The sequence below is a fragment of the Pseudomonas sp. PA1(2017) genome, from assembly GCF_001945375.1.
Taxonomy (GTDB): Bacteria; Pseudomonadota; Gammaproteobacteria; order Pseudomonadales; family Pseudomonadaceae; genus Aquipseudomonas.
Genome location: NZ_MSXU01000009.1, coordinates 949,786 through 1,007,456 on the forward strand (window position 1 = coordinate 949,786; position 57,671 = coordinate 1,007,456).

The 57,671-nt window shown below is 60.8% G+C and carries 18 protein-coding genes and 1 pseudogene (2 of these 19 only partly in view); 11 read left to right on the forward strand and 8 right to left on the reverse strand.

The genetic code is table 11. The features are described from left to right. Positions 1-40,402, reverse strand: partial view of an Ig-like domain-containing protein gene (locus BVH01_RS11445; protein ID WP_139317823.1) — the 5' portion only. It extends 122 nt beyond the left edge of the window; 40,402 of the gene's 40,524 nt are visible here — the first part of the coding sequence; it begins with the start codon at positions 40,400-40,402; the stop codon falls past the left edge of the window. A gap of 57 nt (positions 40,403-40,459) precedes the next feature. On the opposite strand from BVH01_RS11445, the gene BVH01_RS24390 reads away from it, so the two are divergent. Further along, complete coding sequence (locus BVH01_RS24390; RefSeq protein ID WP_139317824.1) at positions 40,460-40,723, forward strand: hypothetical protein; 264 nt, start codon at positions 40,460-40,462, stop codon at positions 40,721-40,723. Between the two features lie 501 nt (positions 40,724-41,224). Here BVH01_RS24390 and BVH01_RS25185 read toward each other — a convergent pair. Then, a pseudogene (locus BVH01_RS25185) lies at positions 41,225-41,425 on the reverse strand (Ig-like domain-containing protein); the annotation flags it as partial. Between BVH01_RS25185 and BVH01_RS24395 the strand changes: the two are divergent. From BVH01_RS24395 to gspD, 4 genes are all read left to right on the forward strand, one after another. Continuing rightward, positions 41,375-41,881 carry a hypothetical protein gene (locus tag BVH01_RS24395; protein WP_139317825.1) on the forward strand — a complete coding sequence of 169 codons (507 nt, stop codon included), beginning with the start codon at positions 41,375-41,377 and terminating at the stop codon, positions 41,879-41,881. The pseudogene BVH01_RS25185 and the gene BVH01_RS24395 sit on opposite strands and share 51 nt — an antisense overlap. Positions 41,882-41,965: 84 nt before the next feature. Further along, positions 41,966-42,457 (forward strand): hypothetical protein, encoded by a 492-nt coding sequence (locus BVH01_RS11450; protein WP_075930426.1) that lies wholly within the window; start codon positions 41,966-41,968, stop codon positions 42,455-42,457. Positions 42,458-42,997: 540 nt separating this feature from the next. Beyond that, entirely contained in the window at positions 42,998-43,696 is a 699-nt protein-coding gene (locus tag BVH01_RS11455; protein ID WP_075930427.1) for a type II secretion system protein N, read from the forward strand. 13 nt (positions 43,697-43,709) lie between these two features. Beyond that, positions 43,710-45,620, forward strand: coding sequence for a type II secretion system secretin GspD (gspD, locus tag BVH01_RS11460; protein WP_075930428.1), 1,911 nt, complete (start codon positions 43,710-43,712; stop codon positions 45,618-45,620). 305 nt (positions 45,621-45,925) lie between these two features. Here gspD and BVH01_RS11465 read toward each other — a convergent pair whose 3' ends face one another. Genes BVH01_RS11465 through BVH01_RS11485 form a run of 5 tightly spaced genes read right to left on the reverse strand, consistent with a single transcriptional unit; the run spans position 45,926 to position 50,319 of the window. Next, entirely contained in the window at positions 45,926-46,690 is a 765-nt protein-coding gene (locus BVH01_RS11465) for an ABC transporter permease (RefSeq protein WP_075930429.1), read from the reverse strand. Beyond that, positions 46,687-47,886: an ABC transporter substrate-binding protein gene (locus tag BVH01_RS11470; protein WP_075930430.1), complete on the reverse strand. Its 1,200-nt coding sequence runs from the start codon at positions 47,884-47,886 to the stop codon at positions 46,687-46,689. Before BVH01_RS11470 ends, BVH01_RS11465 begins: the two co-directional genes overlap by 4 nt. Continuing rightward, positions 47,852-48,670 (reverse strand): ABC transporter ATP-binding protein, encoded by an 819-nt coding sequence (locus BVH01_RS11475; protein WP_075930431.1) that lies wholly within the window; start codon positions 48,668-48,670, stop codon positions 47,852-47,854. The genes BVH01_RS11470 and BVH01_RS11475 overlap by 35 nt, the downstream gene beginning before the upstream one ends. After that, positions 48,667-49,731 (reverse strand): acyl-CoA dehydrogenase family protein, encoded by a 1,065-nt coding sequence (locus BVH01_RS11480; RefSeq protein ID WP_075930432.1) that lies wholly within the window; start codon positions 49,729-49,731, stop codon positions 48,667-48,669. The genes BVH01_RS11475 and BVH01_RS11480 overlap by 4 nt, the downstream gene beginning before the upstream one ends. A 27-nt stretch (positions 49,732-49,758) precedes the next feature. After that, positions 49,759-50,319, reverse strand: a complete 561-nt coding sequence (locus BVH01_RS11485; protein WP_075930433.1) for a carboxymuconolactone decarboxylase family protein — start codon at positions 50,317-50,319, stop codon at positions 49,759-49,761. Between the two features lie 103 nt (positions 50,320-50,422). Between BVH01_RS11485 and BVH01_RS11490 the strand changes: the two genes are divergently transcribed. The 6 genes from BVH01_RS11490 (at position 50,423) to BVH01_RS11515 (ending at position 56,770) form a co-directional block, all read left to right on the forward strand. Then, a complete protein-coding gene (locus tag BVH01_RS11490; protein ID WP_075930434.1) occupies positions 50,423-51,328 on the forward strand; it encodes an AraC family transcriptional regulator in 906 nt (301 codons plus the stop codon). 449 nt (positions 51,329-51,777) lie between these two features. Continuing rightward, complete coding sequence (msuE, locus tag BVH01_RS11495; protein ID WP_075930435.1) at positions 51,778-52,341, forward strand: FMN reductase; 564 nt, start codon at positions 51,778-51,780, stop codon at positions 52,339-52,341. 59 nt (positions 52,342-52,400) lie between these two features. Continuing rightward, positions 52,401-53,588: an acyl-CoA dehydrogenase family protein gene (locus tag BVH01_RS11500; protein ID WP_075930436.1), complete on the forward strand. Its 1,188-nt coding sequence runs from the start codon at positions 52,401-52,403 to the stop codon at positions 53,586-53,588. 8 nt (positions 53,589-53,596) lie between these two features. Beyond that, positions 53,597-54,700 carry a sigma-54-dependent Fis family transcriptional regulator gene (locus BVH01_RS11505; RefSeq protein ID WP_075930437.1) on the forward strand — a complete coding sequence of 368 codons (1,104 nt, stop codon included), beginning with the start codon at positions 53,597-53,599 and terminating at the stop codon, positions 54,698-54,700. 94 nt (positions 54,701-54,794) lie between these two features. After that, positions 54,795-55,925: an FMNH2-dependent alkanesulfonate monooxygenase gene (gene ssuD, locus BVH01_RS11510; RefSeq protein ID WP_075931012.1), complete on the forward strand. Its 1,131-nt coding sequence runs from the start codon at positions 54,795-54,797 to the stop codon at positions 55,923-55,925. Continuing rightward, on the forward strand, positions 55,922-56,770 hold the full coding sequence (locus BVH01_RS11515; protein ID WP_075930438.1) for an amidohydrolase family protein: 849 nt from the start codon (positions 55,922-55,924) through the stop codon (positions 56,768-56,770). The genes ssuD and BVH01_RS11515 overlap by 4 nt, the downstream gene beginning before the upstream one ends. 67 nt (positions 56,771-56,837) lie before the next feature. Here BVH01_RS11515 and BVH01_RS11520 read toward each other — a convergent pair whose 3' ends face one another. Further along, positions 56,838-57,671: the 3' portion of an ABC transporter substrate-binding protein gene (locus tag BVH01_RS11520; protein ID WP_075930439.1), read on the reverse strand. Its footprint extends 492 nt past the window's final position; the window shows 834 of its 1,326 coding nt (coding positions 493-1,326); its start codon lies beyond the right edge, outside the window — the gene reads right to left on this strand; the stop codon is at positions 56,838-56,840.

Sequence of the window (57,671 nt, forward strand, 5' to 3'; positions counted from 1 at the left end):
CGATCAGACCGAGGCTGCGACGCTTGCTGCCCTCGAAGGTGTCTTCAACCGAGGCCAGTACGGCATTTATCTGCGGCGCGGCGTCTATAGCTAGCACTTTTGGTGCTTCAGCGAATTCGGTGGCGAAGTTCAAGGTCACTAGTGGCGCATCGGTGTACTTCGAATGACTAGTTAAGGCGCAATCGTTCAGCAATAGCAGTGCACCATTCCACTCTGTAAGGCCAGTACCGCAGTCCAAAACAGCAAGTTCTTCATGCAGAGTGGTCTTATCCCACTGGCCTTCACTGACAACACTGAGGGTCGGTATTGCCACTTCACTGCTTCCTTGGAAACGATCAACCAGGTGCAGACGTACCGGATGCGAAGCCACCACAGTGCTATCTAGCACGGGAGCTTCCAGAGATATGTCGTCTGGAACTTTGCCTAATGTAAGAGTTGCGACATCGAAAGGCATAAAGGCAAATTCGTCCTTGCTAGCCTTGGCTAGTAGCAGGTTGCCGTTGCCATCGAAGTCTAGGGCCGCCAGTGGTTGAAAACGTTTGAGCTCAGTCGGGCTGCCGCTGAACCCGGCCTGAGTAAACAACGCGGTCTGGCTGGCAACATCTCGCAGGCTGTAGACGGCGAAGTCTGGCGTCGACAATTTATCTTTAGGATTGCTGCCCAAGCGTACTTCCAGTTCATCACTGAAGCGGTCGCCGTCAGTATCGGGGTTATTGCTCTGGGTGCCGACGGCCGCCTCCTCGCTGTCACACAGCAAATCCTTGTCAGCATCGGCACACGCGGTGAAGTTGACTAGACGTGCGCGGTCGTCGGCAGAGATGCCGTACAGAGCGTTTTCCTTCAGACCTTGCAGCACGGCGGCGATATCGCTGCTCGGGCTGTCGCCCTGTTCCAAAGCGATGAAATTCATCACCACGCGGTGCTCGTTGGCCGGCACCTTGAAGTAATAACCAATGGTCCATTGGCTGTAGTTTTCGTAATACAGCATGTCAGCACTCAGGGACTTGCGTCCGGCCTTGTCAGCAAACACATTGAGCAGGCTGACGCGCATGCTGGGGTCTCCCTCGTACGTACCTTTTTGCATGCGCATCCAGCCGTCATCGGTCGCTAGATGGTCGTCGCCGCTAGACGTGGTCAGGCTGTAGGGGTAACCGGTGTAAATGCGGTTGTTGAATAGACGTGGCTCGACGGCCTGCTCTTGGTCGCTGAAGTTGAAGAAGCGATCCAGAACCCGAACAAACCCACGGCCCGAAGATGGCACATAGTACTCGCGGCTGATGGCCATCGTTGCGCTCACTGCCTGCAAGGGCGTGCGCCAAATGGTTTCCCCAGCTACCTGGCTCAAACCACGGCCTTTAGCACCCTGCACTTGCACCGCCAAGGCGCGCGACTGGACTTCACCACCGCTGCTGTTATTGAACCAATAGTTATCCAGACGCAAGCCTTCGTTAAGAAGAATCTGCTGGTCCGTACCGGGTTCCTTGAAGCTAATCCGTCCATCGCGTTGCACCCTAACCAGTGGCCCGGCCTCGGTACTCAGGGTCACACTACTATCGTCGCGCAGTTGCTCAACGTCATCACGCTTATTCGCTGGGTCAGTGCCGTCAACAAACAATTCATCACCGTCACCACGGCCACCGCCATCGCTATCAAAAGTAGTTGCCGCTACGCTGCCGAAGGTCGCCACCTCGAACTTGTCCGGTAAACCATCTTCATCGGTGTCAATACGGTTTGGATCAGTGCCGGACTTGAACTCCTCCAAGTTGCTCAGGCCATCACTGTCGTTGTCTCCGTCAGGATCGCTGATGCCGTAGAGCCACTCGAACCTGTCCGACAGACCATTACCGTTGGTGTCGGCCTTCAGCGGATCCGTGGAAGTATTTCGCAACTCCTCGCTGTCCAGCAGTCCGTCACCATCGGTGTCTGCCTTGAGAGGATCGGTGCCGATCTCCAGTTCATAAGCATCCTCAAGGCCGTCACCATCACCATCACGCAAAGTAGGATCGCTGCGATGTTGATGCACTTCGGCACCATCGCTTAGCCCATCACCGTCAGTGTCGGGCACATGCGGGTCGGTGCCATTCTGCTGCTCTTCCAGGTTGGTCAGACCGTCGTCATCCGGGTCTTGCTGGGCGATACCGGTTTCGTTGGTCAACGGGTCGAAGCGGCTGTACAACTCGAAACCGTCCCACAACAGATCGCCGTCGGTGTCCGGGTTGTGCACATCAGTACCCAGCAACATTTCGTTAAGGTCGGACAGACCATCACCATCGCTGTCGTGACGTCCTGGTAAGCGGCCAATCTGCACCAGGTATCCGTCGGCAGTGCTTGGCACGTAGGTGATGGCGCTACCGACAAGGTCCGGCTGGCTATAGAAGCTTTCGGACATGTGCTGATTACGAGGCAGGACCCGGCCACGAAGTTCGCTGAAGTCGACGTTCTGACTCAGCCAGTACTGACCAAAGCGCACGTAACTCTGCGTCCAGTTCCAGCCGGTTTCGGATAGTGCGTAATAGCGCACTTCGATACGGCCATCACGGTGCAGGATGACTTGCATATCAATACGCGTCTGATCAGAGCTACTAATGTTCCACGATGGCATCCAACCGGTCCAGGAGAACACCCAGCGGTCTTCCTGCTGATCGATGTAGAAGCTGCGCTCAGCGTTATCGGTGAAGAAGTTGCCCTGCAACGGCACCATATCGATATCACCAATGACCAAGCGCTGTTCTCTCGGGTAAACAGTCAGCGGCTTGTTGGCTAGGGCGAAACCGACCGGCAAGGTGGCCTGGAACTCGACGTTGTCACTGTCATAAGCCGTACCCTGCGGCTCGATCGGCGCCACGTAGCGCTCATCGACACGCAATCGGACATCACCGACGTCGCTTACACCGCGCTCGATGACGGACACCGGCAGTTCAAAAGACACCGTCTCGTCCGACAACGCTTTAGTTACCAGCAGGCGCCAGCTTTGTGATCGCTGCGGATCGAATTTATCGGTCTCGAAACGACCGTCGGCATTGGTGTAAACCATATCCTGGCCATACGCCTGATCCTCGGCATCAATACGCATACGTACCGCTGCACCGGCAACCGGGCGGCCAAGCTCATTGACCACGCGCCCAGCAAATCGACTTGGTGGTGCCTTTTGCAGCGGTAGCTTGACACGCTCGCGGGTGCTGTTGCCGTTGCTGTCGGTGGCACGTAGTTCCAGCTCGGTGTGGCCGGCGTCCACCGGGAGGTTGACTTCAAACTCTAGTTCCCCCCCCACGTTTCCACTTTCAACCTGCACACCGTCCTGCCACAACTCAACACTTGTGATCAGACCGTTATCGGTCACATAGGCCCAGAACCAGGTACTTTCGCCGGCGTAGAACGGACCGTCCTGCTCACCGAACTGAATAACCGGGGCCTTGGTGTCAGGCACTTTCGGCTCGTCATCCTGACCATCTGGGATACCGTCGTTATCCCAGTCGCCATTGTTCGGATTCAGACCCAATGGAATTTCATCAGCGTCCGGCATGCCGTCTTTGTCGCTGTCCACCTGCTGCTGCCAGTTGACCAGTTGCTCACGTTCTTCGACAGTCAGGCCAACCTCGACGAAGTCCGGAGAGCTAAGCATGTTGAGAACACGCTGGACTTCAGCACGACTGCTGTTCTGCACAGCGTAATGCATCAACACCTTGCGACTGTGCGGGGGCAGCGTGACTTGGAGTTGAACAGAATAACTGCCATCTTCCAGCCAGACGTCTCTCGCCTTCCACCCAGAGCTAGCACCGTCGAAAAGGTGCCCGATTGCAGGTATTTGACCGTTATCCTGTTCATCGTCAGTCAGTAAGTAATAATCCTCGCTATCAAAAGTGCTGTCGCCGGACGAAGTATTGATGATCTGCGTGGCGTTGCCTGACCCCAAGTTGCCATGGAGCTCCACCGGAACAGTCATTTCGACGTCGGAAGAGTTCTCAAGCAGCTCAAGGAAACGAGCGTAACTTTGATCTGCAGGTACATATACCTTGCGACCAGCACGTAGTCCGTTATGGACATCCTGCATCGGCAGCGTCAACTCACGACCATCCAGACGCAATTTACCTTGCTCTGACCAGTTAGCTTGGTACCAGACGCGCGAGATGTATTGACCGTTGTTGTAAGCTCCGTCACTACCCGAGTGGATGTGCCCATCGCCCTGGATATCCCATAGATAACCGTTGCCGATAAGTGTCACTGGCGTATTCACATCACCTTCATAGCTCAGCTCGCTTTCTCTGATCAGCCCAGTAGTGCGACGGCCTTCGGCATATAGCACCAACGCTGGCACATCGATTACAACGCTGTCTCCAGGCACTTCGGCTTGCGCCGTCGCAACCATGCGTTGAGCACCGAACATCGTCGAGGCGCTGACAGTCACCCGTGACTCAGTGGTGACCACACCGCTCAGGCTGTAGCGGCCATCGGTATCCGTGACGCCTTGCACATCGTTTATCAGCACTCGGGCATCCGCCACTGGCTGGCCGAGTTTATCAACCACTCGGCCGGCGAAACTCAGAGTCGGCACTTCGTCCATAGTTAAGCGTAGCTCGGTGGTGCTTACGTTGTTATTGCTATCGATGGCACGCAGTTGCAACAGAGTGCTCACAGCATTCGGCAAGATCACACTGAAGGTCTGGCGCCCACCCACGAAGCGTGTCTCACGCAGCTCACCATCCTGCAGTAGCTCGACCTGCTTGACGATGCCGTTATCATTAATCATCGCTGTAACATCTAATGACTCGCCAGCGAAATGACGGACATTCGGCAGTTTTTCAAAGCTAACGTTCGGTGCAGTGGTGTCTGATACCAACGGCTCGCTATCTTGGCCATCTGGAATACCGTCGCCATCGCTGTCCGAGTTGTTGACCCCTGTGCCCAGACGAATCTCGTCGACATCGCTCAGACCATCGCCGTCCTGGTCGTAGAAGGCATGGAAGTTCACTACTTTGCTCGCCAGGGCCAAGTCCAGATTATCCAGCCCCAAGCCTTTCAAACCGCGCAGTTTGGCACCGGTGGCCATTGCGGCATCATTAGAACCTTCCAGCGTAGCGAAATGCATGATCACCCGACGCTCGCCCGCTGGAATACGAACTTGATACTCGGCCTGCCAGTTACGGCCCCACTGCGAGGCAAAGCTTGTGCCCTGATGACGCTGCTCATTGCCTGCCAACACATGCAGCAGTATTGGCCGGGAAGATGAGCCGGTGTCACGTAATACGAGGTAGTCATCGGCAACGGTCAGCTGGCTGTCGCCACTGCTGGTCAATGCCGCAACTTGATAGTCGTTATTGGCTCCGTAGCTGGAATCCAGACGAATGTTAGCGACCTGTTCCTCAGCCGTCGGGTTGTCTATGATTTCCAGATAACGCACATAGGCTGCGCCGGAGCCCGGCACCAATACGCGACGGCTAACCACTAGATTATTGAAACGATGTGCTTCGTAGTGGTACTCCCGGCCGTTGGCCGTGGTCGTGGCTTCGTACCACCGATAGTCAAAGGATTTACCGTCGACGTACAGCCTGAATGCCCCATTGCCATTGGAGTTGACAGCGGCGCCAGTGGTGTAGTTGACGTAGCCATTATAAGAGAAGTTCCAATAGCGCCCATTGACATCATAAAGCTGGTGATAGCCACTAGTATTCGAACGGTCATCGCTCGCCAGTTTCGGATCGGTGCCATCGACAAAACGCTCGTTGATGTCACGACGCTCACCATCATCGCCATCCACCTTGAGTGGATCGCTCGATGGCAGGCCTTTGACTTCCCACCCATCGAGCAGGCCGTCGTTGTCAGTGTCAGCATTATCCGGTTTAGTGCCCGCTAGGAACTCCTCAAGGTTGGTCAGACCATCGTTATCGCCATCATCACTGGCCAAAACATCTTTTAGGTTGTAGTCGACCTCGAACTTGTCGGGTATGCCGTCGTTGTCGCTGTCGACCTGCAATGGATCGGTACCGTAGACATGGAGTTCAGCATAATCAGATAGGCCGTCGCCATCGCTATCGGCCAGGCTAGGGTCGGTACTACCTTTGAGCTCGTCTGGATCGGTCAGGCCATCCAAATCGGAGTCACGACTCAACGGGCTGGTGCGATGAACGAACACTTCATCGCCGTCGCTCAGACCGTCACCGTCGGTGTCGCGCTCACGCGGATTGCTGCCGGCTCCCTGTTCCTGCAGGTTGGTCAGACCATCGCCGTCGGTATCGAGTTGCGCCTGGCCGTCATCGGCCTTCGGATCGAAGCCATAGCGACGCTCGAAGCCGTCGTTGAGGCCGTCGCCATCACTGTCAGCCTTGAGCGGATCCAGACCCAGCAAGACTTCATCGACGTCGGCGATACCATCCAGATCGGAGTCGATCAGGGTGGTCCAGTTCACGATGTCACGCTGCTCCTCGATGGTCAGGTTCGGTTCGTCCACGCTCGGCGCAGCAAGCGCTTCGAGAACCCGTTTGACGTCATCACGACTGCTGTTCTGCACCATGTAATGCATGATGATTTTACGACTGCGCGCCGGCACGCTCAGGTTGTAGGTCACCCTATAGCTATCGCCATTGCCACTGGCGCTCGCCGGTTTCAACGCCGCCATCTGCCCACCAAAGAGCAGGCCGGACGCCGTACGGCCACCCTTGTCGGTCGAGTCATCGGTGATCAGGTAACGGTCAAGTGCATCGAACGTCGAGTCGCCGGAAGAGGTCGCGGTGATCACTCGGCTCCCTTCGTTGTAGAACGAGCCGCTGAGCGTAACCGGTACCGTTACGGCGCTATCGCTGTTGTTCTCGTACACATCCAGATAACGCGCATAACTCTGGCTAGAAGGCACGAAAATCCTACGGCTAACCTGCAACGCCCCCATCACCATGGCAGGTAGATCGAATTCGCGCCCCTGCTGACGCAGTCGATACACAAACGACTCGCCGCTACTGTAGCTATAGCCGCTAGTACTCAGATAGCCAGCGTTCTTGAATGCATAGTTGGTACCGTAAGTGACCGTGCCGTAGTAGTTGTTGAAGTCCCAATCATAGTTGTTGCTGATGGTTTGCTGAGGCCCCTGTTCACGACGGTCATAGGCCTTGTGCCGTTCAAGGATCGGTGTCAGGGCACGACGTCCTTCGGCACCCAGCACCAAGTCGGCAATCTCGGTGACGCCGCCACGCACCGGCTCGAACACTGCGCTGGTTGCATTGACCGGCTGCTTACCGAATACGGCAGTGGCCTGCACTTGTGGGTCGAGCACCGACGTGGCCGCTTGCAGGACATAAACGCCCTGGCTATCGGTAGTGGCAACCGTGCCGCCAGCAATATTATCGTTTGTTCCGCCACCGCCGCCAAAGAAGTCCATTTCATCGGTAAAGATCCAGCTGCCGTTGGCGTTCAACGTCACCCGGACATAACGACTGCGAATATTCAGCCCGGAGAGCTCCAACCAGGCATGGGGCTCCGTCGAAAGGTAATGGTGGTTATTGGCCTCGCTAGGCGGTACCAGCAACGTACCGGCGCTGACCCAGGTACCGTCCACCAGCTGCGAGACTTCCACCGACGGCAACACCACATTTCCTAGTGACTCCTGGGTAGAGCCAATCTTGATGGTCTTGATCGCCACGGTGCGGCCAAAATCGAACTCGACAGTGGCTTGTTTTGCGCTCCAACCCACCCATTCATAGGCCGTACCCTGGCCCAAGTCGGCATCGTAGCCAGCGGTACCAACTTTTCCATCAATCAGTTGATCGCCTGTTTCATCGGCGTGGTAGAGGTCCGTTTGCGGCGCGAAACTGTAGCCGACAGGTTCGATTGCACTCCCAACGTTGCTGTCGAGCAACGTTACCTGGGCACCGACAACCGGGTTGCCTGCACCATCGACCACCCTGCCGGTCACTTGCGTGCCGGCATCAGGCTCGATGGCGAAGCGCTGTACGGCGGTGCGTTGTTCGTTGCCGTTGGTATCCCGGGCACGGGCTTCCACGGTCAGCTCGCTCCCCTGCTCGGGCACCGCGATCACTTGCTCATACGGTGCTTTGGTAAAGCTAGCGCTAAGCTCGCCATTGACATAGAAGGTGACCTCAGCCACCCGGCCGTTATCGCTGGCGCTGACCGCCAGACGTAGCTGCTGGCCATGCACCAGGCTACTGCCGGCAGTCGGAGTCACCAGGACCACCGTTGGGGCCTGCAGGTCTTTGCTTTGCGGCTCGCTATCTTCACCGTCCAGCAGGCCGTCCTTGTCCATATCCTTATCAAATGGGTCAAGGCCAGCCCGCAGTTCATCACCATCGCTCAAGCCGTCACCATCGGTGTCCTTGAGCTTTGGATTGGTCAGAGTCTCGAGAATCTCGCGCTTATTGCTCAGGCCGTCCAAGTCGTAGTCCTGATCGGCATCAGCCTTATTGTTCGGATTGAGTATGTCCTCGTAAGGACCCTTGGTTTCAATAAAGTCGGACAGGCCGTCGTTGTCGCTATCAGCCTTGTTTGGCTTGGTAATGTAGCTGTAGACCTCTTCGTAGTCGCTCAGACCATCGTCGTCACTGTCGACTTTGCGTGGGTTGGACTTGTAGTTGATAACCTCGTCATAGTCACCTACGCCATCAAGATCGGTATCTTCGATCAGCGGGTCGGAGTTATAGCGATCGAATTCAACGCCATCGTTCAAGCCGTCTTCATCGCTGTCGCGCTGCAGCGGGTTGGTTCCCAGTTCCTGTTCGCGTAGGTTGCTCAAACCGTCGTTATCGGTGTCCACATCCTGCTCGCCCGACACCAGCGGGTTGAAACCGTACTTGACCTCAAAGCCATCGAGCAGGCCATCACCATCGCGGTCGGCCTCAAAGGCACTGGTGCCGTTGGGGTATTCATAGAGATCTTTTAGACCATCGTTATCGCTGTCCTTGAGCAACAAGTCGCGCATCATCAGCAAAATATTCGGCTGCAGGATGGTGAACAGTGGATCGTTGTCGCCTGGACGCCAGCCATAGGTAGGCTGATAACCGAAGTACACCTGACCCTGACCATATGTATAGCGTAGCGAGGTGACACGCTTTTCACGGCGATTGCCAGCATAGGTCAACGGCACCAGATTCGCGCCCAGTGTCTCGCGACGCATATACGACAGGCCGCCATAGGTTCTATAACGATTCTGCCACCAGGATCCGGCCTTACCCTCGCTGAGTTCAGACCAGCGGTATTCCGGAGTCTGGGTCTGGTAGCTGTCGGTGTAGATCGATTCGATCGCCGGCTGCCCCGGCAGATCGACCATTTCGCCAGACGGATTGTATTCCTCATTGAGGATCAGCACGCCGCCATTTGCAACGAACGCGAAGATCTTGGCCCGGTTGTCGGCGTAGTAGCTGGTGCGGTATTTCTCGCGCGAGCTATCGACCATCAACATTTCGATCGAACTCATGTCAAACGTAGCCAGGTCTGTGATCTGCGCCGGAATGAAGCCGGCGCGCTCGATAATCTGCCGCTGAGAAGAAGATCCCGATCCGGTACTGGTATTGAAATAGCCGACACGAACCTTCTGTGAGGCCAGAACAATGGTGCCCACATCGGTGGTACCGCCCCATATCGGCTCGACTTCAGCGGAGATCGCGGTTGCCGGCAACGTACCCACCAGGCCATTTACGATCACCTGCACCTGACCCGGTACTACCGGTACGCCAGTAATTACAAAGTTGCCGTCAGCCTGCGTGCTACTGCGGTTACCAGCAACTTGTACTTGGGCATTAGCGACCGGAAGGCCACTGCCGTCCAGCACACGGCCAACTACAGTCGTCAACGGGTCGCTCACCAGTTCATAGGTTTGTTCACCACTGGTGCCCTGATTGTTGTTGGTGTCGAAAGCCAGCACCTCCAGACGCAGACTGTCGGCACCAGTCGGCAGGGTCATGGCATAGGTGAAAGGCTTGCTGGTCAGCACAGCAATCTGAGCGCCGTTGAGCAGGATCGACACCTTGGTGACCCGACCGTTGTCCTGCGCATTCGGCATGATCATTAGGTTAAGGCCTTTGATCAGCTGTTTGCCCGGCGCAGGGTTAACCAGGGTAACGGTCGGCGGCTGGATGTCCTTAGCTAGCGGCTCAAGGTCTTCATTGTCGAGCAGGCCATCACCATCAGTGTCTTTCTTCAGCGGATCGGTGTGCAACTGATCAACTTCATAGCCATCTGTGAGTTTGTCGCCATCAGTGTCCGGGTTATTGATGTTTGTACCCAGCAACGCTTCGCGAGCGTTGCTCAGACCGTCGTTGTCTTTATCGCCGGCACCGTCGGAGGCATCGCTGGGATTGAGCCCCATCCGCAGCTCCAAGCCGTCCGGAATACCGTCGCCGTCAGTGTCTTTCTTCAGAGGTGAAGAGGCCGGAATATTGCGGACTTCATCGCCATCGCTGAGACCATCGCCGTCGGTATCGTGATGCAACGGATTGGTTTTGTACGTGCGCACCTCGGCGCCATCTGACAAACCATCACCGTCGGTGTCACTAACTAGTGCTTTGGTGCCAGCAGCCTGCTCTTCGAGGTTGTTTAGACCGTCGCCGTCGAGGTCTTCCAGACCATCGTCGATTCCATTCTTGTTGCTGTCGCGTTGTGTTGGATCAAGGCCCTGAGTTTCCAGCTCGAACTGGTTACGCAGACCGTCGCCGTCGAAATCGCCCAGCGGCTCGAATACTTGGATATCCAACTTGTTGCCGATTACTAGAGCCTTATTCAAACCGTCCGGAAGCGTAGCGCTGAGGTTCAGCGGCAGCAGCGCACCGTCGGCGATGCTGTTGTTGGCCTGAGTAAAGAACTTCGGCACAGTAATGGTGTGTAAGGGACCGTAATACCAGTTGAAGCTCTGGCGCTGACCACCCAACTCGGCAAATGCGTTGCTTACCGCCCACCAATTGATATCCGGGGTCTTAGACATCGGGATCTGATACTTCTGTCCCGCCAGCAACATAATAGGACCCGCCACATCGAACATGGCATGGGGTGCACACAGCTCGTCGCCCTGGTCGCGCACCTTATCGTTGCGCGCCAAGCCGTACAGGCCTGAACCGCTGGTATCGAAGCGATAGCAGTGCCCCAGTTGCAGGCCAGGTTGTGCGTTGAAACTCAGTATGCGACCGCCATTGCTCAAACTGCTGTTGCCGTTGAGCACGCTGGTACCCTCCAGCAGTTGAATCGCATAACCGCTTTGCAGGCGAACCGGCTCGTCGTACTCGAATACAGCGTGCAGACCGGCGCCGGCAACGGCTTCGATCACACTGCGGGTAATTTCCGGAACCTGCTCGGTGAAGCTAATACGGAATTGGCTGTCCAGATTCAACGACGGCAAACCCGCCACCGGACCGCCCAGGCTGACAGTGACTTCTTCGTACACCTGATTGCTGACGGCCAGCCAACTCTGGCCCTGCACCAACGCCACTTCTGCACTACCCGCCTGGCCATCGATTGCACCCGAGCCAGTAACCCGTACAGGTACGCTCATGCTGGCCGGCTGGCCATCGAGCTGACTGATGCGGTTGCCAAAACGGTCCTGCAGCATCAGTTGCAGACGCACATCTTGTTTCACACCGCGGGTCAGCACATCACCGGCGGCCTGCACACGCCCCTGCTCGTTGACCAAGCGCAGGTGGCTGGCAGCAGCCGGTACGACATCGATGGTCAGAGCAGAAATACAGCAGTAGATACTGCCGGCAGCGTTGTACACATAGCGAATGGATCTGCTGCTACTGACCGGCAGGCTGAAACGCCCCGCGCTCTGGCCTGCCCGCAAAGTAAGCTGAGCGCGACCGTCCTTAAGGGTGACGCGTACATATTCGACGGCCTGACCGTTATTGGTCGTACTGGATATCTCGATGCCATTGCCGGGTAGCACATGAAAATCACTGGTCGGCAGGGTCAGTTGCAGCGTGCTGCTCTGGTCCTTGCTGACGTTGTTACCCATGTAGTCTTGGCCCTGAATGCTCAGACTCACCGTGCTGCCAGCGACCATGGCCGGCAGATAACCGAGCAAAAAGCTGGTGGTGGGCCCAGCCTGCACGTTGATGTTTTTCTCGGCACGGGCAATCTGGCTGAACTGGGGCAGCTCAGCCCACAGCTGGTAATCGCCCATGATCAGGTCGGTGTCTAATGCCAACGAGGCATAACCGTTGGCATCACTTCGACTAGTGCCTAACGAACTCACATAACCATCACTGAGGCGACGCAGGCGCCACTGCACAGGCTGCTCGGGTACCGGTCGGGCGGCAGCGTCCAGCACTTGCACGCGATAAGAAGCTGGTGATCGAACGCTCACAGTGGCCGGATTGTCTCCACCTTGCGAAGCCGAGAACGTCAGCTGATTCGGTGACTGAGTCAAGGCAACGTTATAGTCCTGGCTCTGCACCTGCTGGCCTAGACGGTCGGTCAGTTCCACTTGTATACGGAATAGATCGTTCGGCAGCGCGCTGTCGGGCATGCGCAGATCACGTTCATAGTTGTTCCAGTAGTCGCGATTGGCGCAACGGAAGTAGTTATTGCTGCCGCGCAGGCAACTGAACAGCTCCTGGCGCACATCGCCGACGCGCTGCAGTACGCGCACGCTGAGGCCACCGGTGTCGTCAAGATAATTTAGATCGTGCAGCTTCATGCGCACCACGCCGCCGTAGGACCCGTATTTGGGCAAGGTGACGTTCAGGGCCAATAGGTTCGGTGCCTGATCTCGCACCACTCGCAGGATTTTCGATGACTCGGTGACCTGGTCACGGCTATCGGTGACGCGCACCTTGAGCGGCAGCGACAAGCTGCTGGACAAACGCTCGGTACGCTTATCCTGAACCGTGAACCTGAGATTGTTGATAGACAGGCCGCTGACATCGTAGTGGTCGGTAAAACCGTTCCACACAAGGTCGACAGCTTTGAGCCCAACGTCATCCTTGGCCGAGACAGTCAGATCAAAACTGCTTTGCTCGATGATTTGCTCCGGTAGGGAGACACTAGTGATTTCAGCGAATCCATCGTCCACTACGGTAACGCGCAGTTCCGCCGTGGCCGGGTTACCGGCCTGGTCGGTGACTTCGATGTTATAAACCTGCTCGCCCAAGACGGTGGCGGCATCCTGGTAAGTCAGTTGGTTCTTGCCAAAGGCCACGGCAACCACCTGACCATTGCGTGTCAAAGTAGCTTTGTCGAGGGCGCCGTCGGTGTCGGCCATCTGAGCTTTGATGGTGATCGGGTAGCCGCGTACCGCTTTCTTGCTGTCGAGGAACACGGCAGCACCTTCATAGCTGAGGCTGACGGTCGGGGCCTTGGTGTCCTGATGACGATAGAAGCGCTTGGCAGCCGACTCGGCGCTGTTGCCAAACACGTCCACGGCGCGGGCTTTGATGTACTGGCCGGTCAGGCTGGTATCCAGCGCAAGGCTGGCCTGGAACGGCTCGGCCTTGCGCACGGCTACGCGCTGCCATGGGCCGTTGGTGCTGGCCGAGAGCAGGAACTCCACTTGCGCCAGCGGCTGCTGGCTGCCGCTGATCTGCGCGCTGGCAATCAGCGGTAGCGGCAGCCAGGAGTGTTCGTCGGCGGTCAGGCTGACGGTGAACGGGTTGGCCACGCCCTCGCCCGGCATCAGGAACAGTTCCCGCGCCACCGACTCGCGCACCACACCAAAGACGTCTTCGCTGTGCAGGCTAAGGGCGACGTTCTGCCCGCCAAGCAGGTTAGCCGGCAGACGAAGGCTGGTCTGACTCGAGGCCTGCTTCATGCTGCCGACGGGCTGGCCATTGAGGCTGAAAGCGGCGCTGCGCAGGCCATCGGTATTCAGGCCGAGTGTCAGGGCCTGGCTCGGCAGTAAGCGGCTGTCGGCCAGCGGCGAAAGTACGCTGGCATCGGCGGCGCCCAGGCCGTAGGGCAGCTGGAACACCTGCACGCCCAGGGTGCCCTGGCCCACGGCCATGCGATTGTTTTCCACTGCCAGCGCAGTGCTGCGCTGGGCCAGCAGCAGTTGGCTGTCTGGTACAACCAGGCCGGTACCCGGCTCCAGGGCATCCAGGCGCACGCCCAGGGCTTGCGGCTGTTCCAGCCACAGCAGGTTGCCGGCCAGGTAGAGCTGGCTGATGCTTGCGCCGGTCATCAACTGGTTACGCTGGCCGCTGCGCAGGTCATAGCGCCAGGCGTTGTCGCCGAGCAGGTAGAACAGGTAGTCGCCGTTGAGGGCCAACTGCCGCACTTCGCCGCCCAGTTGTGCGCTGAGTTCACGTACAGGGCTGTGCACGTCGCTGCGCAGGTCGACCAGGAACACTCGGCCGCTTTCGCTGAGCACGGCAGCCTGTTGGCCACGGGCCGACAGTTGACGGAGGTTTTCCTGAGTAGTGATGACGAGGCTGCGTTTGCTGCTTAGATCGTTCAGAGCGGCCAATTGCAGACTGCCACCGGCGGCGAGGACTACGTAATCGCTGCTCACGGCCAAGTCGCTGCCAGCAACGTTGCTGAATACGTTACGTGCCGCCAAGGTACTACGGTTCAGCGCCAGCACCTGCTGGGCCTGGTCTTGCAGCAGGAACCAAGTGGTGCCGCTGCCGACAACACGGCTGGCTGCCTGGGTAAAGGCGGTTTGCGGGTACAGGCTCGATTGCCAGGTGCCGGTACCGTCCTGACGCAAGACTTGAGCGCCGAAGTTATCGGCAGCCACGATCAGTTGACCATCACGCAGTGCCACGCTTTCCACGGTGCCGCGAGTTGGCGTACTGGCGGTGCGGCTGTCGTAAAGACTGACGTAGCCGTCAGCACCGCGCACCGGCGTCAGCACCTGCCCTTCGCTACCGCCCAACCACAGCTTACCGCCTGCCCAATGTGCGGCGTCAACCGATTGCGCCGTCAAGGACCAAGCACCAACGCGCTGTTGGGTGGCGGTATCGATCAGTTGAATGCGTTGTGGCGCCACAGCTAGCACCTGCCCCGGCAAGCTGAACAGGCGCTTGGCGCCCTCGCTCAGTTGGGTCGAGTTGCCCTTCAGGCTGGCATCCAGTCGCCACAAGCGGCCGGCGTTATCCAGTACCTGCAGATAATCCCCGGCACGCACCACACTGAGCAGGCCTTCACCATTGAAGCTGGCCTGGGTTTGGCCGCTGGCGGACAGGCGCAGCAGTTGGCCGCTGGTCAGAACCAGGAAACCGTCGCCATCGGCCAACAGGCTGCGCACTTCGCCGCCCAGGGTCTGGGTGCCGGCGGCCTTCAGTTGGTTGCCGACCGCATCAAACCAGTAAAGGTCACGGGCGCTGGCGGCGAGGATGCGCTCGCCCTGCACCGCCAGGTGTTGCAGCGGCGCGGCCACGGCGAGACTGCCGGCGTTCTCAAGGTCGTTGGTGGTATCCAGCAGGGTCAGGCCAAAGCCCTTCACGCTCAGCAGCAGGTACTGCTGCAGGTAATCCATGGCGGCGATATCACCCGCCACGCGGGCACGCAGGCCTTGGGCGTCATGCAGCTCGGCACCACGGGCCAGCCACTGACTGCCCACTTGCGGCAACAGCACATCGAACGGCACGCGCACGGCATCGCTCTGCAGGTGCCAGCTGTCTACAACTGGCGCGCTCCAACGCTGTTCCTGTTGGTTGCCCAGTTCATCGTTGATCAGAGCACGTACGCGCAGCTCTTTCAGGCCGGCTGGCAGGCGCAGGGACAGGCTGTCACTGCCGCTGGCCAGCAGTTGGTCGCTGCCATTCAGGGCTTCCAGCGCCAGGCGATAACGGGCAGCGTCCACGCCGGTCAGGCGCAGTTCCACCTGGCTGCCGGCAAATAGCACGCTCGGCAGTCCATTGAGTACCGGTTGCGGCAGTTGTTGGGCCGGAGCCACACGCAGGTTCAGTTGCTGCTCGCTGTAGTGGAAGTCGCCAGCAAAGTAGGCACGGGCACGCAGGCTGTAGCTTTCCTGCACACTCACCTGCGGCAGACGCAGGCTGAACTGGCCTTGCTGGCCGGCCACAAGCAGGCGCTGTAGCGGCTGACCGTTGAAGCTCAGCAGTTGCAGCTCGACCCAGAGCGGCGCAGCGCCGACTTGGTAGCTGAGGGTCAGGTTGCTGCCTTCAGCGAAGATCTGGTTGTTGCCGGCGCCGCTCAAGGTCAACGCAGCCCCCGGCTGGTTAGCTTGAGTCCGCAGGCCCAGGTCGCGGCTGCCCGCGGCGTCCTGCCACTGCAGGGCGGCACCGTCGTTTGCCGGCAGGCTCAGCCAATGGAAGCTGTTGCGCAGGCCGGTGACGGCACGCTGGGTCTCGCCGGCGGCGATCAAGCGTGCGCCCTGGCCATCGGTACCGACGGCAAAACGAGCGGCCAGCGGCAGACGCGCACCGGCGGCCAGCAGCGAACCGTCGTCCGGCACCAGGCTGGCGGCTTGCGCACCATTGCTGGCGACGTCGATTGCTAGCTGTTGGCTACCAGCGTGGTCCTGCAGAGTCAGGTTCAGGCGGTTGACGTCGCTGACCACCAGCCAGGCACGGCCTTGAGCGAATGGCGCACCGAGGTAGCTGTCCAGCTCGCCTTGGTAAAAATAGGGTTGTGCGGCCAGCAGATTGCCCTGCTCGTCACGGAAGCTGATATCGGCGCTGCCCAAGGCGGCTTCGGCACTGGCCGGCAGGCCCCCGACCAACACGCCGAACGGCAGGCGCACGCTCTGTGCGGTCAGGGCGATACGCGCCGGTGCAGCCACGGTCAGCGGTTCGACCACCAGTTGCTGCGCGTTCTCGCTACGCTGCAGGCTCACCAGCTTGCCGGCTACGAAGGCCAGGCTCTCGCGCTCGCTGCCCAGAGCACCGACACGCTCGCCGCCACGCCAGGCCTGCCAGCTGTCGCCGTACAGGTCTTCGCTGACCTTCAGCCAGGCTAGTTCGCCATCGAACACCACCTGGCTGACCTTGCCAGCCACTGGCAGCACAGTGGCTGCGCTCAGGCTCAGGCCTTGTTCAGTGCGACTGAGCACCTGACTGCTCACCGCCGTGGCGGTCCAGCTCAGCAAGCGGTTGCCTTGCAGGGTAAAACCCACACGGTCGGCCAGCTCGACGCTGCCGCTGCTCACCAGTTGCGGCAGGCTGCTGTCATCCAGTTGCAGCACGCTCAGGGCTTTGTCGGTCAGCACCAGCACGCGCTGGCCATCGACCTGCAGCTGACGGATCTCATCGCTGAAGCTCACGCCAATCAGGTCGGCGAAGCCGGCGTTGCTCAGGGCGTAACCACCGATCTGCTGACCGTGACGAACGAACAGCAGCTCGCCACTGCCACCCAGCAGGTCGCCGGCAATCGTCTGTTCCACGCCGGTTTGCCAAGCATTGTCGGCCCAGCGCCAGACGCGCAGGTAATCCTGGCCATCGCGGCGTACCTGGGCCGCCAGCAGCGAGCCGGTGTAGCTGAGTTGACGTACCTGGCCACTGTCACGGCTTTCCAGCACGCTGTCCAAGGTACGGATTCGGTAACCATCGCGCTGCTGGTTTTCGGCCCAGACAGCACCCTCGACATGGCCCGGCAGCGCGGTCAGGAAGCTGCCGCGGTAGCCGGTGTCGAGGCTGTCGCGGCGGCTGGCGGATTGCAGGTAAGCAAGTTTTTCCAGATTGCGGCTGGCGTTTTTCTCGTGACCGGAACGGTCGCGCAGCGCGGCATCCAGGCGCAAGGCTGTGCCCTCTTCGCGGCTGTTCCACACCTGACGGGCGTTGCTGAATGGCAGCACGGTCGGGCTAGCGGCATCGCTCGGGTCGAACAGGTTCAGGTTCGACGCGTTGTTGAAGTCGCCCATGGTTGCCGGCGGCGGAACCTGCAGCCACAACTGCGAGCCGGCGAGCAAGGTGGTCGGCGGTTGCAGATCGAGAGCGATGTCTTCGGCAATGCCGGTATCGGCGTGCAGGTTGAGGGTGCGTTGGCTACGCAGAGTCTGGCCCTGCCAGGTGGCTTGCAGACGCAGCACCAGCACGCCATCGGCGGCCACCTGCGGCATCGGCACGCTGAGCTCGATAATTTCTTCGCCGTTGGCGGCGCGGGTAATGCTCCGCGGTGCCGGGTTGCCGGCGTGTTGCGGATCACCGGCGATATCCAGGTACAGGTTGGCCTGTTCCAATTTGCGTAGCCGTACCCTGACCGCAATGGTCTCGCCGGCCTGCACATGCTGCCCGTCGGTTGGCGCCAGGAAACTCAGCTCTGGCGCGCCGACCTGGCCGTCATATGGTTGCAGGGTGACCGCCGCCGGAGCACTGGCCAGGCCGTTGAGGTCGATGGCGCGGGCCACGATATGCAGCGGCCCGGTGGCGTCAGCAGCGACCGGCACACGCAGACGGCTAGGATCGAGCAGCCGCTGGCAGTTGGCCGCATCGCTGAACACATCACTGGCCAGGCTGTTGATGCATGCCTCGACATGGTCGATGCCGTAACGGTCGTAGCTGCGCAGGATCACCTCAGTGGTTTCGCCACGCGGTACGAACTCACCATCCAGCGGCGCGATGATCGACAGCTGCGGCGGTGTATGGTCGGACAGCAGGTCATAACCCACCTGGAAGTAGCGGTAGCTTTCCTGGCCGGCCAGGCCAAAGCCGACACGCAGCTCGGCGGTCAGTGGCGCTTGGTCTTTTGGCGCGCCCGGCAGGTCTTTCAGGCGTGGGTGCAGGAAGTTGAGGCTGACCAGACCAGTGCTGCGGTCGAAGCTGGCGGCGGCATAGCGGCCATCCAGCACGCGGACTTCCGTGCTGCGTACCAGGTCCAGATCGCCGACGATCTGGAAGCGCAGATCGGCTGGAGTACTCTCCTCAACCGGCGTTGGCAGGGTGCTGAACTGGCCGAGCGTCAGATCAGGCGCACTGATCTGCGCATCGAAGCGGCGCTCGCTGGTGTTGCGGCCATCACTGGCACGCAGCAATAGGGCAAAGCCTTGGTAATCGCCCTGGATATCCAGATTGAATTGGCCTTTCTGAATAGTGATCCAGTCGGTTTTCCAGGTCTGGCCGCCATCGGCGGACACCCGGTAGCTGAAGCCCAGTTTGTCGCTGGCCTGCACGTTATCCACTGCGCTGACGGTCAGGGCATAGCGGCTGCCCAGTTTCAGCTGGGTAGCAGCAGTCAGCGGCTGACCTTGCAGCAACACCTGCAGCGAGTCCTGGCGTGGCGCCAGGCGGTCTTCGGCCTGGTAGCTGCCGCTGTAGGTGCCGGCGAGGATCACGCCGTTATCGCGGGCAAGGTTGTTGGCGGCGTCGCGCACCCCGCTGAGGGTCACTTGATACAGGGCGTTTGCTTCCAGCACCGCGTCGCTGCGCAGGCGCAGTTCCAGGCGGTTGCCCTGGCTGATGATCGGGTTGAAGCGGCTGCTGATGTCTTCGCTTGGCTGGGCGTGGGTGTCGTAGTCCTTGAACACCTTGACCACACTGAAACCTTGCGCGCTGAGCGGCTCGTCGGCTTCCAGCACCAGCGACTGCGAGGCGCCCAGGGTCGAGACCAGGCGGACGGTCGGTGCCGTGTCGTCAGTGGCGGTCAGCCACTGGCCGGCCACGCTGTCCACGCGTTCAGCGCTGGCTTCGCGCAGCAGGGCAACCTGGTACTGCCAGCCCGGCTGGCTGCGCGGAGTGACAAAGCTGATGCTGCTGTCATTGAGATTGAACGCCACCTTGTTGCTGGCGCTCGGCAGGATGCCCTGTCCAGCCGGGAACCAGTGCAGGCTCAGGCCCTCGGAAAGCCCCTCAGCCAGGATGGTCACCGGCGTGCCGCCGGCATCGCTGACCACCTGGCCCTGGGCATGGCTGGAAACCACGGAAGTAATCGCCAAAGGCGTGACCACCGCCAGCGCAGTCGGCAGCACTATGCGTTGTTGCCCATAGCGCACCTGGACGCTGTACAGACCTGCCTGGTCCATTTGCAGGCTGAAGCTCAGTTGATCGCCGGCTGCATTGACCTGCAGCTGGTCACGGCTGAGCACACGCTCGCCAATCTGCAGTTCGTCGATCAGGTTCAGCTGACGGCCGCGCAGCACATAGGTGCGCGCCACGCCGGTGATGCTGCGGTTGGGTTGCAGGGCGTCGAGGCGAACCTGGGCGGCGCCGAAGAAGTCCATCGCATCCACCAGCCATGGCAGATCCAGATGTACTTCGGCACCTTTGAGCCAATCCAACGGCGCCTGGCTGACTTGCAGCCGGTACAGACCCGCTGGTTGGTAGGCCGCTTGTTGCTGGCTGATGGCGCGCAGTTCGCGGCCCAGTACCTGAGTACTGGTGGCCACTGTGTCACCCGCCAGGCCACTGACCGCCAGTTGCGCTTCGCGCCAGGCGTAGTCGGCACCGATAAAGCGCAGGCCTATCGGTTCATCTGCTGCCGCCAGGGTGTCGGGGTTAAGCGCCCAGGTGTTGTTCAGCGGGATCGCTGCATTCAGGTAGCTGGTGCCATTGCGCCATTCCAGCAGGTCGCCATGCAGTTCCAGCTGCGCCAGGCCGCCCACTTCGCTATTGCCCACGGCCAGACTGGCCACTTCACGGGCGCTGAGTTGCCGCTGGGCATCGACATCGAGGTCGAACACCTGCAGGCGACCGGAATCCAGCCAGGCCAGCAGTTCGCCCTGGGCGGTCAGTTGGCTGATACGGCTCGGCAGGTCGAGTTCGCCCAGCACTGGCTCGCCGCGGCCACGTAGCAGCGCGGCACGTTGCACCAGCTGCAGGCTGTCGCTGCCTTGCAGATACACCCGGGTGCCGTCCAGCCACAGGCGCTTGGCGCCGTTCAGGCCGTGGTTGTGGGTACCGAGCAGTTGGCTGCCGTCGCGGGCATTACGCACTTCCAGGCGGTCGCCAAACAGCAGGTAGGCGCCACGGCTGTCCAGGGCGATATCCACCAGGCCGGCCGGGTTATCCAAGCTCAGTTCACGCAGCTCCGGCCCTTGCACCTGGCCCTGGAACACACGGGTGCCGGCTTTGAGCAACAGCACGTCGCCGGCCAGTTGCAGCTTGTCGAAGGCGATCTGCCGGGTGTTGGTCAGTGCCGGCAGCGCTTGCGGGGCGTACAGGTTGGCGAGGTCGAACACCTGCACCTGCGCCGTGTCGGTCAGCAGCGCGGCATAGCTGTCGCTCAGGGCGATGTCGCGCAGAGTGCCGCTGGCTTGCCACTTGGCCAGCAGTTGCGGGGTGCTGCCATCGCGCAGGCTGAACAGCTGGGCATCGCGACCATTGCCGGCCAGCAACAGGTCGCCGGCACGGCGGAACAGGCTGACGCCATCCAGTTGTTTCTGCACCGGCAGTTCGATGCGCAGGCTGGCATCGCTGGCCAGGTCGCCGACAAAGCCGAGGTTGCTGACTTCGACCAGCAGCGGGCCGAGATGATCCTGCGGCACGCTGAAGCTCAGAAGGTCGCTACGTTCCAGGCGCACATCGGCAATCTGCCGGCCATTCACGCGGACCACGGTTGATTCGCCGAAGCCGCGGCCCTGCAGGCCGATGATCTCGCCGGCGTTGAAGATAAAGCGCTTGCTCTGCGCCACCAGGGTGCCGCTCAGGCGGTCGTACAGGCCGGCTTGGTCGATACGCGGGTCGGCCACATAGGTAATGGCGGCGGCGTGGAACAGCTCCAGGTTGCCCTGTTGCACCCGCACACCCACCGGACGGTTGCTGCTTGGGTTGGCCAACAGGCCCGGCAGGCGGAAGCGGATCTGGTTGTCGTCGCGGTACAGCACATCGCCGGCCGCCACACGCTGGCCGCCTACTTCGATTACGGCATTGGTGCCGAAATCATGGCCACGCAGGGTGATCTCGGTACCGCCACGCCAGCTGGCCTGACGCGGGGAGATACTGTCCAACTGCGGCTGTAGGGCGTCGTCGCTGATAAAGCCGAAGCGGTAGTCGTTGCCCAGGGTCTTGCCCTGCTGGTCACGCAGGGCGCCGCTTAGGCTGACCTGATAAAGCTTACCGCTCTGCAAGGAAGCGACCGGACGCAATACCAGACGTCCCACACCGACCTGCGCGACCTGGCTGGCCACCGGCGTACCGTCGAGCAGCAGCTGCACCAGCTGATTGCCGGAGTCGCGCAACTGGGCGTTGTCCAGCAGGCGGTTGAATTGCACTTCGATACCCGCGTGCTTCGGCAAGCGGCCCGACGGTTGCGGCTGCTGGCTGAGGATGGTCAGGTTCTGGTAAGCCAGGGTATTGAGGCTACCGCCCAGATAGCTGCCAGCGCTCAAGCTTGGCAGCGGGTTCTCGGCCGGCGCGCCGTCGATATAGACGAAGGCGCTGCCGGCATACAGGGCCTGGCTACCCAGCGACAGGCTATTGACGTTGCCGATCACGCTGAAATAGTCGCGCAGACCGATGGATTCCTGAGCGCGGCCATTGAGCCACGGAGAAATATCGAACAGCTGCACATCGCCCTGCCCGCCCGCCACATACAGGGTCTGCCCGGCCAGTTGAAGTTGGCCGGCGAACAGGCTGCCACGGCTAACCAGGTAAGTGAGCTTGAGGTCGGCGACCGGCGTGGCGTTGTTATCGCTGTCAAGGGCAAAGCGCTGCACTGTGGCGTTCTCGCCACTGGACACCAGCAGACCTTGGCTAGTGACCAGCAGGTCTTCCGGCGTAAACGGATTATTGGCCTGGTCGCGTGTGGCCACACGGCGCAATACGCGGAATTCGCCGCTGGCCAGTTCCACTTCCACCAGCTGGCGCTGCGCTGGCAGGGTCAGCCACAGGCTGGAGCCGGACAGGCGCAGGCGTCCTGGCGTGCCACCCAGCTGCGTGGCGCTGATCAGGCCTAGGTCGATCAGTTTCAGTTCGCTGCTGATGCGGTACTGGCGCACGCCTTCTTTGCTGGCCAGGTACAGGAGGTCATCGCGGGTGGCCAGGGCAGTGACGTCGTCGCCCATGTCCAACTCGTTGATCCGATTCGGTTCGGCCGGCAGAGTCAGGTCGAAATGCAGGAGTTTCTTGCCACCGGCGGCGAATAATTGGTGACCATTGATTGCCAGGTCGACGAAACCAGTGCTACCCAACCCGCTCGGTGCTTCGTAGTGGTATGGCTTGGTTACGCCCGCGAAGTCGCGGTTGACGATGACCGGGTGCACCGGGTCGCTGATATCAGCCACCAGCAGGCGTGCGGCGTTGCTGGAAACGCGGGCCACGCGGCCTTGGCTGTCGACCTTGTCGAAGCTGCCGCCAGTTACCGCGTAGAGCAGCTGGCTGCCCCCGTCATCAAGGCGGGCAATCGCCGATACCGGGCTGGCCATATCGCCCGGCAGGTTGACCGAGCCGGTGGGGATGCCGGTGTAGAAGTAGTCCACGGGCGACAGGCTTTGCTCGCCGTCGAACAGTTGGCTGGTCACGGCCACCTGGGCTTTGCCAAAGGTACCGGACGGGGCGCGCACTTCGGCGCGGTTGCTGCTGAGAATCTTCAGGTCGCCAGCCAGGGCGCCGGCGAAACGTACCTGCATGTAGTGGTTGAAACCACGACCGTACAAGGTCACCAGGTTGCCACCTTGCGGCGGACCGGTTTGCGGTTGCAGGTCGTCGATCTCGATCTGCGGCAGCACGGTCATGGCGCCTTGACGCAGGTAGGCCAGGTTCTGATCCACACGCTGTACTTTCACCGCCAAGCTAGCGCTGGCGCTGCCCAGTTGCAGGTCCGGGACAGCCACACGCAGTTCAGTGTCGCTGACGCTCTGGACCTGCTGTGCTTGCAGGCGGGTTTCACCCAGCCACACCGCCAGTTGTTCCGGCGCCACGCCGAAACCGCTGCCTTTGATCAACGCGGTTTCACCACCGTTGGCATGGAAGTAATGCAGGCCGGCGACATCACCAACCACACGCTGCACTGCGCTGATCAGCGGACGAATGCCGGTACGGCGTTCCAGTTGCAGCACAAAGGCCTGACGCAGGGCATGGCCGGCCAGATCGGTGAGTGCAGTGGTCACTTCGATGCGCAGCGAGCCCTGGTAATCGCCCTTGAAGCGTAGATCCAGTTGGCCGCCACGCAGGGTGTTGATGCCGGTCATTTCGAACGCAGCCGCCGGCAACGCCTGCCCGCCCTCGCCCACTACACGGATCACCTGCGCGAGGTGCGCCGGGTCGGTATTGATCAGGTTGTTGAAGGCAATGGTCACGCCTTCGTTACTGCCCAGCACGGCGCCGTTACCCGGAGTACTGGAGGCGACGGCAAGGTACGGCGAGGTATTGATCTGCACGCCTTTGCCGTTGCCCTGCATGATCTGCCCGCCCACACTGAGCAGTTCTCCGCCGGCATTTTTCTGTTGCCAGTAGATGGTCTGGAACTGGCCCTGGGCATCGGCCTCCAGCAGCAAGTAGGTGTCACCGGTGCCGACGCTGATCAGGCCTTGCTGAACTTGCAGGGTGATCTTGCCGATAGCTTCGGCAACCGACGACGCCGTTACAGTGCCGCGCTCGATGGCCTGGACGCGATAGTCCAGTTGCGAGCCGAAGTCTTTGAAGCTGGCCAGGTAGAGCTGTTTGTCGCGCAGGAACAGCACATACAGCTCGCCATTGAGCCACTGGACATCTACCGGTGCACCCAACAGGTCTGGTTTCAGGCTGCCGTCAAAGGCAATGCTTGGCAGCGGTGCCTGGGCGCCCAGCTCGTTACGGCCGATCGGCAGGAAGCGGATATAGCCAGTACCCAGATCGTTGGCCGCGGCTACCGCCAGCGCGCCACGCTCGGTCTCCACGGCGAGGTCAACGGCGCGGTGGTTCGGCAGGCCCAGGCTGGATACCAGCAGCGGCTTGCTCAGGTCGTTCACATCCACCACGCGCACGCCGTCGCGATCATTGGCGAGGTACACCAGGCTGTCGAGCACTTCCAGGCCCAGCACCGGCTCCGTAAGGCGCAGTTGCGATAGACGGATTGGTCGTTCCCACAGGCCAATGTCGTAGATTTCCAGGCCGGCAGTCATCAGGTAGCGGTTGCTGGACGTCGGCTGCGAACCTGCTTTCACGCCAACGAACAGACGGTCACCGACCACCTGCGCAGCTCCGATCTGCATCGGCGGGTAGTTTGGCAGGATGATGCCCAGGCCCTGCGGCAGGGTGTAGGACAGCGAGCCCACCTTCACTTCACGGGTGGCGGTGCCGCTCGGCACACGCAGGAACACATCGTAGATATCCGGATCGATCACGCCCGGCAGCACGAAGCTGAACTGGCGCTGGGTTTCCACGTTGTCCTTCAGGTCGATGCTGATATTGCCAGCGTCTTCAACGATCGGGCTGCGGCCGGTGTAGATCTCGGTGTCGCCATGGCGGGCACGCAGTACCACCTTGGTGCCTGGCATCAGCACATCGTGGCTGGCCGCGATGGTGATTTTGGAGCCGCCCTTCTTGCTCGCCGAATCCGGGCTGATGCTGTACTTGACCTGGTTCAGCGCCTGCTCGGCACCGACTACAAAGGCGCCGAGGTAATCGCTACGCAGGCCACCATCGTCCAGGCGCAGGTGCCACTGGCCGGGGCTGAGCGGCAGCAGGTCCAAGGCGTGTGGAGCAATTTCCAGGCGCGTGGCGCTGACCCATTGCAGCTCTATCGGATACTGGTTGACGTAACCCTTCACGGTGCTACTGAAGCCGCTGCCGTGAATCACCACGCGGTCTTGCGCGCCACGGTGGAAGCTCGCGTTTTCCAAGTACTGAATCGCCGGCTGGCTGGCGCCGCTTGGCGCCACCTTGAAGTCGACCTGGTAAGGCGCCCACAGCCCGGCACCGCGCAGGTTGCGCGCCTGATCCAGACGCAGACGCATCTGGGCGCCCACTGTCGGGGTGAAACGCACGAGCACTTTACTGGCTGACTGGCCGTCGCCACCGACGGCTTCGATGGTCGGTGCGGCCAGGGCCTGCTCGCCGTTATCGAGGTCCAGCAAGCGCACAGCACCGGCCACACGCAGGGATTCCAGGGTCACCGGTTCGTTGAAGGTCAGTTGCAAGGCCTGCTCGCCGGCTGGCAGTACACCACCCTGCTTTACGCTGGCATCCAGCACCAGGGCGCCCGGCAGCTCCAGCAGGGTCAGGCCATTGGTACCGGAACCAGCAACCAGGCGGTTATTGAACAGGTCCAGGGCTTCGATGCGCTCTTGGTTACCGGCCGAGACCACACGCGGCTGCAGCGGCTCGCTAAGGTCGACCACGACTACGCCGGTATCGGCCGCTACGAACAGCAAGTTACCTGCTAGCCGCAGGCGTACGCCGCGACCAGCGTTGGCTTGTAGGTTCTGATCGAGACTGAGCAGCACACGCTCTTCTGGCTCATCACGGTTGATGACTTCCACACCGCGGCTGCCCACTGCAGCAATCAGATAGCGGCCATAGGCGACCATATCCTGTGGATTGGCAACAAAACTGTAGGCGCGGGTCTGCGCCGGGTCGAACAGGTTAAGACCACGAATTTCACCAGTCTTGCCGTCCACTGGCACGCCGAGGGACTCATCCCAACCTGGACAGTTGGCCCATTTGGCGCCGCGAACCAAGCCGCCGCTATACAACCAGCCATCACTCAGCTGCAGCAACGCACCGCCTTGTAGGCCATGAGGAGGTGCTACGCGCACCGGATCACTGCCGATCTGGTAGTTGAGCGCAAAGAGATCGGACGGTGCAGCCGCATCAATATTGAAGGTGCATTGGTCAGAATTTGGCGGCCTGACGGTTACTTCCACCGAAGCCGCGATCAGACCGGGCCCCTGCTTGACCACACGACTGATCGGCGCGGACAGATCCTCTTCCTGAATGGTTTGCAGGCCATTCTGCTCGTCCAGGTTCAGGCGCGCCACACCGCCGAGGCCGCTGGCTACGTACAGGCGTTTGCGCCAGGTATTTTCTTCCCATTCCACGGTGGGGCTGATGCGCAGAGAATCGAAACCGACCTTGAAGTCTTGCGCAGCCTGACGATCGAGCAGTTCCTGCTCTTCCTCGGTGGGCTCTACGGGGTTAAGCCCTTCCATGCGTTTCTGGATGGCGGCCGCCTGTTGTTTCAGGCTCAGGCGTAGGTTGTCGCTCGGCAGCGACGACGCACCGCCGACCAGTACTGGTTTGCTGGCGTCCTGCACCGAGAACGAAGCAGCGCGGTAAAGTTCTGGCAGCCAGCCACCGCTGGCCAGGGTCTGCTTGCCGTAACCGTTGACCATATGGCCACCGTTGGTGATGGCCACGCCGGTCTGCTGGTCGATCCACACGTCGCTCGGGAAGATCAGTGACGGATGCAGTTCGGACTGTTTGCGCAAGCCGTAACCGAAGCCACGAATACCTGCGAGGCTGGCCTGGTTACCGTAACGGTCTTCGCCCAACACATCGACCTTGCCCGGCGCTCCGCGCGGCGAGGTAACACGCATGCGGTTGCTGGCCAGCACGTCGATACGACCGACCGGCAAGCCACCGAAGCGCACTTTAAGGCCGTCCATTACAGTGTTGCCCGGCTCGAAGCCGTCACCCGTAATGGTCACCACGGTATCGCCAGCCACCGGGCCCCACAGCGGCACCAGGGCGTCGAAGCGGATCGGCGCATCCACCAGCAGCGCGCCTTCGAGCACGGTCTGCTGCCAGATGCCGTCTCGTTGCACTTGCAGGGTCAGGTTGTACTGGCCCGCGCTCGGCAGACCCGGCACGCTGACCTTCAGCACCGACGGCGCGTTCTCGTTATCGCGGGTTGCCCCCTCAATCGACAAAGCACGATCGCCAGCGTACAGCCTGACCTGAGCCAGGTTGGCAGGAATACCAAGAGCGCTGACAGTAATCAGGCTGACAGCGTTCTGCGCCACGCGCCGCGGGGTCACTGCCTCGATGCTCAAGCGCTCATTGCGGGCACCACGGTAGGTCAAAGCGACACGCTGATCTTGCGACAGGCGCTGCAACACCACCGTATCAGCGGAGGTTACCGGTTTAACCGAGGCAATACCTGCCTTGGCCACCAGGGTCAGACGCTCGCCTACACCAAGCCGCTCGACGCTACTGCTCGGCAGTACTAACTTGGCATCGTTGTTGACGATCTGAACGGTGACTGGCAGAGCCTGGCCCTGGTTGTTCAGTAGCTGGAACAAGGCGTTATTGGCCGGGTGCAAGTCAATGGCTTTGTTGAAGCGTGCCGTTACCTGAACGCTACCGTCCAGCTGTCGATCAAGAATGCCGTTGGCCGGATCGACCGCGTGCAGTTTCAGCATTACGTCAGGTACTACCTGCACCAGGCTGCCCTTGGCATCCACGCCGCCCGAATGTGCCGAGTAGTCCCCCGCTACTACGCTCTCCACGCTACCGCTGGAGGTCATGCTGCGACCGGCAACAGGTTTTAGCGGGTTGGTCACATCGACCATCAGAACACCCTTATCGCCACGGGCGACATACAGAGTGTTGCCATTGAAGTCGAGGTCATATACGTAGCCGATGTCGTTGATCCGCGAGACCACGGTTGGCGCGCTCGGGTCGCGCAAATCAACCACCGCCACACCGCTGGCGCCGGCCGCCACGTAGGCATAGCGGCCTTGCAGCGACACACGGGTACCCGGCAGGTCGAGCTGGCCAAGGCGCTTCAGGCCGGCGTTGGCGGTCTGGCTGTACACCTGCAAACCGCCGCTGCCGATAGCCTCCTTGGTCAACAGACGATTAGTGCGGTAATCGAAGGCGCCGCCGACAGCGACGATCAAGCTGGCAGCCGAAGCGTCCTCTGCCTGGGTGCCAACACCCGTCTGGGTGGCGATATCCAACATTGGCAGCTTCGGCGCAGCGGAAAGACTTTGCACCAGATAGGTCTTGTTCGGCAGGAAGGAATCGACGATGCCCAGACCTTCTTCGCCCATGGCCAGCAGGACACGGGCGTTGCGCACACGTAGGCCGCGCACCGAGGTGCCAGGCAATTCCAGGCTACCGATAATAGTGGTCTTGGCCGGGTCCAGCTCATCGAAGGCCACAGTGTACAGGCGTGCAGCATCGGGGTTGCCGGCGCCGTCCAGGTGCACGGCGGTTATGTACACGCGGTCGCTGCCACGCTCAAAGAACGGCTCCACGCCTACGGCGATGAAGTTCGACGGCAGGGCGATACGCGAAATGATGCGATCGTCGGATTTGTCGCCATTGCGGTCGATCAGGCGCAGCAGGTCATCCGGGTTCAGTGGTTTCTGCGGGTCGGCTGTGTAGTTGCCGGCGTTGACGTCGTACACCAGTACACCGCTGAGACCTTGCGCCGAGAACAGCAGGCTGCCGGACGGGTCGAGCGCCATGTCGTAGATACGACCGCCGTCATCGCGGATCTGCGATTGCGGCGGCTGTTGATAGGTAAAAGCCTGGCTCAGGATGCCCTGCTGCCCGTTGGTCAGTTGCACGCGCACATCGACAGTGCCAATTGGGCCAGCCGGCGTCACCACTTCCAGGGTTTCAGCGTCCAGCACTTTGTATTGAGCAACCGGCATATCGCCGAAGTGCACGCTCATGGCGCCGGTTTCGCTGCGGAAGCCCTGGCCTTTGATCTGCACCTTGGTGCCGCCGTTGAGCGAGCCCAGGGCGGGGGTCAGCGAGCGCAGCAGCAGCGGTTCGACAAATTGCACCGCGCCGACTTTCGACGCCTTGCTGCCGTTGCCGCTGACCACTTGCAGGCTGGCGGCGCCTGGCAGGCTGGACGGTGCCTGTACGCGGTAGCGAGCGGTGCCGTCTGCCAGGGTTTCGGCCAGCGAACCGTTGGCGGCCTGGCCGGAGACGCTGAACTGCACCTGGCCACTGGCACCACGTAGCACCACATCCAGCTCACCGCCGCCGACGTCGAGCATGCCCGGCGCGGTGCTGACGATCTGTACTTGGGCGCCACCGGCCACACCGGCACGCAAGCGAATGGCATGCTCGAGCAAACCACGGCTGCGGCGGCTAGCCAGGTCGCCTTTAAGGATCAGACGATAACTGTGGTTGGCTTGCAGGCTCTGCGCCGGCTGCACGGTAAGTACGCGTCCATCGGCACTGCGTTGCAGGGTGTACGGCATCTCACTAGCCGGCTGGTTATTCTGCGCATCGTGTTGCAGCACCAGGAACTGACGCAGCTGCTCGTCATCCATCGCGCTCAGCGACCGAGTGAATCGCAGGGTCAGCGGGCTGTCCAGCGGCACACCGTCGGCGCCATCGGCCGGAATCGAACTCACCAGTTCCTGGGTTAGCAAATCTACCAGGCCGAGGTTGGAAATTACTTCGTTGCCCGGACGCGTATAGGTGGCGAACGCGGCAATCCCCTGGTCGGTCAGCGTCGACGGATTGCTCCTGTAAGGTTTCATCAGCAGCCCGGCGTTAGGCAGGCGGATGCAGTACGGCAGGCCGAGGGCGTCGAGCAGGCTGATATTGTCGGCGCGGCTGAAGTCGTAGAAGCCCAGGTAGCCGATAGAGCCTTTCTCGCAATCGGCCTTGTCGCTACTGGCCTGAGTCAGGTTGAAAGCCGTACTGACCTGGGCACGGATGCCCACGCTTTCGCCCGGCACGCTGAAGCCACCGGAAAGGTAACGGCCCTGTTCGCGGATAAAGGCCGGACGGCTGGCGTCGTACAGGTTCAAGCCGTTGCCGGTAACAAACTGGCTACCATCGGCGGTGATGCCGGTGAGGCCCGTGACGCGCGAGTCACCCAGTTGCGGCAGCGACGGCTTGCTCAGGTCGAAAATCACCCTATTGCCGCTGTTGACTACATGCAAGGCATCGCCGATTACGTTTATGTCAGTAACGTTGGTCAGCGCCAGGGGACGACCATCGACAGTGGCGGAGGTGAGACGACGCACCACGCTCGGGCGCAGCGGGTCAGCGATGCTGACTACTACCACACCTTCCTTGCCGGCGTTGATCAACAGCAGGCCCTGATGGGCGACCACCTTCTCCGCCACGGTACCGTTGGGCAGCGGCAGGCTGTAGCGAATGTCGCGGTCCTTGCCGGACGGCTGCTCGGTGAGCACATCCGGGTCACGGGTTTCGCGGTCGTAAACCAGCAGAACGCTGCGGCCTTCGTATTCGGTGTCCAGGTACGGGAAGTCGTAGCCACGGGCGGCCACATACAACTGCTTCTCGGCCAGGGCCATGGCGCTGGGTTGCAGATCCTGCGGCAAGTTGTAATAGCCCAAGCCATGACGCGGTGCGGCCTCAGCCAGCTTGGCCGGATCATATTTCACCAGGCTGATCCAACCCGGGGCGTAGTAATGTTCCAGTTGTTCAAGGTTGAGCACGCTGCCCGGCACTGGGCCTCTAAGCTCGCCACGACCAAGCACATAGAGCATCTGCAACTGGCTGTCTGCAGCCAAGTCGACGATATTGCCCGGCGGCAGCTTCAAGGGATCGGGTACGTAATTAGTCAGTTGACCATTAGCGAGGCTGCTCAGACGTGCGTCGATTTCCTCCTTGGTCATCGGCGGCTCGCTTTCCAGACTGCGATCCAATTGCAGGCGGCCATAAAACAGAGCGTTGCGTTGCACGTAGTGGCGACCGAGGTCATCAGCCAGCTCGATATCGATAAAGCCGCGGTAGCCGCCGCCTTCGTCGTCACGCAGGTCCGGCACCAGCAGGCTCATGCGCTCGGCACTGTAGAGGCGCAGGTCATCGGAGCCGACCTTGAAGGTCTTGGTCGTTCCCGGCTCCCCGCTCTTGTAGGCAGTGAGGGTCATGCCTGCATGGAAGCCCTTGCCTACCAGGTCTACGCGATCGTTCTTGCCGGTCTGCGCCACCCTCACCACTGCTGGAGTCAGGTGGGAAATGCTCAGTTCGTCGACGAACACGAAGCCGCCGAGCACGGTGTCGCTGAGGCCTGCGGCGGTGGTGACGGTGACCGATGCCGGGCCGGCATAGTTCGGCACCGTCTTGGCGTAGATGGTGACAATGCCGGTATCGCCATCGACCACACGGCTATCCACCACCAGCGGTTCGCCACCGACCGACAGGCGCGGCTGCTCACCGAAATTGGTACCGCGTACCACCACTTGGGTACCGCCGCGCACGTCACCGACGTTGACGCAGGCATGCCGCTCGGCACTTTCGCGGGTACAGATGCTGATGATCTCCGGGTACAGGGCATCGGCCGAGGCGGTGCTGAAACTGAACACATAGTCGGACGCCAACGGTTGGCCAGTGACCGGTTTCAGACCCTGTTTGATGCGTACGTAGTAGCGGGTACGCGGCTGCAGATTCTGGCCATCCTTGCGTACCAACTGGATGCGACGCTTGGTGGTGTCGGTGCCGCGTGGCGCGAAGGACAGGTCGAACTGCGCGGTGACATCACGGCCGACCTGGGCATCGCCTTCGAGGATCTGCACGTAATCGCTCAGCACGGTGTCGCCCGGCAACACGGCAGACAGCTCGATCAGCACCTGCGCCAGTTGGGTACTGATGTCGCTCTCGCCCACCTGCGGGCTGTGTTGCAGTACGGTCAGAGCCGGCAGGTCGATGCGGCCGATACCGCCTTTTCCAGCCGCGACCTGAATGGCGCCACGGGCCAGGGTAACGCCACGCACGCCGAAGTTATCCAATGTAGCGTTGCGCTGCACCACGACCGGTACGGTGGCGTCCACGCCACTCTGACCAGCACGGGCCAAGTCGATGATCTGCACCAGGCTTTGCGACGGTTTGTCTTCCTGGTCGGAGAGCAGTTCGGTGACATAGGCCAGGTTGCCCGACACATGCACGTCATACAAACCGTCCGGGGTCTGGTCCGGGCGATGCGGAGCGATTTCCACCACCTGCATCAGGCGCGGCTGGTCCGGCTCGCTGATATCGATACGGCTCAGGCGAGCGCTCTCCCCGCTGCCGGCCATATCAGTGACATACAGTTGGTTGCCCACCAGGTTCAGGCGGTTGGCCACACCCAGAGTATCGACCTTGGCCACGATCGGCATGGCCGGCGTGCTGAGATCAGCCACCACCACGCCCTCTTCCGAAGCCGCGATATAGGCATAATGGCCGCGCACTTTTACGTCGCGGGCGAAGCCGTTGGGTTTGATATAGCCGACGTGGTATGGCGCAGTCATGTTGGTGACGTCGATCACCTGCACACCGCCGTTGCCATTGGCCACCAGCGCCAGGTTACCGCTGCGGGTCAGGCCGTAGACATCCGGGTACGGCATATCGACGCGACCCAGCAGTAGGTACGGCAGACCGAATTGGCCGTCGCCATTCTTCTGCCCGAACAGCAGCAGCTCGCCAGCATCGTTGTCCAGGTACAGCGCACCGGTGCCTTCGCTTGGAGTGTCGCCGCCGTGCCAATCTTTCTTGATTTCGGCGGTCAATTGATCGACGAAACGGCAGTTGCCCAGTTCCGACTGGCAACTGCCGCCCGTCATACCGGATTTGCCTGCCAGCACGATGTTCTCGTCACTGACCAACTCACCGATGCTGCCGCTGAAAATTTCCGCCGCGCCGTTGAGCAGTGGCGAATAGGCGAAGAAATCACCGCGACCGTTGCTCTGCGCTTCGTCCACAGCATCCATGATGAAGATACCGGTGCGCGCCGGGGCGTTATCGGCCAGTGTTTCGGTTTTGCTCAGCAGGCCCAAGCCTTGTTCGATGCGCAGCGGATCGATGGTCGACCAGGCCGCAATCATCGCACCGGCACGGTCCAAGGCACGGTATTGGTCGACCGCGGTGTAATTCACCTTCTTCGCCGATACCAGATCGCCGTTCTGCGGGGCGATGAAACGACGCTCGCTGATCGGCCAGCCCATTTCGTGGTAGGTATCACGAGTAACGGTATGGTTTGGCGTGACCACTTTGGTCAGCACATGCAGGCGCTCGTTGCGCAGGCCGGTACGGCGCAACACATCGCCCTGGCTGAAGTCGGCCCAGTAGATGAAGTAATGCTTGTCCGGATCGCTGATCGGTGTGGTGTCGCCATTGGCGCGCACGTCATCGCGGAACAGTTTCAAGGGGTACTGGTCAGCGACCTTCCATTCACCGGCCTCGGTCTGATACTCGCGGCTCCATTGCATGCTGACGTCGGAGATGGCGCCGCCCATATCTTCAATGGACACCACCGCCCGCAGGCTTTCGCCCATGGTCAGTACATCCTTGTTGATCGGATAAAGAACGTCTAAACGCGGCACCACCGTGTCTTCGAGCTTGCCAACGCGCACGACCTGCGACTCACCGGCCTGGCCAAGAACGTCATAAGCGATGGCCTGTACGGTAAAACCGTTGACCCCAGCGGGTGCGGCAATGAGCGCGCGGTAAACATGATCCTGTGCATGGCTGCCAATCTGTTGGCCATAGCTCTGCTCGGTGCTGATGACCGGGACGCCATTCACATAGAACGTCACGTGGTCGATGCCTTCCGGACCGAGGTCGTCGAAGGCTTCGACAAACACTTCGACGTCTTCGCCGTCGATCACCACCGCGTTGTCGTTGTCCGGCTTGACGATGCGCGCGTTAGGCGCCTTGTCGGCCTTGATCTTGATGCTGCCCGGCAAGTCGACGAAGCCCGACTCATAGCCGTCCAGGTCACGGGCCTTGGCGCGCAGGCGCAGTACTTGATCGACTCGCCCGGTCGGTACCTTGAAGTGGAACTGATATGGCGCAGCCGAATCTTCGCCCAGAGCCTGGAATTTCGGTTCAGCACCCGCGGCGCCGATGGAGTAGTAGAGCGCAGCAGCGTCCACGCCCACCTCGGCGTCGCTGGCTTGCACTTGCACCACGATGCCGCGGCCTTCGGTGAGCTCGGTGACATCGCCCATGGCGAAACCGCGCGCATCCAGGAGCTTGATGGCGTTCACTTCCGGCGGCTGGTTGCGCAGCAGATTGACGCCGATGTTTTCCTTGGTTTCGTTGCCGCTCGGGTCGCGGGCGGTAACGCGCAGCTGCAAGGGCAGCGATTCGGGCAGGTCGGTGGTGCGGCCCAGGTAGTCGGCAATGCTGCCAACCGGCAGGTTGCCGATGTAGGGGCCGCTGAGCAGCAGGCGGTCGGCCACGCGCTCATTGTCGGCAAAGGTGCCGTCGCCGTTACGGTCGGCGTACAGGCCGAGGCTGACCGAGCCGACGCGTACGTTGTCGGTCACTTCCAGCTGGTAAGGCAGGTTGCGTTTTTCCGCCACGCTGGCGCCGGTGGCCAATGGCAGTTTCACCGTCAGCTGCGGCGCCTTGGTGTCTTTGATCACGCGCACTTTCACTGGCTGCGCGGTGCTGACGCTGCGGCCCTTGCCGTCGGCGCGACGCTCCAGGGTGCTGGCGGTCAGGCTGAGGTCGGTGCCGGCCTGGCCATAAGGAACTTCCACCAGAAACTCGTAGGGGAAGACCATATCGGTAAGGCTGCGGTCACCACCTTTATAGCCGGCGATATTCAGCACTACGCGGTCCACGCCGACGTCATCGACAGCGTTGACTTCCACCAGCAGCAACTGGCCTTCGGTAGTTTCGGCACCGTCTTTGGGCGTCGCGATCACTACGCTCGGCATTTGGTCGCGGATGATTTCCACATCCAGGCTTTCTTCGGCGCGGTGGGCATCGTGGTCGTTGTGGGCCACACCGTAGGTGTCTACCGCCTCGATAGCCAGGTGAATCCGGTTGGCTTCAGGGTTGGCGGTATCGAACGCCGGTACCGGCACCATAAAGTTGTACGGCGAGGTGCGCAGGCGCTGGATATAAGGGGTTTGCCCATTGCCATAGGTAGCGATGATATTGACGTACTCGATGCCTACATCGTCGAAAGCCTTGACGTTGACGTACAGCGGGTTGCCTTCCACCACCTTGGCGCCTGGCGCCGGCTCGGCCACATCCAGAGTTGGCCGTTCATCTACGCGAACCGGGTAGCCCACTTCATAAGCCTGACTGTTGGCGGCATCGAAAGCCTCGACCTTGAGCAGCACATCCACCCGTTTCACATCGCTGCTGGCCAGACCAAAGCTCTGCAAGATGGAGAAAAGGCGGTCGACGTGCATCAGTTGGTTATATTCAGGGGTGTCGATGTTCAGCGTGGTGACCGGCTCGTAGTCGTCAGCCGGAATGCCATCGATGCTACGCACCTGGGTGAAGTTCTGCTTGATGTAAGTCCCGTCGTTTTTCAGCACGCCATAGGCACGCGACAGGGTCAGGCGGTTCACCTTGACGTTGTCGTAAGCCTGGAAGGCCACGGTGAAGTCACTGTCTTCAGGCGCACCGAAACCAGCTACCGGACGCTTGATCAGCGGCTCAGGTTTGATCTGGTCGGCCATCACTTTTATCTGCCGATCAAACAGGCCGACAGCGCCGTCGGAGTCTTCAATCTGCGCGGTAATTTTCAAAGTTTCGTTGTGACGAATAAGGCCCTGCGGCACTTCCAGCACAAAGGTGCGTTGCAGCGCGTATGGGCTGTTACGGCGTCCGAAGTCATCGGCAATGCTGGCGTCGTAGTTGGCCTGCAGACTGTCATGAATGCTGGCAAAAGCGGCGTCTACCGCTAGATCGCCACCGGCCGCGCCGTTTGACGAGCCCATCACTGGCAGCGGTACGCCGTTGGCGAATACTTTCAGGCGCGAATCGGTGAGTAACCGATCATCGGTAGCCACCAGGCCCACGCGGATGCGGAAGGTGCCTGCAACGATTTCCTGGTCTTCTGCTGGAGCGGTAATACGTACTTCCGGTACCACATTGGTCAACGGGTGAACCAGGAAGGTGCGCTCGGCCAGATTGCCGTAGGTGTCAGTGAGTTCCAGACGATATTCGGTCGGTTCGGTCTGATCGAAGAGTACTTCAGTCTTGTCGTCGGCCACCGAAGGCGGCGCCGCCGGGCAGTTAACCTGGAAGCTACGCTCGTAGACCACCGCCGCCACGCTGCCATCGCGCTTCAGACGAACGATACGATAGGCTGCCAGGCCTGCGTCATCACGCAGGATAGTATCGAGACGGAAACGCTCATTGATGCGTACCCAGAACTCGCCGTAATTGATACGCGCCGGGTCGGTCAGGGCTTTTTCGTAGTGACCATTGACCCAATAGCTGTTGAAGCCGCTGAGGGTCAGCTGCGGTTTTTCATTGGCTTGCAGCGGATAAACAAGGCTGTGCTCACTGCTGCGACCGCTGAAGTCTTCAGCAATCAGTGTCAGCTCCAGCTCTCCACTGGTGAACCCCCGGGGCACGCTGTAAGGCACCTGCCAGCTCGTCTGGCCGTAGCTCACGCCCAGATCATGGACAGTGCGGCTGCGATTTTCCAAAAGGCGAAGGCTCTTTATAGCCAAGCTGTCGTCGCTAAAGCCCAACTTCAGATCCAACTGCTGCATGGGGATGGCCACGGTGCCAGCCACGGGGCTGACCAGCCGCGCACTGGGCGCCTGCTCATCGACGCTCAACGGCTGTTGCATCAAGGTGCTCAACGCTTGCTCGCCGCGCTCTTGGGAGAGGCGGTCGGTGGCAAAGCCTATCAAGCTCACACTGTTGCCCTGGGCTTCAACCGGTAGCGGCATCAGAGTGGCAAAGCTCTGCTCGGCCTGAATCTGGCTGCCACTGCGCGCTAGCTGCAGGAAAGCGGTTTGCGCAGCGGCGCCGGTGCCGTCTTGCAGCAAGAGGCTAAGCGCGTAGCGGCTTGGCATCCGCGCACCGCTGGCTGCGGTGACGTCGGCGGCAGCCGACTCCTGCAGTGTGAATTGCAGTTCGCGAATGAAAGCCGGAGCACCACTGCGCGGACGCAGCACCAGACGGGTGGTGTCATCGGTGGTCAGCGCCTGCAGGTCGAGCAAACCATTGACTGCCTGCACTTCACGGGTAACCGGACGCACCTGGCACAGGTTGCGCGAATAGGTTTCCACTTCCCAACTGCTGGTCTGCTCACCCACTTTCAGGCTGCGTGGTGCATTGGACTCTTCCCCACCCTGCAGGGTCAGTCGCCCATTTGCGATGTTGATGAACGACTTTTCGTTATACAACAGCACGCCCTGCCAATCGCCCGCTTCGGGGTAGTCGAAGGCTAGTTGCGGGATATTGCGTTCGCCTTTTTTAAGTGTCAGACCCTTGGCGTGGCGAGCGGAGGTCAGGTCACGCAGGGAGCTGAAAGCCAGAAGGTGCTCTACCGTGGTGTTGGCGCTGCCATCGCTGTAGTCATCTGTCACCTGGAGGCTGCCGCGCAGCGGCTGCCCCCTCTCCTGCTGGGCAGATGGCGAAGAGTCTCGCCAAGCGAGCTTGGGTGCATTATCACTTTGGATGAGGATACGACGTGTCTGCAGGCTTTCGTTACCCAACAGGTCTGTCGCTTTCACGGTAAGAGTCAGCGCAACCGGTTCGGCTTGAGGGCGATAACGCTGAATATCGATTTCAGCATTTTTGCCGACATCTGGCACATTTACTTCGGCGTCATTCAGGCCGTTGGCCTTGGCCAACAGCTCGTCGCGACCGTTGTCATCGAGCAGGCGCACCTCATAGGAGGCCACTGCAGTGTCGTCCTTGAGGTTAATCTGCAATTGGGTTTTCTGGCGGTCGAACAGGCGCTCGAGCGGTTGTTGGATATTGATCTGCGGGCCTTTTTCGTCAGCCAGCACGGTGATATTGATCGATGGAGAGCGGGTCTCATTGACCCCGCGATCACGGGCGCGCAGCACCAGTTTGAGTACCTTGCCGGCATAACGGCGAGCGAGCTCCGGCGTCAGGCGTAGACGGGCCTCGAAGTCAGCATAGAAACGCTGTCCCACCAGCACCGCCCCGAGGGTACCGGGATTTGGCACTTTGACGGTTTCTACACGATCCATACGGCTGAACAGAGTCCAGGCCACGGCATGTTCTTCTTTGCTTTGCGGGTCGATAAAGACCGCATCAATAGCGTCTACCCATTGGTTGTCGCCTGCGCTGCCTTGCAGCTCGAAACTGGCCCCCGGCTCCAGACTGAAATCACCGGCTGGCTTTTTCAGTTGCAGGGTGGGCGCTTCGCTGTCATCGATGATTTCCAGGTCGAACGGCACCTCGGTAGTTTGCCCGGCGCTGTCGGTGGCACGCACACCCATTGACGTATCGACACTCGCCTTGTTCGGAACCCTGAGGGCCGCGCCGATATAGCCACCCGCGGCCTTATCCAGATCACCGCCGGCGATGGTTTTAAGCACCTGAACCTGACCGCCGATGCGCTGGAAGAACTCCAACTTGGTCACTTTACGATCGTCAGTGGCCAGAACCTGAGCGGTAAAGGCCTCCCCCTCGTATAGACGGGCACCAGGCGCTGGCGCACGCACGCTGACCACTGGGGGCAAGTCTTTACTCAGCGGGAAACGCCAAAGGGTTGGGACGGCGTCGTTGCCGTATTGATCCTGGCCTCGCAGCTCGATCACCAACTCCTCGCCTTCACTCGGAACAGTAAGTTCGAATTGATCATCAAAGCTGGCGGCTTGCTGATCGACGGAGAGCGCGCGGCTGTGCAAGGTCTTGCCCGCACTGAGTGCACTGAGGCTAACCAGCTTGGTATCGTCCACACCACGCAGTTTTACCGTGACCTTGTTACCGGCATAAAGCGAATCGCCTTGGATCGGGGCAGTCACAGCCAAGCGCGGACCGAGCGTATCGGCCAACACGTTGATCGCCAACTCCTTGATGTCGCCTGTCTGACCGCCGTCGTCTACTGCCGCTACCTTCATGCGCAGCTGACGCTTCTGATTACCGAGTTTCAGCGATTTGAGATCAATACTCAGACGATTGACGGTTTCCGGACCGGGTGTCAGGCCTGCGGCCTGATCGATGCGTTTACGCCAGAGCGCACTGCTGCCATCTTCGGTCCAGAGACTGGCCTCTAAGGCATGTACAGCGCGATCGTCACGTGCCACGACGTCAACATTGAGAACATCCTGGCTATAGAGGCTGCCCTGGGTAGGATTCAATGCGCGGACTTCCGGCTTGCTGTCGTCGCTCACACCGATCAGCACTTTGAGCTCGCTGTCATTACCAGTGGCATCGGTAGCCACAGCACGAATCGGGTAACGGTCGTAGCGCACACCATCGAGATGTTTGAACGCCGGGGCGGCCACAACCTTGATCGCCGAATAGGCTTTCAGCGCGCCGGGTATCTGCTGCACCGTGAGGTCGCCATCGACACTGCTCAGGCGGTCGTTGGGATTGCCGGTGAGGTAGTAGCCAACCCCAGCCTGCTTGGCCACCCCGTACAAGTCCAAACGCTCGACGCCAACGTTGTCATAACCGGTGAGTTTGAGAACGAACGTGCTGTTCTCCACCACAGGCGCCAGATCTTCTCCAGCATCGCTGATATTGATTGCTGGCGAAGCCAGGTTTATGACTGGATCGTCTTCGTCTTTACCGAGCGTGACATTCACCGAAGGGCTACGGGCATTCTGATTGGCACTGTCAGTAGCAACGGCATGAATGACCAGAGGGGTCTCGTTCTCTACTCCAGGTGGCGCTTGGTACACAACGCTATAAGGCGCGCGCAAGTCGCTACCGATCAGCTTGTCATTCACGTAGAAGTCGACCTGGCGAAGTGACAGGTCGTCTGTCGCATTGGCGCGGAACTCTACCGCCTGCCCGGACACCAGATGGGCGCCCTCGACCGGATAGCTGATTGACACGGTTGGTGCCTGATCACCTTTTACCGGTAACAGAAGCGGCTCGGACAAGTTGCTCTGTTGATGAAGGTCTACGGCCTGAGCGCGAAGCTCGAGCGTACGCCCCAGCCACTCGGCTTTGATCGGCAGCTGGAAGGTATGGCTGGTGCTGCGCAGACCGAAGGCATTACCGTCGAATTTATCGACGATATGACGGTAAGAACCTACCTCGGCGCCGTTTACCTGAAGAAAGACATCGGTACCCGCATCAAGCGTGTCGTCAGACGCCTCGACGGTAATGGCGATAGTTTGTCCAACGGTAGCGATACTGCCCGCAGCAGGTGAGACGATGCGTGCAATTGGCTTCTGGTTTTCCAGAACACGTACCAAACGCGCCGGAGCATCAGCCACGCCACCGTTAGACGCATGAATACGAGCAGACAAGCCAATACTGGTTTCTCTTACGGAGATATCTGGTACCTGCAGGGTTGCCTGCCAGATTTCGAAGAGCTGAATCTTCTTGGGATCGTGCTCCAGAGGTCGCTGTTCAAATGCTGGGAACGAAGTCTCGCCCACCTTGCGACCGTCGAAGAAATACTCCACGAGGCTGATGCCACTCTGGTACTCGACGTCAGGCATGACGCCGAGATTTACCGAGATCACTGCACGCAATGGACTGTTTTCAATCACGCGCTGCGCATCGACCGGAGTTTCAAAGACAAATTCCGGCACCTTGGGGTTGATCTTGGCCACGACCTTCACAGGCCGCTCGGCAGTACTCTGACTTTTACCCGTACCGTCAAACGCCACTGCCCTAAGGCGCAGGGTCCGCCCTTCCAGCTCTTGCTCTATAGGTAGGCTAAGGGCATATGGCGGACTCAGACGGCGACCGACCAGACTGTCATCGAGCCAAAATTCGACACTCTTAACTGCTACGTCATCGGTGGCGGTAGCGTTAAGCTCAAGCACCGAGCCAACCGCAATGCTGGGCTCCGGTTGCAGCTCGATGGTGGGCGCAGCATCTTCAGCGGCAATTGGCAGATCCACGCCAATGTCGGGATAGCGCTTCAGGCGAGCCTGCAAGGTAAGTGGACTATCCGCAGGAATCTGTGCGCGGGCCAGCAACTGCCCCTGATCGTTGCGCTCCAGGACACCTTCGCTGCCGATGGGCAACTTCAAGTCGACAGCAAGGCTGTCAGCCAATGGTGCTTCACTGCCGTCGTCAAAAACGGCGATCAGGTCCGGCAGGCTCTGAAAACCATTCAGGCGCGGCAACACCAAGGGTTTGCCGGCAGCCTGACCTTCATAGCGCAAACTGACCAATTGCCGGGTGAAGTCAACGCTCACCGGCAGGCTGATTTCTGCAAGCCCCGGATAGCTCACATGTACGGTAACTGGTTGACCGCTGGTCTCGGCGAGCGGGTACACAACACCTTCGGCGCTGACCCAAACCTTGCTGGTATCGCTCGAGCGATAACTCACGCCGGTGCCAAGCCCTGTTAGCGGAGTAACTCCTCGAAACTCAAAGTCCACCTCTGGCACTAGCCGCGCTGACTGCAGGGCGTCACTGAACAGAAGGCGGTCGGGGTGCACGCTAATGGAGCGAGCGGCTTCGTCGACGTTGTCGCCGACAAAGCGAATATCGGAGTAACTATTCTGGTTTCCAGAAGCATCAACCGCCACAGCCTGCACCATGACCAGCGCGTTTCGCGCGACCTCATCGGCAGAGAGGGGCTGGTCCAAGCGTTGGCGAAGGGTGTAAGAGCGCTGACCATCGGTGCGGGGATAAACCCTGGCACCTTGCGGCATACGCAAGAAAGCCGTCTGCTCAGCGCGACTGACAACACCACCAGCCGCACGCAGGTCGGATGCACGAAGGCCAGTCAGAGTGAAGCTTACATAGCTCAAATCGATGTCATCGGAGGCATCGAAACTCGCGACCAGAAACTGCTCTTTATCGACGGATTCGATGGCCAGCTGCGTCAACTCGAGCTGCGGCGATACGCGCTCTTGCTGGAAGGTCTCGCTGTACTCCTCCTCACTGCCATCGGCGAACCTCAGCTTTACCGCAGGCTGTAGCGCATTGGCGCCATCCACTCGAAAGGAGAAAGAACAGCTATTGGGAGCCTCGGAGGCTCGAACGGCATCGATGGGCAGCAAGCGCTGAGAGGTGGCCACCACGACGACTTCGGCAACCTGCCTACAATCCGTCACAGCCAGAACGTATTCGTTGGCGCTACCTACCGAGCCAAGGGCGGTAGCGCTGCGAATATCGAATTCTGCTTCAGCAAACGCACCTGGCGAAGCGAGCACGAAAAGTGCTGCAAGCGTGCGGCGAAACCCGAGTGAGCGGCATCCGTGCTGCATGATTCGAGATAAGTTCCATTTAATTTGTGCATCGCTCACAAGGCCACTGATAGACTCAGCCTTTGCGATGGCGAGATGCTATACAGGCCCTCAAACCATTTCAAGCCATTACAAATACCAAAATGACATTATTCGAAAAAACGTGATGCAGTGCATGGAAAGCAGCGAATCGGTCTTCACCACAAGACGCGCTCTTTGCGCTTGAATTCGGCGCCAGATAGTATTGCCACGCCATCACAGGGACGAACGACAATGGCCTCCTTCTTAGCTCTCGCATCCAGAATCCTTGCGATTCGTTCCGCTCGCCTGAGCTTATTGACAGCGCTTTCAGCAGCCATGTTGGCATCGCTCACGTGGCAGGCCATCGATTTTTTCCGTGACCTGAACGAGCAACCTGCCCTTTCCAGCTCAGCGCCAAGCGCGCCTACGAATACCCCAGCGGAAAGCAATAAACCAAGCAGTGCGATGTTAGGTTTATTTGGCACTAGAGGCAGTGAAAGAAATTTAGATGCGCAAGCGATTGAAAAACTTCCAGAAAGCAATTTGAACCTGCAAGTTTCCGCGATTTTTTTCATGGCACAAGCAGCGCAGAGCTCTGTGATCCTGGAGGATGGCGATCGCACGATGATTCTCAAGCCAGGTGACGAAGCACGTCCTGGCATCATCGTGCAGGGTATTGAAAGTCATCGCATCACATTGAAACGCAATGGGAAACTTGAACAGATCAGCTTTAAAGGGTTTGGGGAAATGCCTGCCGGAAACTCTCTTGGCAGTCCGCTTCCGACGGCCCAACAGGCTGACATCACTGCAGTAACCAATCAGAACAACGTCAACGAAGTTATCGCACAGGTGCCGGCAGACAATCCGCCCATGCCCTCAACGGCTGTCGACCAGAATCTGCCAACTGCTTATCAACAGTACATCCAGCGCAAACTCGCGCAAAACAAGTAGTAGAGTGCCTAACGTGTCGACCCAAGCCGTTCTGAAAGTGTTGCTGCTGGCCACTATCTGTCTCAGCCCTGTTAGCTGGGCTCAAGAGGCAGAGCCGCAATCGGGCGATGAAGTGCGCATCAACATGCAAGACACCAATATCCGCTCGTTCATTGAGTGGATTGCCAAGGCTACCGGAAAAAACTTCATCATCGATCCACGGGTAACTGGCAAAGTCACTGTTATCTCGAACGAATCCATGGCGCCGGAAGAAGCGTACAGAGTTTTTCTTTCTGTGCTGCAAGTCCATGGTTTTTCAGCAATTGAATCAGCGGATGCGGTAAAGGTCATACCCGATGCCAACGCCAAACAGACCGGTGTCCCGGTGGTTGAGGACAACGAATTAAATGACGATCAGCTCGTCGTGCGCGTAATCCGAACCGATCACGTACCCGCCACCCAGTTGGTCAATATTCTCAGGCCAATGGTGCCTCAAGTCGGTCACCTCGCCGCCTACCCTGATAGCAACGCGCTGATCATTTCGGACCGCGCCTCCAACATCAACCAACTGCTCAAGCTGGTTGCAGAAATCGATCGCGCCGGCCAGTTCGAGATTGACGTTATTCCACTCAAGTTCGCCAACGCCAAAGAGCTGTCGACAATGCTTGGCACCTTGGTTCCCCAATCAGGCGGGCCAGAAGGCGGAAGCAAGATGAGTGTCTCGGTCGATGAGCGCACCAACAGCATCCTCATCTCAGGTGACCCGAGCAAGCGCCAACAACTACGTGATGTCCTGACCAATCTTGACCGCCCCGGCAATATCATTCGCGACACCCAAGTGATCTACCTGCACTACCTGAAGGCATCTGAACTGGCGCAAATTCTTCAGAACGTTGCCACCAGCCTGCAAAAGCAGGACAAGGACGTAGGCATCAGTAGCGCCGACATTTCCATTCAGGCTAACGACACCACCAATGCCCTGATCATAAGCGCGCCACCTGCAATCATGGACACCGTGAACGGGGTGGTTAAGCGCCTGGACATCCGACGTGCGCAGGTGCTGGTAGAGGCCGTGATCGTGGAGGTATCGGATAACAAGGTCAACGAGCTGGGCGTACAGTGGAAGACCTCCGACGGCACCAAGACGTTCGCAGGCTTCAAGTCATCGCTCAAGGGCAATGCCATCGATAGCCTGCCCACTAACCCGCTCAAACTCGATGCAGGGCTGAGCCTGGGTTTCTACAGCAATGGTTCTCTGCAAGCTCTGGTGCGCGCACTTTCGACAGATGACTCGATGAACATCCTGTCCACACCCAACCTGGTCACCCTCGACAACGAGGAAGGCAAGATCGTCGTGGGCCAGAACGTCCCGTTCGTGACCGGCAGCTCAACCAGCGCCTCAAACCCCTCCACCAACCCGTTCCAGACCATTGAGCGTCAGGACGTTGGTATCACCCTCAAGATCAAGCCGCAAATCAACGAAGGTGATTCGGTAACGCTCAACGTCTACCAGGAAATTTCCAGCGTCAGTAGTGATACGAGCGCAGCCGATATCGTGACCAACAAACGCTCTGTTGAGACTCGCGTGCTGATCAAGGACAACATGACCCTGGTCCTGGGAGGGCTGATCTCGGATGAGGTTCGCGATGCCGGTGACAGGGTTCCCTTCTTCTCAAAGGTCCCTGTAATTGGTCGCCTATTCCGCAGCGACCGCAAGGAAGTGTCTAAGAAGAACCTGATGGTGTTCATCAAGCCGACAATCATCAATGACTTCGACCATGCCAACCAACTGACCGAAGGCAAATACAACTTCATACGCGAGCGCCAATTGCGTTACGCCGAACAGGACCTCAGCCGCGCTGTACCGACGCTGCCCGAGCGTGTAAGCGCTCCTGAAAAAGAGCTGAATGTTGCACCAGTCATCGTTCCAGCTGTTGGTCAGTAGGTTGTTCAGTAGACGCGGTGCGACTCATGGGCGGAAGGTGGACGGGACTGTCGCGAGGTCAGGGCCAGTGTGGTGATGCCAAGGTAGCAGGCGAGCGGCCCGTTGCATTTATTTTCCATCGCTGCAGACATAGGCCTGCTCAACTGAGCCAAGGCTTCGCTGCCTCAGCTGGCTGAAATAGCTTCGCTGCCAGTTCCTCATACGCCGCGGAGCATGTTCAACCGTCTTCAACTCGATGCTCAGACTCGATTACCGGCGGGGCCCCTGGTGTTAAGGCCCGGCCGACGTTAGCCTCACACACTGATTCAGCCACTCGCAACGTGGCTCCACCGCGCATACAGCGAGCGCGCCGCAACATCGAGGCAAAAACCCAATACTCCAATCAGTAAAACCATTGCCATCAGCTCGGAATAGGCCAGGCGGTCGCGCGTATCGAGAATGTAGTAACCAAGGCCGGCGCCTACCCCGAGCATCTCGCAGGGCACCAGCACGATCCACAGAATTCCGATTGCCAGGCGCACTCCAGTCAGTACGTGACCAAGCACGCCGGGCACGATTACCCGACGCAGGGTTTCCCAGCGTGTCGCACTGAGGCTACGCGCTAGCTGCAGCCATCGGCCGTCGAGTTGCTTCACGCCAGCGGCAGTGTTGAGCAGGATTGGCCACACCGCAGCGAAGGCCAGCAGGAAGTAGATCGGCTGGTCGCCGACGCCCATCACCATTACAGCAATCGGCATCCACGACAGCGGCGAGATCATCCGCAGGAATTGGAATGCCGGAGTAGTCGCCCACTCCAGGTTACGCCAGCTGCCCACCAGCAGGCCCAGCGGCACACCAATCAGCAACGCCAGACCAAGGCCTATGAAGATGCGCTTGAGGCTCACCAGCACATGCTCGAACAGCTCCGGCCGTTGCAGCAGCTCGACTAGGCTGGCCAGTGTGGCCTGGGGCGTGAATAGCGCCACCAAGCCTTCGCCGCTGCTGAACAGCGCCAGCAGCAACCACCAGAGAACGAACAGACCGAATAGCCCTGCCAGACCGAGCCCCCAGCTCTTCAGCGAAGTGCTCACACCGCGATCTCCTCGACGCGCTCGAAGCTTTCCGGCGCACCGAAGGCCTTGAGCCCACCGACCGCTTCGATGGCCGTGCGCACGAAGCGATCGTCCACCAGATCGCGCGCCGTGGCAGCCGGGTCGAGATCGGCAAGGAAACTGCTGTTGCCTTCGATCAAGGTGCTCTTCAGGCGCTTGACCAGTTCCTCGGTGTAGCTGGGGAAGGGATACGGCTGGAAGTCGATACGCTTGTCGGCCCAGTCGCCGTGCTGGATCGCGCCGCTGGCCAGATAAGCGTCACGTTCGCTGGCCACCGGTGCCAGCACGCGGCTGAGCACGTCCGGCGCATGGGGTGTGTAGCGATTGGCACCGTCCTTGGACAGCAACTGTGCCGCCTCCGCGCGGTTGTCGCGCGTCCACAGTTGCGCCTTGACGATGGCGTTGACCACCTTTTGCGACCACTCGGGGCGGTTGTTCAGGTCGTGCTCGTGCATGAACACCACGCAGCAGGCATGGTTGCGCCACACATCGCCGGTGAAGCGCTGGATGCGCCCGACCTTGAGGTTCTCGGCCAGGGCATTGAACGGTTCGGCCACGATGTAGCCGGCAATGCGTTTGCTGGCCAGGGCCGGCGGCATGTCCGAGGGCGGCAGCACCACCAGATTGACCTCGTTGGCGGCGACGCTGGCGTTGGCCGCCCTACTCACCGGGGTCAGGCCGCTGTCACGCAGCAACTGCTGCACCACCACGTTGTGGATCGAGTACCAGAACGGGATGGCGATGGACTGCCCGCCGAGCTGCTTCACGTCCTCGATGCCAGGGGCCACGGTCAACCCCGAACCGCCGACGTGGTTCCACGCCACCACCTTGGCCGGCACCTGGCTGCCGTAGCGTGCCCACACGGTCATCGGCGACAGCAGGTGGATGACGTTGACCTGGCCGGAGATGAACGCCTCGATCACCTGTGCCCAGCTGCGCAGCAACACCGGCCGCTCGGACTGGATGCCCTCGGCCTCGAACAGGCCATTGTTGTGCGCCACCAGCAAGGGAGTGGCGTCGGTGATCGGCAGATAGCCGATGCGCACCGGCGCGTCGGGCTCGCTGGCGGCACGCGCCTGCAAGCTGGTCAGCAGCGGGAAAGCACCGGCTGCGGTGAGCAGGCCAGTCAGTTTGATGAAATCACGACGCGTATGGGTGGGATCGTCCAGGCACATGGCAGGGCTCCAGCGGTTCGAGTGAAGGTCCGTTGTTGCGGCTCGCCCGCCGTAGGGTTTTGAGGATGTCGACGCGCAAGGCGCCCAGCTCATCGACCAGGTCAGCGCGAGGCTGCGGCAGGTCGATGCGCCACTGATCGAGCGTGTGCGCCGGGGTGCCACCCAGTAGCAGGATACGGTCGGACAGCAGCAGCGCTTCATCGATGTCATGGGTGATCAGCACGGCGGCGGTATGCCGCTCGCGGATCAGGTTCAGCAGCAGCTGTTGCATGTCGGCACGGGTCACTTCGTCCAGTGCGCCGAAGGGCTCGTCGAGCAGCAGTACGTGCGGCTCGCGGGCCAGACAGCGGGCTAGCGCGGTGCGCTGGGCCATGCCACCGGAGAGTTCACTGGGGTAGCGCTCGCGGGCGTGGGCAAGATCCACGGCGGTAATCGCCTGGTCGATCAGCGCCTGACGCTGCTCCCCTGTGCGACTCGGCTGACGGGCGAAGTCCAGGCCGAAGCCGACGTTCTGCTCCAGGCTCAGCCAGGGCAGCAGCGACGGATCCTGAAAAGCCACCGCCACCCGTGGGTGCGGCCCGTTCAGTTGCTCGCCAAATAGCTCCACGCTGCCCTGCTGCGCCGCCTGCAAGCCGGCCAGCACGCGCAGCAGGCTGGACTTACCCACCCCGCTGGGGCCGAGAATGCTGACCAGCTCGCCGGCGCGCAGCTCCAGCTGGAAGCCTTCCAGCACGCTGCGTTGGGCGTAGCCCAAACTGATGTCACGCGCATGCAGGACGGTCATGCGGCCAACTCACCGTGCTTGCGCAGCTCGCTACGCAGTTGCACCAGGCTCGGCGTAACCACGGGCACGAAGGCAGACTCGCGCAGGCGCCGGGCAAAACCGCTGCCGTAAGCTTGCAGGTAGGCCTTGCCGCCGCTGGCCTGCAACTCCAGCTGTACCGCCTCGGCCGCCACCTGGGCCAGGCCGATACGAATCTTGAACAGCGGCACCGGGCCGGCGGCGAAATGGCCGTGCTGCAAACCATCGTGCAGCGCGCGCTCGAGCCCCTTGAGCTCAGCTTCGAGCACCTGCCATTCGCCTTCCAGCACCGAGCGACCATCGCCCATCCGCGCCTTGGCTTCCACCAGGGCGCGCCGCGCCAGGCCAATCGCCAGGCCACACTGCAAGCCAAGGAAGGCTGGGCGCACGCGCGGCAGGTAACTGCGCGCATCGGCGGCGATCAACCAATCTCGGCTGAGTGCTGCGCCTTCGATACGGATCGCCGCGGTATTGCTCGACTGCAGGCCCAGCAGCTGCAGGTCTTCGCTGCGCACCAGCCCCGGCAAGTCATCCGGCAGCGCCGCCACGAAGGGCTGCGCGCCCGGCAGGTCGATGGCGGCGGCCACGGTGAAGCCGCTCTTGCGCAGGTTGGTGACCCACGGCAGTTGGCCGTCCAGTCGCCAGCCATCGCCCTGCGCCTGGGCCGCCACGCCCAGCTTTTCGATACCGGAAAGAAACTTCATGGCGTTGGACAGGCCGGTGGCACCCGCCTTGCTCCCGCGGAGCAGGTCTCCCAGCAGGCGTTCGCGCAGCCCCGCGTTGTCGCTCTGCAGCAGGTACTCGATAAAGGCGCGCTGGCCCCATAAGACGAACGCGGCGGTGAGTGAATGGCTGGCGACCTGGGCGATGGCTTCGACAGCATCGGTCACGTCCCCACCCACGCCGCCCAGCTCGGGCGCAACGCCGTGGCGCAACACATCGGCGGCGGCCAGTTGGCCAAGCAGGGCTTCACCGTCTAGCAGGCCACGGTCGAGTGCATCGGCCTGAGCGTCCAGCCATTGGCGCAACGAGTGATCGAGCATGCGGTCGGTCTCCTTCAGGGCAGGTACTCAGGCCTCGGCCTGTTCCCAGCGGTAGCGCGCAAGCTCAGGGTTGAGCGGCGTATGGGCAAAGCTGTTGGCGAAATTGCACAAGGTCGCCAGGCTTACGCCGAGGATCACCTCCAGCGCCTGGCCCTCTTCGAAACCGGCATCTTTGAAAGCCAGGTACTCGGCATCGCTGACGTTGCCACGGGCGGCGATCACCGCTCGGGTGAAGGCGGCCAGGGCCTCGTAACGGGCATTGGGTAACTCGCCACGGGCACGCAATGCCTCGATCACCTCGGCCGGCAACTTGGCCTTGTTCTGGGCGACCGCCGTATGGCCAGCTACACAGAAGCTGCAGCCATGAGTGGTGGCGGCGATCAACTGGATCACCTCGCGCTCGGCCAGGCCGAGGCTGGTCTTGCCGTTGAGCGCGGAGACGGTGATATAGGTTTCCAGGGCAGCCGGTGCATTGGCCAAAACAGCCAGCAGATTGGGGATGAAACCCGAGTTGCTCAGGGCGTTCTGCAGGAAAGTACGGGCTTCTTGCGGGGCCGATTCGAGTGTCTGTAGGGTGACGCGAGACATGGTTCATCTCCTAACCAAGAGGTGTGACACTATTGTCTTGGTTATAAAAATCATGAGCCATATTCTAAAGTCGCATTCACTTGCTCTTGAGTCTTTCCATTAGATGAATTCTTCCACTGCCCCTTTTGAATGGTTATTAGACAGCCTGGAACTGGACGCCAGTCTGTTCCATGTCGGCCGTTACTGTGGCAGTTGGCAGGCCAGTACCCACGGCCTGGCACGGGCCAGTTTCCACCTGCTGGTACAGGGCAAGTGCTGGCTGCACCTGGCCGAACGCGAACAAAGCATCGCCCTGTACAGCGGCGACGCCGTGTTCCTGCTGCGCGACCTGCCCTATCGGCTATCCGACGCGGCCTCGCCTGGACAGGCGCAGTGCAACCCGCGCATCGCCATGCTGCCATTGGACGCCAGCACGCAGGATGGCGTGAGCCTGGTCTGTGGCTTCTTTCATTTCCGTCCGGGGCTGAGCAGCCTGATCATCGATGGCTTGCCGGATCACTTGGTCCTGCGCGCCGGTGATCCAGGCTCCAGCGCCGCACGGCGGCTGTTCGAATTGATCATGGAGGAGTGCTCACGTAGCGATGGCCCGGCCGTCGCCCTGCTCGAGCGCCTTAGCCACTTGCTGTTTCTCTACGTGCTGCGCGAGCAGGGCCAGGCCGTGGCAGACCTCGGCGGCCTGCTGGGCCTGGCCCGCCACCCACAATTCGCTGCGCTGCTCGAACGCCTGATCGCAGAGCCCCAACAAGCCTGGCCACTGGAGCAGATGGCCGAGCTGACCGGCCTGTCGCGCTCGGCCTTCTGCAAACGCTTTCAGGAACTGGCCGGCACCTCGCCAGGCCATGTGCTGCTGACCCTGCGCATGCGTCAGGCGTGTCGCCTGCTGCAACAAGGACAACCGGTCGCCGAAACAGCCGATGCCTGCGGCTACCAGTCGGTAGCCGCTTTTACACGGGCATTCAGCAAGGTGACTGGGGCGTTGCCCGGGGCGTATCGAAAGCAGTTTGGATGAGCGACAGCTAATCGTATTCACAGTCGCAGCTGTTGGCGCAGAAGCAAGGGTGCTGCAGTTGGCTTCCAGACTGCGCTTGGTGTGGCACCGCCTGTTATCTCTAAAAATAATATAAATATTTATTTATATTATTTTTAGAGATAACCCTCCAGCCTTTATAAGACAAGGTATCACGGCTGCGAAAAGGCTCTACCGCCAATGCTCGAACACCCGAAAAAGCTCAGGCTCGAGCCATTACCTGCGTCCGATCACGCCCTACGAGCTGCTGCCATAGCAACAGCAGACCAACTGCTGCCACAACAACAGCGATTCAACAATCCGCGTGCCAGATCAACAGACTCCAAGCTACCTGGTGCCGGCCAAGCCAGTTTTTCCGGGGGAACCGCTGCTGGTATGGCGATTGCTCCAAGTGCCTCGCTTCGAGCAACAGCCCTACAGGAATATCTCGGATGAGCACTCCCTTTAAAATAGTCGCCGTTTCCGGCGGCACCTCCCGTCCCTCGCGCACATTGGCACTGACCGAAGCCATCGTCTGCGAAATCGGCAAGCATCTGGCTATCGACACCCACCTGATCGAACTGGGCAACATCGCCCGCCCGCTCGGTGGTGCGCTGTGGCGCAAGGAGCTGTCGGTAACCGTCGAACACGAGCTGCGCCAGATCGAGTCAGCCGATTTACTGGTGGTCGCCGCACCGGTCTATCGCGGCACCTACCCAGGGCTGTTCAAGCACCTGTTCGACCTCATCGATCAAAGTGCGCTGATCGACACCCCGGTGCTGCTCGCCGCCACCGGTGGTAGTGAACGGCATGCCTTGGTGCTCGATCACCAGTTGCGTCCGCTCTTCAGCTTCTTCCAGTCGCTGACCCTGCCCATCGGCGTGTACGCCAGTGAGGCCGACTTCGCCGATTACCGCGTCGCTAGCGATGCCCTTCAGGCGCGCATAGAACTGGCTGCCGAGCGAACTGCCGCTCTAGTGCGTGGCCAGACCCCCGCCCTGAGCAAGATCGCCTGAGGAGCTTCCATGAGCCAGCCCCCCATTTGCCTGGAAGACCAATCAGCGAGGGATATCGCGTGAGAACCAATCAACAACCCACCGTGCTCAGTCCCTTGCAGGCCGCTCGCCGACTGGCTGCGAATTTCGCCGAGACAGCCGTCGAGCGCGACGAGGCCGGCGGCACACCCAAGCTACAGCGCGATGCGATCCGTCAGAGCGGCCTGTTGTCGATGAGCATTGCGACCCAGTTCGGCGGCCTTGGCGCCAGCTGGAGCGAAACCCTGGGAGTCGTGCGCGAATTCGCCAAGGTCGACAGTTCCATCGCCCATGTTTTTGGCTTTCAGCACCTGATGCTGGCTACCGTGCGCCTGTTCTCTCGCCCCGATCAGTGGCAGCCCTGGTTCGAGCAGACCGCGCGCAAGAACTGGTTCTGGGGCAATGCGCTCAATCCGCTGGATACCCGCACCGTGGTCAAGACCTTCGATGGCTGGCGTGAGTTTTCCGGCAAAAAGAGCTTCTGTTCCGGCGCCAGCGACTCGGAAATGCTGATTGCCTCTGCGGTCGACGAAAGCGCCGGCGGCAAACTGCTGATCGCCGCCATTCCCAGTGGCCGCACCGGCATCACGCTACATGGTGACTGGAACAACATGGGCCAGCGCCAGACCGATAGTGGCAGCGCCACTTTCGAGCGCGTGCGCGTGGAAGAGAACGAACTGCTGCTCGACCCCGGCCCGCTGAGCACGCCCTTTGCCTGCCTGCGCCCGCTGATCGCTCAGTTGCACTTCGCCCATATCTTCCTCGGCATCGCCGAAGGCGCCTTGGAGGAAGCCCGTCAGTACACCCTCAAGGAAGGCCGGCCCTGGTTTCGCTCCAAGGCCCAGCACATCAGCGAAGACCCTTACGTACTGCGCCACTACGGCGAGTTCTGGGTGGGCCTGGAAGGCGTGCGACTGCTGGTGGAACGCGCCGCCGCGCAACTCGACGAAGCGTGGCACAAGGAACACGCCCTCGGTGCCGAGGAGCGCGCGCAACTGGCGCTGTCCATTGCCACGGCCAAGGTGGCGGCTGCCCGCACCGGGCTGGATATCTGCAACCGTCTGTTCGAGGTGACCGGCGCCCGCGCCACCCACGCCTCGCTACGCCTCGACCGCTATTGGCGCAACCTGCGTACCCAGAGCCTGCACGACCCGGTGGACTACAAGCTCCACGAACTGGGTGAGTGGGCACTGAACCAGACGCGTCCCACCCCGTCTTTCTATTCGTAGGGATCCCCATGCAACTGCTGACCCTCCCCCCCTCGCCGACACTGGCTACCTCGATCCGGGCGACCGCACAGGTCTTCGAAGACCCTAGATCGCAGGCGCTTCTCGCCCACTTGCAACAGGTCGCACCCAGCGAGGCCAGCGTCCTGATCATCGGCGAAACCGGCACGGGCAAGGAGCTGGTCGCGCGCCACATCCATAACCTCAGCGGCCGTCGCGACGGCCCCTTCATGGCGGTCAACTGCGGCGCCTTCTCCGAGTCGCTGGTGGAGGCGGAACTGTTCGGCCATGAGAAAGGCGCCTTCACCGGCGCCTTGGCGGCCAAGGCTGGCTGGTTCGAGGAAGCCAACGGCGGCACGCTGTTCCTCGACGAGATCGGCGATCTGCCCATGGCCATCCAGGTCAAGCTGCTGCGCGTATTACAGGAGCGCGAGGTGGTGCGCCTGGGCTCGCGCAAGAGCATCCCGATCAACGTGCGCGTGGTCGCCGCCACCAACGTGCAGCTGGACAAGGCCATCGGCGCCGGCAACTTCCGCGAGGATCTGTACTACCGCCTCAACGTCGTCAGCCTGCAGCTCTACCCGCTGCGTGAGCGCCCGGGCGACATCCTGCCGCTGACCCGGCACTTCATCAAAACCTACTGCAGCCGCCTGGGCTACGGCGAAGTGCGCCTGTCCGCCGAGGCCGAACGCAAACTGGTGAGCTACGACTGGCCGGGCAACATCCGCGAGCTGGAGAACGTCATCCACCATACCTTGCTGGTGTGCCGTAACGGCCTGGTGCAGGACGACGATCTGCGCCTGTCGCACCTGCGCATAGAACGCCAGGATCAGCCGCAGGCAGCCGCCCTCGAAAGTGCCGACGAACAATTGTTGCGCGCCTTCCACCGGCTGTTCGAGGAACAGGCGGGTGGCCTGCACGAGAAGGTCGAGGACAGTCTGCTACGCACTGCCTACCGCTTCTGCCATTGCAATCAGGTACACACCGCCAGCCTGCTCGGGCTGAGCCGCAACATCACCCGCGCCCGGCTGATCGCCATCGGCGAACTGGTGGTCAATCGACGTCGGCCGCAGAGCCAGGCACGTCCTGACAGGACGGTACAACTATCGATATAAGAAGCCGGCACGCACGCCGCCTGAACATGCGGCACGCGTCACCGGCTCCATACTTACCTTGCGTTGCCTCAACCACAGCAACGAGGAAAACATGATGAGTCTCGACATATTCTGGTTCTTGCCCACCTCTGGCGACACCCGCTACCTGGGTCACTCCGGCAGCGGCCGTCCGGCCACCAACGCCTACATGCGGCAGATCGCGGTAGCTGCCGACCAGCTCGGCTACGACGGCTTGCTGATTCCCACCGGCGCCAGTTGCCTCGATCCCTGGGTCACCGCTGCCAGCCTGGTGCCGGTCACCCAGCGCATCAAACTGCTGGTGGCGCTGCGCACGTCGCTGGGCAACCCCACTGCTTCGGCCCGCCAGGCCGCCAGCCTGGATCAGGCCAGCGGCGGTCGTCTGCTACTCAACGTGGTGCCCGGCGGCGATGCCACCGAACTGGAAGCCGACGGCGTATTCCTCGCCCACGACGAGCGCTATGAAGCCTCCGATGAGTTCCTCAGCATCTGGCGTCGCCTGCTGCAGGGCGAGAAAGTCGACTTCGACGGCAAGCACCTCAAGGTACGCGGCGCACAGAACTTCTTCGAGCCGGTACAGAAACCCTACCCGCCGCTGTACTTCGGCGGCTCTTCACCTGCCGCCCACGAACTGGCGGCCAAGCACGTCGATGCCTACCTGACCTGGGGCGAGCCACCGGCCGCCGTGGCCGAGAAAATTGCCGACGTTCGCGCCCGCGCCACCAAACAGGGCCGTACCGTGCGCTTCGGCGTGCGCCTGCACGTGATCGTGCGCGAAACCGTTGATGCGGCTTGGGCCGCCGCCGACGAGCTGATCAGCCATCTGGACGAAGCCACCATCGCCGCAGCCCAGGCCAACTATGCCAAGATGGACTCCGAAGGCCAGCGGCGCATGGCCGCGCTGCACGGCGGCGATCGCAACAAGCTGGAGGTCGCACCCAACCTCTGGGCCGGCGTCGGCCTGGTGCGCGGCGGCGCCGGTACCGCCCTGGTGGGCGATCCGGAAACGGTCGCAGCACGCCTGCTGGAATATGCGGATCTGGGCGTCGACAGCTTCGTGCTGTCCGGCTACCCGCATCTGGAGGAAGCCTACCGCTTCGCCGAACTGGTGTTCCCGCTGCTGCCCGGCAAGGGCAAGGTCACCGTCGAAGGCGCGTTCACCGGCGGTGCCTTCGACGTGCGTGCCGGCAAGGAGAAAGTCGCATGAAGGTCATCGACCTGCGCTGTCGCCCAGCCTACCTGCACCCCTTCTTCGGTGGCGTACCCGGCTCGCCCGAACATGACGTCGCCCGGTGGCTCAACCGCCGCGTCGGCACCCGTGGCGCGGACGATCACTTCGAGCGCTCGCTGACACCCGAAGGATTTCTCACCGAAGTACGCGAGGCCGGCCTGCGCAAGGCCGTGGTGGTTGGCCGGCATACGCCGAGCCAGCACCTGCCCAACGATACGATCCACGGCATCGTCCATGGCCACGACGAACTGCTCGGTATCGGCGCGGTGGAGCCGGCATTGCAGGGCATCGAAGGCGCACTGAAGGAAATCGACCGCGCCATAGACCAGCTAGGCCTGGCCGGCATCGACCTGGAACCCGGCTTCGGCGACCCGGCGCGGCACCCGGACGATGCGCTGTACTGGCCGATCTACGAGCACCTGCAGAAGCGTGGAATCCCGCTGTTTCTGATGAGCGGCCCGACCACCCCCGATCCGGCCTACAACGACCCGGGCCGCCTGGCGGCCGTGGCGCGCGCCTTCCCGGACCTGCAGATCGTCGCCTACCACGGCTACTGGCCCAACGTGCAGCAGGCCATCGGCGTGGCCTTCCGCTACGAGAACATCCACCTGGTGCCAGACATGTACCTGTTCCTGCCCGGCAGCGAAGGCTATGTGCAGGCCGCCAACGGCTTTCTCGCCGACCAGTTGCTGTTCGGCTCCTCCTACACCTTCCGCCCGATCTGCCAGAGCATCGAGGATGCCCAGCGCCTGGGATTGAGGGACGAGGTGCTGGAGAAGTTCTTCAGCGGTAATGCCGAGCGCCTGTTCAAGCTTGGCTAGGCGTTTTACGACAAGCTCTTGATGAAATGAACTGGCCGAGGCATCCGCCTCGACCAGCCCCGCCCCATCAGCTTTCCTTGCTGCAATCACGAGGGGTGATGCCTTTCTCCTTGGCATACTTCTGCGACGATGCCTCGATGATCGGCCGCAACAGCGCGCGATCCGCCTGCACCCAGTCACTGATCAGGTTCCATTTCTGCCCGTCCCACTGCTGGAAGCGTACCGCGCCACCACCCTCGTGATCAGAGCAGGACAATTTCAGCGGCTGCACCAAGCCCTTGGCACCGAGTGCCTGCAGGCGTACGTCGTCCAGGTTCAGATTCTCGAAGCCCCAGCGCACCTGCTCACCGCTGAGCGGCTGTTTGCCAAACTTCTCCTGGGCCAGGCGTAGCGCCTCGACGTTGAGGATGCCATTGACCACCCCCAGGTTATAGTAAACGGTGCCGAAGCGCTTCGGATCGGCCAGGTCACCCTGCCCCTTGTCCACCACGTCCTGCTTGATGCCTTGCAGCACCGGGAAGTCGGTGCCGGACGGGTGCGTGGTGATGGAGATGAAACCCTTGGCGGCGGCGCCGGCAGGTGCGGCGTCTTCTTCGGAGTTGCTCCAGATGTTGCCGATGATGTGGTCAGTCGGGAAGCCAACCTTCTGCGCGGTTTTCAGCGCCACCGGGTTCATCACGCCCCAGCCGCGCAGGATCACCCAGTCCGGTTTCAGCCGGCGAATGTTCAACCACTGCGACTGCTGTTCGTTGCCTGGGTGCGGCACCTCCAGCAGGGTCAGTTCGAAGCCGTACTTGTCAGCAAGAGTTTGCAGCACCTCGTTGGTTTCCTTGCCGTAGGGCGAGCCGTGGTAAAGCGTGACGATCTTCTTGCCCTTGAGGCCCTGCTCGCCGCCGGCCTG

What these genes read in the sequence shown, in the direction of transcription:
- BVH01_RS11490 (WP_075930434.1), top strand. Translation starts at nt 50,423, where the DNA reads ATGAATTCTTCCACTGCCCCTTTTGAATGGTTATTAGACAGCCTGGAA.
- BVH01_RS11480 (WP_075930432.1), bottom strand. Translation starts at nt 49,731, where the DNA reads ATGCTCGATCACTCGTTGCGCCAATGGCTGGACGCTCAGGCCGATGCA.
- msuE (WP_075930435.1), top strand. Translation starts at nt 51,778, where the DNA reads ATGAGCACTCCCTTTAAAATAGTCGCCGTTTCCGGCGGCACCTCCCGT.
- ssuD (WP_075931012.1), top strand. Translation starts at nt 54,795, where the DNA reads ATGAGTCTCGACATATTCTGGTTCTTGCCCACCTCTGGCGACACCCGC.
- BVH01_RS11455 (WP_075930427.1), top strand. Translation starts at nt 42,998, where the DNA reads ATGGCCTCCTTCTTAGCTCTCGCATCCAGAATCCTTGCGATTCGTTCC.
- BVH01_RS11485 (WP_075930433.1), bottom strand. Translation starts at nt 50,319, where the DNA reads ATGTCTCGCGTCACCCTACAGACACTCGAATCGGCCCCGCAAGAAGCC.
- BVH01_RS11470 (WP_075930430.1), bottom strand. Translation starts at nt 47,886, where the DNA reads ATGTGCCTGGACGATCCCACCCATACGCGTCGTGATTTCATCAAACTG.
- BVH01_RS11475 (WP_075930431.1), bottom strand. Translation starts at nt 48,670, where the DNA reads ATGACCGTCCTGCATGCGCGTGACATCAGTTTGGGCTACGCCCAACGC.
- BVH01_RS11515 (WP_075930438.1), top strand. Translation starts at nt 55,922, where the DNA reads ATGAAGGTCATCGACCTGCGCTGTCGCCCAGCCTACCTGCACCCCTTC.
- BVH01_RS11505 (WP_075930437.1), top strand. Translation starts at nt 53,597, where the DNA reads ATGCAACTGCTGACCCTCCCCCCCTCGCCGACACTGGCTACCTCGATC.